This is a genomic window from Pseudoalteromonas sp. P1-30 (assembly GCF_001400005.1).
GTDB classification, from domain to species: Bacteria; Pseudomonadota; Gammaproteobacteria; order Enterobacterales; family Alteromonadaceae; genus Pseudoalteromonas; species Pseudoalteromonas atlantica.
The window spans coordinates 1-57,671 of record NZ_LKBC01000013.1; the positions used below are offsets into that span (position 1 = coordinate 1).

The following is a 57,671-nucleotide window of genomic DNA, read 5'->3' on the forward strand; positions in this document are numbered from 1 at the left end:
TTTTCATAAAATAAGTCCTAAATGTGTAAACACATTTCAGGACAAGACATTTTATAAAAATAAAAAAGCCCGCTAACTAGCGGGCTTTTTTGCGTTTTAAGCTTGTGCTGTTTGAACTGATTTTATAAATAAGCACTTTTTAATATGTATTTTTCGTAATCCTTTGCTGAACAGTTTGCTAGATACTATTAAATATAGTGCTAGATTCACTGCAGTTTCACAGCCTGTTTGTGTATAATCCCTCGCCTAATTTAATACTTTAATTATCAACTCGCATGTTTATGTAAGTTATTGATCTGTCCTACTCTGCTAGGGAGCCTATAGGGGGACCATATAGGTAATTCAAAGCAATTCAGGGCAATTCAAAGCAACTCGGAGCAGTAATTTTATGAATGAAGAACCCCTTGGAGGTATCGTAATGACTGGGGAACCAGTAAAAACAAGCTTTCGTAGAATGTCCGTTGCACCCATGCTTGATTGGACTGATCGTCATTGTCGCACTTTTCATCGTAAGATGACTAAGCACGCTGTTTTATACACTGAGATGATCACCACGGGGGCGATTTTATTTGGTCGCGGCGATTACCTACACTTTAATCAGCACGAGGGGCCGGTTGCTTTGCAGCTGGGGGGTTCTGATCCCGAGGCGCTAGCAAAGTGTGCAAAGCTTGCGGGTGAGCGTGGCTACGATGAGATTAACTTAAATGTAGGCTGCCCTTCAGATAGAGTACAAAACGGGCGCTTTGGTGCATGCCTAATGGCCGAGCCTGAGCTGGTTGCACAGTGTGTTGCGGCAATGAAAAGCGAAGTTAGTATTCCTGTTACGGTAAAAACACGCATCGGTATTGATGAGCAAGACTCGTATGAGTTTTTATGCGCATTAATTGAAGCCAGCCATAAAGTTGGCTGTGATGACTTTATTATTCATGCCCGTAAAGCGTGGTTAAATGGTTTAAGCCCTAAAGAAAATCGTGAAGTACCGCCTCTTGATTACCCACGCGTTTACCAACTAAAAAAAGACTACCCACAGCTCGATTTAAGCATTAATGGCGGCGTTAAAACAATTGAAGAAAGCCTAGCGCATTTAGCGCATATAGACGGCGTTATGATTGGTCGCGAAGCATATAGTAATCCATTTATGCTTAATGAGGTGGATGAAAAGATTTACGGTGAGGTGGCTAATACTCAGACTCGTCACGATGTGGTGCGCGCTATGTATGATTACATAGAAGAAGAAATGCGTTTAGGTGCTAACTTTTGGCATATAGCACGCCATATGCTGGGGATTTTTCAGGGGCAGCCTGGGGCGCGCGGATTTAGACGTCACCTTTCAGAAAACGGTCACGGTAAACAGGCTGATTTGTCGGTAATGGATAAAGCATTAAGTTTTGTGCCTGAGTAATACTAAAGCGCTGAATAGTTATAAAAAAACCACTTTTTAAAGTGGTTTTTTTATAACTAAAATTTAGTCAAAAGATAAATAAATTAGTGATTTTAGCTTATTAGTATTAAGTTTTCAGTCAGTTTAAAATAACGTGTTAGTTATCTAACTAATTGAATTCAAATGTTTATAAATAACTTTTTGTTACTTGGCATAACTCTTGGAATCCTGTTGTTGTTATCAATTAAAAACAACAGGACAAAACAATGAGTATATTTAATCGCGTAAATGATGTTATCCAATCCAATATTGCTGCCATGCTGGATAAAGCAGAAGACCCAGAAAAACTCCTCAACCTTATGCTAAGTGAAATGCAAGAAGCGCTTAACGAATGTAGAAGCACAGCCGCAACCTTACTGTGCGAAGAGAAAACGCTTAAACGCCAAATTGCACAAAAACAAAAAGACTTAACTTTGTGGCAAACAAAAGCTGAGCTGGCAGTTGCTAAAAACCGTGACGATTTAGCCAAGTCTGCGTTAGTAGAAAAACAGCGAGTAGATGAGCAAATTGCAGCAAAAAACACTCAGCTAAATACTCTAAAAGAGTCGATAGAGAAAATTACGGCAGATTGTGAGCGCTTACAGCAAAAAATGGCGCAAGCTAAAAGCAAACAAGCTCAATTAATAAAACGCCACGATATTGTTGCTGCACGTGAAAAAGTGAACATGCAATTACACAGTGACAAGGTCGCAAATGCTTTGTCTCGCTTTGAAATGATAGAGCAAAAAGTGGAAGGCATAGAAGCACAGGTTGATGCTTATGAACTTACAAATACAGCGCAATCAACCGCTGAGCAAATTGAGTCTTTAGTTAAAAATGAAAAAATAGATGCAGAGCTGGCTCGTTTAAAAGCCAGTGTTAAGCAAAGTAATACCAATACAACTGCGCCAAGCGCTTAAGGAGTAGAGTATGAATAACTTTAAAACACAGCGTAGTTGGTACAAAGATTCACTGAATAAAAAAATATCGGGCGTATGCAGTGGGTTAGCGCGTCGCCTTGATTTTCCAGTGTGGTCAACACGCTTAGTAACAATTTTATTATTTATAAGTTTTCCGTTTGCAGTAGCGCTTGGTTATTTGATTGCTCACTGCTGCCTTGAAGAGCGTGCGTATTAGGAGAGGGATATGAAAACCTTAGCAATATGTGTTGTCGTATATGTGTTACTTTTTACTGATACTGTGTCGCTAATACATTTTGATTCATGGCAGTTCCCACTGTGGATTGCAGATATGAGCTGGGTGGGGCTTGAGCTGGCTGGTGTTTTAGTCGCTATTATTGCAGTAGTAGCCGTAATGGCTTTAGTGACCATGGGGTTAATAGGCGCAGTGATTGTCGCGCTGGTTGGCACCATTTTGGCACTGTTATTTGGTTCAGTGATGATAGCCTGGCCATTATTATTTGTAGCTGTACTATGCTGGTTGGTGCTCGATAACAAAAAAGTAACCTCTTAAGCCTTAATTTAACTGACTATTATTAGTTAACTATGTTAAATTTAAAGTGAAAATTTATGCTTTCACAAGGAATAAAGCGATGATGAAGCAGTGCTTTTTTATGGCCTCGGCGTTAATGATTAATGTGTTTTCGTCATCGGTTGCTGCACATGCTGGGCACAGCCACGATACAGACGAAGCTAAGCTTGAAGTAAGCCATGCACAAGTAAGGGCATTTTTGCCTGGTAGTAAATCGAGTGTTGGCTATTTAACAATTTCTAACCACGGTGGTGGTGTTGCTAAATTAACTAAAGCGACCATCGAAGGTTTAGGCCGTGTAGAAATACATGAGCATAAACATGTTAACGGCATGATGAAAATGCAACAGGTTAAAGCCGTTACTATTAAGGGCCATGAAAGCCTAAGCTTTGAGCCTGGTGGTTACCATTTAATGGTATTTGATCCACAAGAGCCACTAAAAGTAGGGCAAGAACGTAAACTCACGCTATATTTTAGTGACGGTAACCGCTTGTTTACTAATGCCCAAGTGGTTTCGCTTGAAGCGCAAGCTGCGCATTCAAAGCCATCTAAAAAACAACACGCTCATCACTAGGAGGATAAATGTCGCAACATAAAGGAAAAATAGCTGGTGCCTTAGTGGTACTACTTATTATTTTTTACGCTATTGCAGTTTATTGGAGCATTGAGCCGGCACGTTTTAATGTAGTAACTAATGCAAAAGAAACCGCGCAAGCACGCAACGAAAAAATGGTAACAGGCTATACAACCACCTCAACGCTTATTACCGTTGCTAGCACATTACTTGATAAGCAAGGTGGATATTTATCAAACGATGTGATGCCACCAAGTGTGATAATGGATGACATGCCTGCGTGGGAATATGGCGCGCTTGAAATGGTGCGTGATTTAGCGCTATCAATGCGTAAAGACTTTAGCCGTTCACAGTCGCAATCTACCGAACATGAAGCCCTTAAAAAAGCGCAGCCACAATTTAATATTAGCTCCGAGGCATGGGCGTGGCCAAGTGCCGAGGGAGAGTACCAAAAGGGAATAGACTATCTTCTTGTGTACCGCTCACAAATTGCTAACGAGCATGAGCGCGATAGCCAATTTTATTCACGTGCAGACAATCTACGTAGCTGGTTAAAAGAAGCCGAAAAGCGTTTAGGGAGTTTAAGTCAGCGTTTAAGTGCAAGTGTTGGCCAAGACAAAGTAAATACCGATTTAGCCGGTAATTCTTCAAACACGCAAGCGACCTACACACCACTTCAGCAGCAAGTAAGAACGTCGTGGTGGGAAATAGACGACGTGTTTTACGAGTCGCGCGGTGCAACGTGGGCGTTATTACACTTTTTACAAGCAGTTGAGTATGACTTTGCTGATGTATTAGAAAAGAAAAATGCGCGTGTAAGCTTACAGCAAATCATACGTGAGCTTGAGGCAACACAAGAAACCGTGTGGAGCCCAATTATATTAAACGGGAATGGTTTTGGCTTTGTGGCAAATCATTCTTTAGTTATGGCAAATTATATTTCAAGAGCCAATGCGGCTTTAATCGAACTTAGCGAACTACTAGCTCAAGGATAAAAAATGAAAAAGTATTGTTTAGCAGCTGCCCTTTCAATGGCATGTTTAGCCCCTGCAGCACAGGCAGACACTCTATTAGGTTTATATGTAGGTGTTGATGGCTGGCAGTCAGATAACGACGGTCAGTTTTCTTACAAAGATAAAGCATCTCAAGGTTTTGATTTTGAGGATGAAACATTTGTTAGCTATTACGCAGCACTTGAGCACCCAGTGCCGCTAGTTCCAAACATTAAGCTAAAATATACAGAACTTGAACTTGATGGTGATGCGGTTATCGGTGATACGTTTAGCTTTAATGGCAGTACCTTTGATACAAACAGAAAAGTAAATACTGTTAGTGATTTATCGCACATTGATTATATTCTTTATTATGAAATCTTCGATAACGATTTAATTTCAATTGATTTAGGTTTAAATGTTAAGCAATTCGACGGTGAAATTACAGTAAGGTATGATCCTGAAGAAGAGCTTTCTCAAACTGAAACCAAAGACTTCTCTGGTTTTGTTCCTCTTGCATATGGCCGTGCTGAAGCAGGCTTACCATTTACGGGTTTAAGCGTGTTTTTTGAAGGCAGCTTTTTAGCTATCGACGATAGTAAAGTACAAGACTACCAAGTAGGCGTAGCATATGAACTTATTGATAACCTAGCAGTAGATGTAGCTATTAAAGCGGGTTACCGCTCAATGACGTTAGAGCTAGATGATGTTGATGATATTAATACCGATATTGACGCATCAGGCCCATTTGCGGGTATTCAAGTTCACTTTTAATTAGTGAGCTTACAGCGTGGTGTGTTATTTATTAACATGCCACGTTAAATCAAACTCTCCCTCCAATGCATTATTAATTAATTGCTTATACACCTTATTTACCGGGTAATTTATAAGCTTAGAAAGCTCATCGCCAGTTTGGGTAAACTTGTAATAGCTTAATACTAAGTCACTGCTTTTAGCTTTTAACGTCACTTTTTGCGATAAAAACGACAGGGTGAGTTCTTGGCCAGCTTTTAATACCGCCGATTCTATTTCTTTTCTGTAGAGTAAATTAAGATCCATAAGCGTTAAAATATCAGGAAAGCTGATCCCCGTTTTTCCTAAATTAAGCGATACCTTATTGCCTTTTCGTAGTAAGTCGAAAAGCGAAGGCTTTTTATAAAACCCCAATAAAATAAAGTGGCTGTCGTCTTTAGCGTTGTAGCTGCTCAGCGATACACACTTTTGTAATGCATCAGCTTCGCGTTGGGTCATATGCTTGAGTGTTTGTAAGCTTTTTATAGAAAATGTACCGGGGTTGAGCGTCTCGCCAGTTAAAATTTTAGCCCATAGTGTTTGCATCGATTCATTTGAGGTGTCTTCACATAGGGCAATAAAGCGCTCTATCCAGTCGGCATCTGGCTGCTTATTACTTGCCACATCGGGGCAAAATTCCATTGCTTTAGCTAAAATGGTTTCTATATTTTGCTGCTGTTTTATAAGCAGTAAATTTTGGCGCTTTTGGGCGCGCGCTAAAATAGGGTTATCGCTATTTATGTGATAAAGCGGGTTTAGATCGCCTTTAGAGCCGTAACTTTGATCTGTACTTGGTTGCCCAGTATTTGTGGTTATTTTTTTTACGGGGTAACCAAGTAAAGACTCAATTATATTGGCGAGGTTAATTCTCGCTTGGGCTGATTTTACTGTCATCGTTATCCAGCTGTGTTTTTTGGTCGCGTAATTGCGCCACTGTTTGCAAGTTATTTAAGCCAAGTGACACTGTATTGCTTAATACATACTCACTAAAAATTGATAGATAACCCGAAATTAGCGGGGTATTGGTTTGGCCATTAATATTACACGTTACATTTACCACACCTTCTACTTCGGTAAATGTAATTTCACCTTCAATAATATGCTCATTTTTTAAAAGTGCATTAAAGGTCATGTTATTTTGCGAAAGCGAAGTAATGGTCATTTCTCCATACCCCCAGTCGCTTTGCCACGATTGATGCGCGCCTATACCGCGACTAGGTTCGCCTAAAGTAAAAGTGATAGACGGATCTACTTTGCCCCAAGGTGACCATGTATGCCAAAGGCTAAAGTCAGAGACCAGCGATTTAACGGTCGCTACATTGGCATTTATTTGTATGTTTTTATTTACGCTGTAATTTTGCGGCAGGGTTAAACCAATCAAAATAGCCACTAAAACTAACAATAAGAGCGTTTTTATAAGGATTTTAAAAAATTTAATAGGCACACCTTTCACGAGTTTTTTAGTTTGAAATATAACAACTTTTTATTAATCGACTATAGTATGAATTAGCCTATAAACCAAAAATATATTTTTAGCACATAGGTATGAGCTTATATAAGTATTAAAACTGATAAAGGGTAGATAATGTCGTCAGAGCAAAGCGATTTTTTATTTTTAGCGCCAGACAGCGAAGAAGAAATAACCCAAGAATTATCTGATTTTTGGGATGTTTTGATCGTTGATGACGATCCTGAAATACATTCAGTGACTAAGCTTGCATTGTCGGGCGTAGAGTTTTGGGGGGCAGGGCTGCGTTTTCACGATGCTTACTCTGGCAGCGAAGCCATCGAAATACTCAAAAACAATAATACAATATCCGTTATTTTTTTAGATGTAGTGATGGAATCTGATGATGCGGGTTTGCAAGTTGTAAAACGCGTACGCGAAGAGCTTAACAATCAGCATGTGCGAATTATTTTACGAACCGGCCAAGCGGGCAACACCCCAGAAGAAAAAGTAATTCGCGAATATGACATTAACGACTATAAAACAAAAACAGAGTTAACTCGTTCTAAATTAGTAACTTCTTTAATCACCGCTATTCGCTCGTACGAGCAAGTATGCCAGCTTGAGTATCAAAGTGATGCGATGAACACCATTGTTTCGGCTTCAAAGTCTATTTTAGGGCTTACCGATATTAAAGTGTTATGCAAAGAGATTATTAAACACTTGGGTATTATTTTAGAGTGCCAACAAGTTGGGTTGGTATGCAGTAAGCTAGATGGCGATAACTTTATTCAAGTATTGGGTGGTAGTGGCCATTATGAGAGCTACTTTGGTGAAAAGCTTGCTAATGTTGATAGCGTTGCGCTTGAACAAGTAGATCAGTGTTTTGAGTCGGCTCAGCATTGCCAAACTGATTCGAGCGTAACTTTTATTGTTAAAAGTAAGCACCGCCAGGCTGCTATTTATTTAGAGTGCGAGCATAAACCGAGTGATGCGCAGCTGCAATTTGCAGAGATTTTTCTTACTAATGTGAGTGTAGCCCTTGATAACGTAAGGCTGTTTGTAAAACTAAGAGATGCGGCCTACAAAGATGTACTAACCGGTATTTCTAATCGTACTAATTTTATTGAGCGGGTGGTGCGTTATCAAAAACCACATGTTAATGACTACGTTTTTGTATTAATTGATGTGATTGGTTTTGCAGATATTAACAATGGCTTAGGACAAGAAATTGGCAATCATTTGTTAATCGAGATTGTAAAGCGGCTTAAAGATGCTTATCCAGACGCAAAGTTATTGTCGCGTATTGGCGCAGATGTATTTGGCTTTATTATTCGCCAAACGGAGTTTGACCTTGAACAATTTAACGACGTGCTAAGTGTGCCTTTTAGTGCTGGCGAGCATATTTTGCCTGTCGATTTTAGAATTGGTTTATGTCAGCAGCAAGACTTTCAAAGTACTGGGTTAGATACACTCAAAGTTGCCTATATTGCATTAAACCAAGCTAAAAAGCTTAAATGCAAAGAGGGTATTTACTACGATATTGATATGCAAGACAAAATGGCTTGGCGCTTAGGTATTATTAGGCAGTTACGTCATGACTTTGCTCGGCAAAAGCTCCAAGTGTGGTATCAGCCTCAGCTTTCACTCGATAATTTATCTTTGATTGGCTGTGAAGCATTGCTGCGCTGGCCATCAGAAGATGGCTCGTTTATATCTCCTGCGGTGTTTGTGCCTTTAGCAGAGGATGCCGGTTTAATTGTTGATATTGGCCAATGGGTTTTAGAACAAGCTTGCCAACAGCAAAAACGCTTAGAGGCACTCGGTGAAGAAATTTGCATTGCTGTAAATGTATCTGTGCCGCAATTTAAGGTTAAAGGCTACGCTAAAACAGTAAAAAACACCTTACAAAAGTACGATGTTAAACCCTGCAATATAGAGTTAGAAGTGACTGAAAGCGTGGTAATGGATGAATTAGAAACCGTGATCAATACCCTAAAAGAGTTAAAAGAATTAGGCGTAGAAGTGGCGATTGATGATTTTGGAACGGGCTTTTCTTCGTTAAGTTACTTACAAAGTTTACCGCTTGATAGGCTTAAAATAGACCGCGCATTTGTAAAAGATTTACCTGATAACGATACCGGTGCTATTGCTGCTTTGGTGGTGTCGCTTGGTGCTAAACTAGGACTAAAAACAATTGCTGAAGGTGTAGAAACACAGCAGCAGGCAGAGTTTTTGAAAAACTTAGGGTGTGATGAAGTACAGGGTTTTATGTACGCTAAGCCAATGCCTGAGCACGAACTTTTAGAGTTTATTAAAGAGCGAAATAAAAAAACTTAATATCAACAGACTTTACAGTAGGCGCGATATCTCTAGGCAATGTTGTATAAATAAGCAATGTATTAGGATATAATTCGCGCCTTTTGTTATTCTACGGCCAAAACTATGAGCTCCCTTAAAGCTGAACGCGCGCTATTTTCATACCCCAAATATTGGGCTGAATGTTATGGCACCGCCCCATTTTTACCTACCACTCGCGAAGAAATGGACGCTCTTGGCTGGGATAGCTGCGACATTATAATTATTAGCGGCGATGCCTATGTTGATCACCCTAGTTTTGGTATGGCGGTAATTGGCCGTGTACTTGAAGCGCAAGGCTTTAGAGTGGGTATAATTGCTCAGCCAGATTGGCAATCAAAAGATGCCTTTATGGGGCTTGGTAAACCAAACTTATTTTTTGGTGTAACAGCCGGCAACATGGATTCGATGATCAACCGCTACACGGCAGAAAAACGAATGCGCCATGACGATGCCTATACACCAGGTAATGTGGGTGGTAAGCGCCCTGACCGTGCGGTGATGATTTACTCTCAGCGCTTACGCGAAGCCTACAAAGGTGTGCCTATTGTTATTGGTGGTATTGAAGCAAGCTTGCGCCGTATTGCTCATTACGACTACTGGCAAGAAAAAGTACGCCGTAGTATTTTATTTGATGCCAAAGCCGACATCCTTATTTATGGTAATGCAGAGCGCCCGCTGGTGGAAGTAGCCCACCGTATAGCCGCTGGCGAAACTATGGATACAATTCAGGATATTCGTGGTACAGCGGTTATTCGTAAAGAGCCAATACCGGGCTGGCGCGGAAGTGATTCAACAGCGATTGATAAAATAGGCAAAATTGACCCTATCCCAAACCCCTATGGGGCTGATGATGTTGGGTGTAGTAAATCAGAGTTTAAGCAAGCCGGTATTGATTTAAAAGCAGAGGCCGCTAAACCTATAACTATTCAGCCTGCGCGCCCTAAACCGTGGGAAAAAACATACGTTAAACTCCCTGCATTTGAGCAAGTAAGCGTTAATAAACCGCTTTATGCCCATGCTTCGCGCATTTTGCACCAAGAGACCAACCCAGGTTGTGCTCGTGCGTTATTTCAGCGCCATGGCGATCGCTCTATTTGGGTTAACCCGCCGGCATTCCCGCTCGAAACCCATGAGATGGATGATGTATTTGGTTTGCCTTATCAGCGTATACCGCACCCAAGTTATGGTGATGCAAAAATACCAGCCTACGATATGATTAAAACGTCGGTTAATATTATGCGTGGCTGTTTTGGTGGCTGCTCGTTCTGCTCTATTACCGAGCATGAAGGACGTATTATTCAAAGTCGCTCGCAAGAGTCGATTATTGACGAAATAGAACAAATTAGAGATAAAGTACCTGGTTTTACCGGTGTTATTTCTGATTTAGGTGGCCCAACGGCCAACATGTATAAATTACGCTGTACGAGCAAAAAAGCAGAAAGTACCTGTAGACGACTCTCATGTGTTTACCCTGATATATGTAAGCACATGGATACAGACCATACACCTACTATCGATTTATACAAAAAAGCCCGTGAAGTGAAAGGCATTAAAAAGATTTTGATCGCCTCTGGCGTTCGTTACGATCTAGCCGTACAAGACCCTCGCTATGTAAAAGAGCTGGTGACACATCATGTGGGTGGCTATTTAAAAATTGCCCCTGAGCACACAGAAGATGGCCCTTTGTCTAAAATGATGAAGCCGGGCATGGGTGCTTACGATCAATTTAAAGAACTATTTGATAAGTACTCAAAAGAAGCGGGTAAAAAGCAGTACTTAATACCGTACTTTATTTCAGCGCACCCGGGTACCAAAGACGAAGACATGGTTAATATGGCATTGTGGCTTAAATCTAACGACTTTAAGTTAGACCAAGTACAAAACTTTTACCCGTCGCCAATGGCCAATGCAACCACCATTTACCATACAGAAATGAACTCGTTGCGTAATATTAAAAACAATAAAGAGCAAGTACCCGTGCCAAAAGGAGCGCGCCAACGTCGCTTACACAAAGCCATATTGCGTTATCACGATCCATCGGGTTGGCCAATGATCCGCGATGCACTGCGTAGTATGGGTAAAGCCAATTTAATTGGTAAAGGCCCAAATTGCTTAGTGCCAGAAGAAGGCCGTGATGAAAAAGCACATAAAGGCGCTGGTAAAGGAGGGCGCCCAGCCTTAACGCGCCATACTGGGTTTAGCCAATTTAAAAAGGCTAACACTAAGCCTAAAGTGGGCGGCAATCGCCAGCGTGCTTCTCGCTAAGCGTTAAAACCAGTAAACAAAAAAACCCGATACTGAGTAACAGTATCGGGTTTTTTATTGCGTTAATTTACTGCTGTTAGGTGTACATTACACCTTAAAGTTTTCTACCGATATTCTTAGCTCTTCAGCAAGTTTGGCTACTTCTGAGCTTGAAATATTTGTTTGATTTGCACCCTCAGCTGTTTGCTCGGCTATGGCTACAATAGATTCTAAACGTTCACTAATTTCTTGTGATACTTGTTGTTGCTCTTGAGCAGCGGTAGAGATTTCTTCACTTACATCGTGTGCTTGCGATACGGCAAGTGTAATTGAGTCTAATGCGCTGCTTGCTAAGTCGCTTTGTTCAACACATGATTCTGCTTGCTGTTTACCTTTATCCATTGCTGTTACAGCCGCTTCTGCGCCACTTTGAAGCGATTCAATCATAGATTGTATCTCTTGGGTCGACTCTTGTGTTTTGCTTGCCAGTGAGCGTACTTCATCCGCTACTACCGCAAAACCTCGGCCATATTCACCGGCACGTGCTGCTTCAATTGCAGCGTTAAGTGCTAATAGGTTGGTTTGCTCTGCAATGCCGCGTATTACATCTAAAATACTGCCTATAGATGCGCTGTCTTGATGAAGCTTATTAATAACACCTGATGCATCGTCCACCTCGCGAGCAAGTTGCTCAATAGTGGCTTTGTTTTGATGAGATATACCTTTTACACGTTCAGCTTCTTTATCGGCATTTTTTATTTCGTTAAGTGCCTGCTGTGCGCTGTTGCTTACAGTTTGCGACGTGCTGCTCATTTCGGTTGTGGCGGTTGCCGCTTGCTCTACTTGTGCTTGTTGGTTACGAATAGCTTGGCTTGACTCACCGGTAATGGCCGATGTTTGCTCAGACGCCGCTGCTAATTGAGTTGAGCGTGAAATAATGCCTTTAATTAAGCTACGTAAGCTATCTATAAGGGTGTTACAGCTTTTTGATAGCTCGCCAAATTCATCTTTTGCAGAGTCATCTAAGCGTTGGGTCATATCACCGCTGGCAACAATATCTAAAATCCGATTAACCTCAGCCAGTGGCTTAGTGATTCTATTAACGGTAAGAATCGCAATCGCAATTGCAATTAACGTTGCGATGATCATACCTGCCCATGTCCAGAGCGTCGCTGAGTCTACATCCTCGCGAACACCTTCTTGTAATTTGTAAGCTACAGTACTTGCTTGTGTTACTAAATCATCAATTTGCGACAGTGCCATAGTGGTTGCTTGCTCTGATTGGGCAAGTTCTTTTTCGGTAAGTGCGATAGCGTCAATAAGGCGCTGCTTATTGGCCGCTAGGCTATTATTACCGCTGATATTTTCTATCAGCGTATCAACGTATGCTTGTAAATCACTGTATAGGTCGTTGTCATCTTGTTCTATAGCTGGCTTTATTAACGCTAAAGTACGAATTACTTCGTCAAGGTAATAAGCTTGCTCATTTTTTACAATATCTAAGGTGTTTGTCGTCTTAACCGTGAGCATATCGGTACTGTTACTCACCACAGACATAAAGTTGTTTTCTAAGTTATTGGCAGCTTGGTAAGCGCGTGGGTGATTTTGCTCAAAGTTAGTAATATCTGTGATATCAAGCACGACTGAATTGGCATCTTCAGCTGCGATCTCAATTGTTTCAAGCTGTGCTGTGAGGGTTTTATTAAGTGCTAGTTGTTTATCTTTATCAGCTAATAGGTTTTCGACCGTACCTAAAAAGCTTAAGTAGGTTTTTTCTACAGCTTGGCTTTTTTGACTCAGTGATGCATCGTTTTTTACTACACGTTGAAGGTCGGCGTGCAGCGAGTTGAATTTGTCTTTTTGCTCAAGTACTTTTTGTTTTATAGGGGTGAGCTGTGCGCTTGAGGTGGTATAAAAACTAGCTTGGGCTGCTTTACTCATTAAAATAAATTCAGCTTGTAGTTCTGAGCTTTTATTAAGCGCGGGCAGTGATAACTGGTTTACCTGTTGGGTAGAGCGGTCAATGCTCGCAATTTTTATTAAAGAGTTACCACCAATGATTATGAGTAATAAGGTGATAAATATAAAACCACACCAAATTCGTTGGCTTACTGTCAGATTCATATGGATTTCCAATTAAAGTACTTCAATCACATCTTATCGGCTTTTTAACCAATAAGTTAAGCAATTAATATCTATTAATTTAAATTTAACATATGTGCTGGGGTTTTACAGTTTATTTAGATAAAAGCGTCGGCTTTTCTACTATTTTTTGCTTAGTTTGCAAGTCCATCATCGTTAAAGCACCGCCCCATACGCATCCGGTATCGAGTGCATGTATGTGATTGAGCTGAGTAACCCCTTCAAGAGCGGCCCAATGGCCAAATATAAGGTTGTTTTCTAATGCTTTTATATTAGGGTGAGTGAACCAGGCTGTTAACGTTTTATTATCGTTAATTGCGCCTTTCGCACTAAGCTCTAACGTGTTGTTGCTGGTTAAAAAGCGCATGCGGGTAAAGTAGTTAACAATGTATCTAAACTTATCGAATTCGTTTAAATCGTCATGCCATATCGCGGGGTGGGGCTGATACATTTTTTCAAAAAAGTGCTTAGCATTAGCCGATTGATAACAACGCTGAGCAAACTGTGCGTGTTTAAGTGCGCTTTCTATAGACCAATTAGGGTTAAGCCCTGCATGCGATATAAAGCTGCGGTGCTGCGCTAAATAAATAGCAAGCGGCTGAGTTTGCAAATAGGCGATATAGTGAGGAAGCTTTTTACTATCAAAAATAGCACCGAGTTTATCTTTGGGGTTGATTGGCTTATTAAGATAGTGACAGGCAACCATGTGTAAATCATGATTGCCTAAAGTAACAGTCATGCTGTCTTGATGGCGATAAATATAATCTAGGCAGGCTAGGGAGTCCGGCCCACGTGCGACGATATCGCCCACTAAATAAAGGTGATCTTTGCTTGGGTTAAAGTCAACCCGTTTGAGCAAGCGGCTAAACTCTTTAAAGCAGCCTTGTAAATCACCAATTGCGTAATCAGCCATGGCGCTTTTTACTAATGTAAAATGTTAGGGCACGCTAAACGAAATACGCTTATAGGTGCTTCAAACTCAGAGCCAAACTCATTGCGCAGTGTGTAGTGTCCCTGCATGGTGCCAACAGGGGTGTCCAATATTGCGCCACTGGTGTATTTATAAGTTTCGCCTGGGCCTATAACGGGGGTTTCGCCCACAACGCCTTCGCCCTCTACTTCAACTTCTTTACCATTGGCATCGGTGATCAACCAATAACGGCTTAAAAGTGTAGCGCTGCAAAGGCTGTGGTTTTTAATTGTCACTGAGTAGGCAAAAACGTACTTTTCTAGCTCAGGCTGAGATTGCCCTTCAACATAAAAAGTCTCTACAGAGACTTTTACAGGAGAGCCAATATTACTGCTTGTTGTCATAAATCCAATTAGCTATATCAATAAATTGTTGTAACGTTAGGCTTTCAGCACGCAAAGTAATATCAATACCAATGCTGGTAAGCTCATCTGCGGTGAGTAAGTTGCCTAAGCTGTTACGCAATGTTTTACGGCGTTGATTAAAGGCTTCTAAACACACGGTGTTTAAAATTTTCACGCTTTTAGCGGTACGTTGCTCGGCTTTTTTAGGGATCAGACGAATAACCGCAGAGTCTACTTTAGGTGCTGGTTTAAAACACTCTGGCGGTACTTCAACCACGGGCATTGCGTGGCAGTAGTATTGCGTCATCACACTTAAGCGGCCAAAGGTTTTGCTGCCTGGGCCTGCAACCATACGTTTTACTACTTCTTTTTGCAGCATAAAGTGCATGTGCTCAATATGATCAGCAAACTCAAAAAGATGAAACAGTAATGGCGTAGAAATATTGTAAGGCAGGTTACCAAACACTTTTAATTTTTTGTCATCGCGTACAAGGCTTGCAAAGTCAAACTTCATTGCATCGCCTTGGTTTACGTTTAATTTAGGACCTAAAAAAGGGTGCTCAATTAAACGCTGAGCTAAGTCTTTATCTAGCTCAACAACAGTAAGTTGGCCGCTTAAATCGGCAACAGGCTCGGTAATTGCGCCTAAACCTGGGCCAATCTCTACTAGATTGTCTTGTGGTTTAGGATCGATTGCAGTCACTATTTTATCAATGATAGATTCATCAAATAAAAAGTTTTGCCCAAAACGTTTACGGGCGCGGTGTCCTAAATGTACTTTATCGGTCATTGATTCTGTGCTTTTTCATGGGCGAGCTTAATTGCTTCGCGGATCGCTAATTCAAAACTGCCAACTTCAGCGTCACCTGTGCCTGCTAAATCAAGCGCAGTACCGTGATCAACCGAAGTGCGGATAAATGGTAAACCTAAGGTTATATTTACCGAGTTACCAAATCCCTTGTATTTTAGCACAGGTAAACCCTGATCGTGATACATAGCAAGCACGGCATCGGCTTGAGAGAGGTATTTATCCTGAAATAGGGTATCGGCAGGAAGCGGACCAATTAAATTCATGCCTTGGCTGTTTAAAAGCTCAAGCGTAGGTGAAATTGTTTCTATTTCTTCTGTGCCTAAATGACCGTCTTCGCCGGCATGGGGGTTTAATCCACACACTAAAATTTTCGGTTGCTCAATACCAAACTTAGTTTGTAAGTCGTGGTTTAAAATACTAATAACTTTAGTTAAGCGCTCTTGTGTAATTGCACGCGATACATAAGCCAGCGGTATATGCGTTGTTACTAGGGCAACACGCAAGCCTTCAGTTGCTAGCATCATTACGACATCAGAGGTGCCCGACTGCTGAGCAAAGTACTCAGTGTGGCCACTAAAGGAAATACCGGCTTTATTAATAATCCCTTTGTGAACAGGGCCCGTGACAACGGCATCAAAGGTACCGTCCATATTCTTTTCGCTGGCAATACGTAAGGTATCAAGCACGTATTGGCCGTTTAAGTCGTCTAGTTCACCTAGCTTAACGTCAGTGCCTAAATCTACTTGGTGAATATACATGCTACCTGCAGGCGCTATAGCTGCAGGGGCATTTTCATCAAAATCAATTAGCTCAATATTAAGGCCCAAGTGTTGAGCGCGTTCTTTTAATAACTGTTTGTCGGCGATAGCGACCAGTTGAGCTTGCCATGGTTGCTGCGCTAATTGCAGCAGCAAGTCAGGGCCAATCCCCGCAGGTTCACCCGGGGTAATTGCAATTCGTAATGTCATAATTACTCGTCTATAGGGAAAATTTCAACATGGGCTTGTTCGCGCATTTCTTGCTGCCAGTTAAAACTTTCTTCTTTAAATTTACGATTAAACAACATGCCGTGCGCACGGTTACGTTTAGCTAGCTCGGTTTTATCTGCTACACGTTTATCTAAAAGTTGTACTATGTGCCAACCAAATTGTGTTCTAAATGGTTCACTAATTTGATTTTTATCAAGTGATAATAAAGTATCTTTAAACGCCGGTACATACGTTGTAGGGTCAGTCCAATCATACTCACCGCCTTTAAGGGCTGAGCCTGGATCTTCTGAGTATTCTTTAGCAAGCTCAGCAAAGTCAGCGTTTCCTGCACGTAAATCTTTGGCAAATCCTGCTAGCATGCTACGTGCTTTTTCTTCACTTAAAATAATTGAAGGCTTAATAAGAATATGGCGTGAGCGTACTTCTGTAGTTTCTACCAATTGGCGACCACGTACATCTTGCACCTTAATTATATGAAAGCCAGCACCCGAGCGAAGCGGGCCAACAATAGCGCCTTTCTTTTGACCTTTTACAGCTTCGGCAAATAACGAAGGCATTTCGTTGATACCCATATAACCGAGTTGTCCGCCTTCAAGCGCTTTTGAGCCACCTGATGATGAAATAGCGATGCGTTTAAACTCTTGGCCATCGTTTAATAGCTCAATAACTTTGTCAGCACGGGTTTTCGCACTGGTGATTTCATCTGCTGTTGCATCGTTAGGAATATCAATAAGGATGTGGCCAATATCATACTCTTCAGAGTTTTGACCTTGGCTTTCCATTATTTTTAACAGGTTATCTACTTCTTGTTGGCTAATATAGATTCGACGATCTACATTGGCACGGGTAACCTGTTGGGTGGTGATCTCTTTACGAATTTCTTCGCGGTAGGCTTGAAAGCTCTCGCCAGCGGCTTCAATGGTACGACGAAGATCGGCAATGCTGCCGCCTTGATCTTTTGCCATATTTGCGAGTGTTTGGTCTAACTGGCTGTCTGAAATTTCAAGGCCCATACGTTCAGCCATTTGCATCATAAGCGTTTGGTTAACTAAACGCTCAACGGCTTGTACGCGAAGCGTTTCGTCTTTAGGAAGTTGTTGGCCTTGCTCTGCGGCTTGCTTTTTAACACGATTAATTATGGTGTCTACTTCACTTTTTAAAATTACGCCTTGGTTTACAACACCAATTACTTTGTCGATTTCCTGTGGGGCGGCAAATGCGCCATGGCATAAGCTTAAGCTTAAAATAGCTGTTGATAATATTTTTTTTAAATTCATATTCTTTTTACTACTCTTCTAATAGTACTGCTTTAAAACAGGGCGTACTGCATTTTAGGGCTTTAAAGTATCACCTTAATTGCTCGTTTGCCTTAATTATTAAGAAAATACGGTCTACGGTAGCCAAAAATACCTTGTTGTAATAATTTTTGTGCATCGTAACGGCTCTTACTGCCAAGTCCTTTTAATACAAAGTTTAAACTAATACCTGAATCAAAAGTGGCTTGTTGCTGCCCGATAGACTGATTTAAATCGGTTTCAATCTGACGGTGACCAGTAATTTGGATTGCCCAACAGCATGATTCATACTGTAATCCGCTTAAAAATTCGATGCTTCGATTATTTTCAAGGTCCCGGTGGTAGCTTGCAATAAATTGCCACTGATCACTAATTGGGATACTTGTAAATACACCCGTTTGCTCGATTGTATTTCCTGAGACATCATTTGCATAGCGATGGTTCAATTGAACTAGCTCATTATTGTCACCTTTGTAATCGAGGGTGACATTTGACTGGATCATTTGCTTACCATCCGTGTCGTATTGCATACCCGCTGAGAGGTACCAACGGCGGTGCCAATGTAGCATTGTTTGCGCTGCAAAAAGGGCGTTGTAGTTTGTCTCTGAGTCTAAATCTTGCTCGGTAGGTTTAGCCGAGTCGTTTAGGTAAAAAATTTGACCCGCGCTAAAGTTAAACACTTCTTCGTGTTTATTATCAAATAAGCGTGTTGTTGCACCTAACGTAAATTGGTTAGCTGCGGCTATACGGTCTACACCCGAAAAGCGCGTATCTCTAAATAGGCCAAAAAAGTCATCCTGTAGGCGAGTGGTGTCAAATAAGCCTATCTCAGATTGATCCTTATTAGGGGTATATAAATACTGTATTTGTGGCTCAAGAGTTTGAATGCCATCTTCAAAAAAAGTCGAGGTGTCACGTTCAAAGTTAAGCTGCGAGTACAAACGTACTTTTGGCAAGGTACGCGAAACGCTATCGCTATATTGAGTGCCCGTTAAATTACCACTTTGCTTGTAGTTAGTTTGCAATAAGCTCACTTCTGAGAGAAACGACCACGCATGTGTTGCGTAGTTAAAGCGCGCTTTTGGCTCTACGTGTACACGGGTAGCACTGTCTATGGCAATTTCTGAAGAGTCGTTGGTAAAGTGGCTTACTTCACCCGACAAACTAAAGTCAAAGTTATCAAAACGCCATGGGGCGGTTTGTGTAAAGCTGATTTGTGGTACCGCGGCATACGACTCTAAGTGATCGCCCAGTACTTCAAAGTTTTGAAATTTAATATCGGTACGCCATGTGTCACCAAGGTGAGTCACAGAGCCGGTACGATAAAGCTGGGTATCGGTTTTATTTGCGTAATTAGAGCTTAAATCGGTGATGTAGTTGTCGTCACTGACGTTAGTTACATCAATATTGGCGCGCCAGTTTTCACTTAAATAGCTTTGTTGCTGCCAATGAAACATATAGCGCTCATCAAGGCTTGGCTCCGAATCATCGCTATCTAAATATTCAATACCGACTAAGCCTTCATGTTGCTCGCTCAGGTATCTAAACTCGGTTTGCAGTTGTAAGCCTTTGCGCGACATATAACGTGGTGTAATAGTGGCGTCAAAATTAGGCGCAATATTCCAATAATAAGGCGTAACAGTTTCAAGGCCGTAACGGTCGGAGCTCGAAATGCTTGGTGTTAATAAGCCCGACTTTCGTCGCTCATCCAGTGGAAACGTGAAATAAGGTAAATATAAAACGGGGGTATCAAGAATACGTAAAACGGCGTTATAGGTTTCGCCCCAGCCTTCTTCACGAGAGAGGTTAATTTCGTCGGCTTCTATTTCCCACACGGGTGTATCGCTTGGGCAAGTAGTAAAGCTTGCATTCATTAACAATAAGCCAGACTCGTTGACAGTGAGTTTTTCGGCGCCACCTTTACCTTGTTGCGCTGTTAAGCTGTAATCGGCACCTAGTAGGCTTATTTCTGAATTATTTAAATCGGCATTTAAACCTGAGCTGTTTACTTGGCTTACACGGTCTTGATAAGTAATAGGGCCTGTTGCATTAAGTAAACCGCGCTGTTTATCTATAAGCGCAGTTTGTGCGGACAAACTCATATCAAGGGTGTTAATATCAACATTGCCGGTAAATTCAGCGCTTTGTGTGCCTAGGAGCTCTACATCGTCAGCTTGTATATCAACCGATCCTACCGCTAAATTTGGTAGAGGTTGCCAAGCTCTGGTTTGCATTGAAATGCCACATAAATTGTGTGCCAGTTCAGTTTCGGCAAGCGATGGTGCGCTAATTACGCCTAGCATCAATATGCCCCAGGTTTTGCTCATTTATCGACCTTAATGCTCTTTGGTTTATTATAAGCTAGACATAATAAAGGAAAACAATGGCAAATACAGTAATTGACCTATAAAAATAGACATCTTATATAATGACACGCTTTGATAATTTACAACTATTTATAAATACGCACTTTGATGCTAAACCACACTCCTTAGTAGCCATTACTGGGGATGCCAGCTTTCGCCGTTATTACCGTTTAAGCTGTGCCGGAAAAGCGTTTATTGTGATGGACTCCGACCCACAAAAAGTAAATAACGCTCCGTATATCTCTCTTAATAAAGTATTCACCGACAACGGCTTTTTATTGCCTGAAATAATTGCAAGCGATGAAGAACAGGGCTTTTTTGTGTTAAGTGACTTAGGAAATACACACTTAGCCGATAAGCTCGATGAGCCAAATAGAGATGAATATTACAAGCAATTAATCCGTTTGGCGGCAAGCTGGGCCAAAACACCTGAATCAGCAGCTATGCAAAATTATAATAAAGAATTTATTCACCTTGAGCTGAATATTTTTAGCCAATGGCTGGTTACTGATTTTATTGGCTTAACATTGAGTACTGAGCAACAAACGCTTTGGCAGCAAAGCTGTGAGCTATTAACGAACGCTATGCTAGCGCAGCCTACGGTGACGGTTCATCGTGATTATCACAGCCGTAATATTATGTATAGCAATGAGCAGTGGGCAATTATAGATTACCAAGATGCCGTGCGCGGACCGCTGTGTTATGACTTAGTGTCGCTGCTACGTGATTGCTATTTTAAGTTGCCACAAGCACAGCTTAATCAGCTGCTTGAGTACGGGTATGAAGAATTTACAGCGCAAAAATTAATAACAGATACTTCTTTTGAGCAGTTTAAACAGTGGTTTGATTTAACGGGTATTCAGCGCCATTTAAAGGCAGCGGGAATATTTTGCCGGCTCTATTTACGCGATGGCAAAACCGGTTACCTTGATAATATTTTACCGACGTTGGATTACATTGTTGATGTTGCTAAAACCTATCCAGAGCTTGCAGCGTTAAGTGAGTGGGTAAGTAGCACTGTAATACCACAGGTAACACTAAAATTAGCGAAGGAGCGCACATGAAAGCCATGATTTTAGCTGCCGGTCGCGGCCAGCGAATGATGCCGCTTACACAAGCTATGCCTAAACCTATGCTAAAAGTGGCGGGGAAACCGCTGATTGAGCACCATATTAATAACCTTAAAGCCGCTGGCATTATTAACATTGTTATAAACCTAGCTTGGCAAGGGGATAAAATAAAAAGCTATTTTAAAAATGGCGCTGAGTTTGGTGTGCGCATTGAATATAGCCAAGAGGCTGAGGGCGGCCTTGAAACCGCAGGCGGAATTATTCAGGCGCTGCCATTACTAGGTGAGCAATTTATTGTAATTAATGGCGATGTATTTACAGATTACGATGTGAGTGCGCTTACACAATTGCACCTGCAAGACGGTGAGGCCCACATAGTGTTAGTAGAAAACCCACCTCATAACGAAAAAGGGGATTTTGCGTTAAGTCACTTATCGGCTGAGAGTCAAAAGTATACATTTTCGGGAATTAGCCGTTACCACGCTAATTTTTTTAAAGGTTTAGAGCCTGGCATACGCCCGCTTGGGCCAATACTGCGAGAAAAACTCGCCCAACAAGTTATCTCAACTGAGCTTTATATTGGTCAGTGGGACGATATCGGCACACCACAGCGACTCGCGCAGCTCAACGAGCGCATACAAAACACACTTTAATAGAGGCAGTTAATTAGATGTGGGGAAAAATACTCGGTTTTTGTTTTGGCTTTATGTTTGGCAAAATTTTTGGCGCCATTTTAGGTTTATACCTCGGCCATTTATTTGATAAAAGCTTAAAAAACGATTTTGATAAAGCCGGGGGCTTTTCAGGTTTGTTTAAAGGTGATGATGTAAACGAGCGCCAAGCGTTGTTTTTTTCGAGCTGTTTTGCGGTTATGGGGCATATTGCAAAGTCGAACGGTCGCGTAAGCGAGGTGCATATAAAAGCGGCAAGTATGTTTATGGATGAAATGGGGCTAAAGGGCGATGAGCGCCGCGAAGCTCAGCATGCATTTCAATCAGGTAAAGACAGCGACTTTTCGATTAAAGAAACAGTACACGACTTTAAAGAACGCTTTGCAAAACGTTACGACTTACTGCAACTGTTTTTAGAAATTCAAATTCAAATGGCGTTTTCTGATGGCGTGCTCGCAGAGCAAGAAAAACAGCTGTTGCAAGAGGTAAGTAAGCAATTAGGTATTTCTAAAACTCATTTTGCTTTTATTCTTAAGCGTTACCAAGCTGAATTTAGTTTTAGACAGCAGCAACAACAGTATAGGCAACAGCAGCAAGGTCAAAGTAGCAGTTACCGTGAAGGGTCTGGTCATCATGTGCCCCCTAATAACAGCATGAACCGCTCACAGGCCTTGGCTTTATTAGGGTTAAGTAGTGACGCGACGCAACGAGATATTAAAGTAGCGTATCGTAAATTAATGGCGCAGCATCACCCTGATAAATTAGTCTCTCAAGGGCTGCCTAAACACATGATGGAAGTAGCAGTTAAAAAAAGCCAAGATATTCAAGCGGCTTACGAGTATTTAAAAAAGGCGGCGTAAAAAACCGTCTATCATTTTACTTAACCGTGCATGCTGCTCTGGCGCATTGCGCAGGCCAAAGAGTTGGCGCTGGCGGTAATCAAATTTAGCATTTCGATTTACCCAGCGCTGACGGTTTTTAAGGCTCATAAGTATATCGGTATTGTCATTTGCATAGTAAATATCAAGCAAGGCGGGGGTCACCATCGATGTGGTTTGCGCTAAACCTTTATTGCGCTGTGTATTAGGTAAATAACTACTTAAGCTTATAAACGCATCTATTCGCGAGTCAGGAAAATCGGCATAGTATTCTAGCAATACTCCCGCACTGGTACCTTGTGCTATGACGACAATATTATTTGGCTCACTCATTGCGTTTTGATAGAGCGCCTCATAACGCATTATTAAATTAGTTTTATAATTACTTAGTACCTCGTTACTCACCAAATCAATGGCATTAACAAAGTGTGGCTCTTGAGCCGTTGTAACAGCACCGTCGCTGTTACTTTGCGCCGTTTTTGTTGGCTCTTCATTTTGCGCTTGCGTACTTGATTGCGTGCTTGATTGGGCAGCTGCTTGTGAAGCCATGTTACTTGCTTGCCAATCTATATCGGGTACTGTCATGGCGTAGGTTGTGTAACCTAAATTAGTAAGCTCTTTTCGCAGGTAACTCATGCCAGCATTGCTGGTGGGGGTAGAATTCCAATCAGGGATGAGTAATACAATACCTCTAAAATCGCGGCTCATGTATTCGCTATACAAACTTAAAAACTCTGTATCGCCAGCAAGTATGGGTTTAACTTCATCATTGGGTAGTAGACGTTTTATATCGCTATTTTCGATACTTGATAAAGAAGGTGGGGCTATATGCTCTGCAGCACTGGCATATGCGCTTAAGCATAACGCAGAGCAACAACATACACTTTGTAGCGTTTTTTTGATTAGCTGCGCAAATATCATAGTAAGCCCAAAACGTGAGTAATAACTAAGTATCGGCGCGCTAAGGTAAAAGTTTAGTACTAACTTTGCGGGCTTTACCTACTAAAAGTCGGGCTCTACCTCAAAGGTCAGTACTTGCTCGGTCGCGGGGTGTTTTAGTTGCAACATTTGCGCATGTAGTTGTAAACGTGGCGCCGCGGCTAGGGCCTCTTTATGGGCATAAAGTCTATCGCCCAGTATTGGGTGACCAAGGCTTAGCATGTGCACGCGTAATTGGTGCGAGCGCCCCGTAATTGGCGTGAGCTCTACACGTGTTGCGCCCGCTTCTCGTGCAAGTATTTTAAAGTGGGTTAGCGAGGGCTTACCGTTTTCATAATCAACCATTTGCTTAGGACGATTAGGCCAATCACATATAAGTGGCAAATCAACCGATCCGGTATCTTGCTCAAGTTGGCCGTAAACACGTGCAATATAGCGTTTTGCAGTTTCACGTTCTTGAAACTGCATACTTAAATGCCTATGAGCTGCCTTATTCATTGCAAGGCAAAGTATGCCTGACGTTGCCATATCTAGGCGGTGCACTATTTTAGCTGTAGGAAAAACACGGTTAACGCGATTAATTAAGCTATCGGCATGTTTTGGATCTTTACCTGGGACGGTTAAAAGTTCGCTGGGTTTATTAACGATGAGCAAGTCGTCATCTTGGTGCAGTATTGTTAAATACGGACTCATTGGGGGATTGTAATTAACTAACACGGCCGACCTCAGTAATTTTGCAGGGCGCTATTTTAGGGGAGCGAGAGCAAAGGCTCAAGGAAAAGATAAAAGTTTAATTGCGTATTTTTCATGCTGGTGTGAAATTGCACCAACTTAAAGTTGTAGGAACACATTATGGCAAGGCAAAGTATTTCACTTACTGAACAGAATGATTTATGGCTTCGTAATTACGTTGAAAACGTGGGGGGATTACACAAATAAAAGTGAATTGGTAAATGATTTAATTCGCCGTGCAAGAAGAGCAGAAGCAATAAATGGTAAGCTTGCTAACTCAGAAAAAAGCGGTTTTAGTGAACAATCGGCCGATCAAATGCTAGCAGAATTCAAATCAAGCATTAAGTAGGCGCACATTTAAACTTTCAAACGATGGCAAAAAGGATTTGCGCCCCATTTATCAATATGGCTACCAAGCATTTTCAAAACAGCAAGCGGACAACTACTTTTATAGTTTCTTCTCTATGTTTGAAAAACTACCAGCAAACTCCTATTCCTACCAATCAGTTGACCATATACGTACAGGCTATCGGCGTGCCGTTTGTGGCTCAGACAGCATTTTTTACAGAGTTACAGAAATAGGTATTGAAATAATGGCTATATTAGGTGGCCAAGATACTGATGAGTAATTGTAGAGGTGAATGTAAAAAGCACGGCCTGTAAACCGTGCTTTTTGAAGTGTAGTTTAGTTATATCTTGATCTAACTAACGGCAGATAGCTATAAAATAAACGCTCAAAAACCTTTAGTGTGAAACTACGATTAAGCGTATCGCATCAAGTTTTAACTGGGCTTTTTCGATATGCGTTGTCAGCTCGCTGCGCTGCTTATCGAAGAAGGTAATTTCTTCTTGGCGAATATTAGGGTTAATTTGCTTAAGCGCTTCAAGGCGAGCTTGTTCTTCACCTAAGGTGCTTTGCATTTTTTCAAGTGACGCACTGCGTATAACCTCAAGCTGTTGCTGAGCCATCTCTTTTGCGGTGTTGATCATTGGGTGAACCGCACCTTGTAAAGCGCCTGCTAATTTACTTGCAGTTTGACGCCCAACGGCTGAAAGCTGTTGGTTAAAGCTATCAAATGCCACGTTTTCGCCGAGGTTATTACTGGCTTTATCAAGTAATATGCGAATAGGCGTTGGCGGTAAAAAGCGACCTACTTGCAGGGCTTTTGGTGCCATAGCTTCGGCTACAAATATTAGCTCAACAAAAAAGGTACCTGGTGGTAATTTTTTGTTTTTAAGTAAAGCAACAGAGGCACTACCAAAGTCATCATCACAAATCATGTCCATTGTGCCTTGCACCATAGGATGATCCCAGCTAATAAAATGTATGTCTTCTTGCGAAAGGGCGGTATCGCGGTCAAAGGTAACCGTCATGCCATCTTCTTTTAAGCTTGGGAACGATGCACTTAGCATATGCTCTGTTGGCTTTAAAATAATGGTGTTTTCGCCTTTGTCTTCTTGGCTTACTCCAAATGTGTCGAATACGTTGATCATGTAACTTGGTAACTCAAATTGGTTATCAAGTGCTTCAATTTCTTCAACCAATGAATCGGCAGCGCCTTGGCCAGATGAATGCAGCTCTAATAAACGGTCACGGCCACTTTCCATTTGTTTGCGTAGCACGGCATTTTGCTTTGCTACTTGCTCAAGTAGAGGGTCGAGCTCTTCTTCATCACAATTATGGGCAGCAATGTAATCAAGTAGGTCTTCACTAAACTCTTTATACAATAGCTGGCCAGTGGTTGATGTGCTTTCAAATGCATCAAGGCCTTCGTTGTACCAACGCAGTAATACTTCTTGCGCTGTATTTTCAAAATACGGCACATGAATATTAACATCTTTTGTTTGCCCAATACGGTCTAATCGGCCGATACGTTGTTCAAGTAAGTCAGGGTTTAGTGGTAAATCAAATAACACTAAGTGATGCGAGAACTGGAAGTTACGTCCTTCTGAGCCAATCTCTGAACACAGCAGTATTTGTGCGTTGTCGTATTCATCGGCAAAAAAGGCTGCTGCGCGGTCACGCTCTATAATCGACATGCCCTCGTGGAATACAGATGCTTTTATTGCTTCACGCTCACGCAAAATTTGCTCAAGGCTAATAGCGGTTTCGGCTTTGGCACAAATAAGCAGTACTTTTTCGTGCTTTAGGGTTTTAAGTGTTTCGATTAACCAATCTACACGTGGATCAAATGCGCCCCAGCTTGCACTTTCACCTTCAAACTCTTGAAATATTTTTTCTGGAAACAGAGCGCGTTGTGCGCTTAACTCTGCACTTTGTATACCGCTCATGCTGCCAAGTACTGACATTGCTGTTTTATATTGCTTTGGTAGTGCCATTGGGTAAGCATGTAATTTACGGCTAGGGTAGCCATCAATTCCGCTGCGACTGTTTCTAAACAAAATACGACCTGTGCCGTGGCGATCAAGCAGCATGTTAAGTATTTCTTTACGCGCCGGTAAATCACCTTGCTGAGCTTTTTCAAGCACATCGGTAATATCGGTTTCTTTTAATAGCTCAATGAGTGTGGCTTTGGCTGTATCATCAAGGGCTTGTGCTTGCAGTAGCTGATTTGCCGCTTCGGCAACGTCTTTGTAATTAGCTTCTTCTTCTTTGAATACGTCGTAGTCGTAAAATCTATCTGGGTCGAGCAATTGCAAGCGGGCAAAGTGGCTACGGTGACCAAGTTGATCAGGCGTTGCTGTTAATAAAATAAGACCCGGAATATCTTGGCTAAGCTCAGCCATGCGCTGATATTCGGTGCTCGGCTTACCATTGTTAATGCTTAGGTGGTGCGCTTCATCAACAACTAATAAATCCCAATCAGCAAGTGTTGCTTGTTCAAACCAGCGTTTTTTCTTGGTTAAAAACTCAAGGCTGGTAAGCACTAGCTGCTCGGTATCAAATACGTTTGGCGAGTCTGCAAAGGCTTCGTCGCAGCGCTCTTCATCAAAAATAGAAAAACGTAAATTAAAGCGGCGTAGCATTTCTACTAACCATTGGTGCTGCAGGTTTTCTGGCACCACAATGAGTACACGGCTAGCACGGCCACTAATGATTTGTTGGTGTAAAATCATGCCGGCTTCAATGGTTTTACCAAGGCCTACTTCATCTGAGAGCAGTACACGTGGGGCAAAACGTTTACCTACTTCTTGTGCAATATAAAGCTGATGCGGAATAAGGTTAGCGCGCTGGCCAATTAAGCCTTTAATAGGCGATTGCTGGCGCTCAAATTGGTGTTGCCATGTTTGGTAACGTAAGGTGTAGCGATCAAAGCGATCTACTTGGCCTGCAAATAAACGATCTTGCGGTTTATTAAACTTAATAAAATGATCTAAAAAGGTTTCTTTTAGCTTTGCTTCTTCGCCGGTATCAACGCGAGTACCTACGTAGCAAAGTAGTTCACCTTGCACTTCAATAGACTCTACTTCTAATTCCCATTCTTCAACGCTTTTGATCACATCACCTGGATTAAATGCCACACGGGTAACCGGTGCTTCTGCACTAGAATAAACACGGTTTTCACCACTGGCAGGAAATAAAATGCTGACCTGGCGGCCTTCAATGGCAACTACGGTGCCTAATCCTAAATCTGACTCTGTATCACTGATCCAACGCTGACCTAAGGAAAAATTCATGTATGTCTCGTCTATGAAGAAAAAGGCGGCTATGTTACCTGTTACATAACACCACTGCAAGGCGCTATTTGACTCACTTTTAATTAATTTTATAAGTGCGAATTAATCCCATTAACAGTGCTAACAAATGGCTCTTTTTTAGGTAAATAAAAACTATATCGTGTTTGTAATAAAACGGACTTTTATGACAAATAGACTAAACTTAGATTATGCCTTAGCAATTAAGTATTGCAGGTTTGAATTTAGGCCCGTTTTACTTAGTTATTTTGGTATAGCATAAAAATCATAAAACGTAAGGAAAGTGCTATGGAAAAAGCTTCGAACCTTGAAAGTAAAATGTATGTGCTAGACACCAATGTATTACTCCACGAACCCCTCGCTTATTTGTCTTTCCAAGAACATAACGTTGTCATTCCCATGACTGTTTTAGAAGAGCTTGACCACATTAAAGATAGAAAACACGACGTAAGCCGTGATGCACGAGTGGCTATTCGCGGCTTAGATGAGGTACTAAAAGACGCAACTCCAGAGCAAATGTTGCAGGGTGTTGCACTGCCTAGCAATAAAAAGGCAAATGCCAATTCCACTGGCACGCTCATTATTGTTAATGACCATCTTTTTGCAGATTCTATTTCTGGTTTACCGGGGGATGAAAACGACCACCGCATTATTAACTGCGCCGTGTATTTACAAAAACAACACAGCGATTCAAAAATTGTATTAGTGACAAAAGATATAAACATGCGCCTTAAAGCAAAAGGTGCAGGCCTTAAATATGTTGAAGATTACCGTACCGACCAATTAATCGATGATATTGCTTTATTAACTAGCGGCTATAAAAAAATAGAGGGCGATTTTTGGCAGCACGTAGGGCAATGCGAAACACAGCAGCACGGCCGTGATACGTTTCATTATGTGGCTAAAAACTTAATTCCAGATGTGTTTTGCAATGAGTACATACTTGATGGCAGCGAGCACTTTGCTGCGCGGGTCAAATCTTACGATAACGAGCGTATTAAATTAAAAGATATTAGTGTTGAGCGTTTAATGCACCAGCAAGCGTGGGGCGTAAAACCTAAAAATATTTACCAAGGTATGGCTCTCGACGCTTTGCTTGACCCTAGTATTGAGTTGGTTATTTTAACCGGTCCAGCTGGGTGCGGTAAAACATTACTGGCACTGGCCAGTGCGCTTGAAATGGTGATTGAGCGCGGTATTTACGACAAGGTCATTGTAACGCGTAATACCCCCGAAATAGCTGAATCTATCGGTTTTTTACCCGGTACCGAAGAAGAAAAAATGGCGCCGTGGTTAGCTGCAATTACCGACACCTTAGAGGTACTACACAAAGGAGACGAGAACCCAATTTCGAGTCGCAATTACATAATGGAAAAAGCCAATGTACAGTTTAAGTCGGTGAACTTTATGCGTGGGCGTAGTATTCAAAATGCAGTGGTAATTTTGGATGAGAGCCAAAATTTAACGGCATCTCAGCTTAAAACTATTATTACCCGTTGTGGCGAGGGAACAAAACTAATTTGTAGCGGTAATTTAGCGCAAATAGATAGTAACTACTTAACCCCCGTTACCTCCGGCCTTACTTATATTGTTGAGCGTTTTAAAGACTTTGAAGGCAGTGCAACAGTTAATTTAAACGGGGTAGTGCGCAGCCGTTTAGCCTCCTTTGCAGAAGAAAATTTATAACTTGCGCAGAACAATTTGGCTCGATAGTCTAGTGGCTGACTATCGGGCCAAAACTTAGGCAAAACGTTGAAATTTTTACCTCTAAAAGACTATTACCGCTCTTTATTTGTAGCATTATTTGTTCCCTTATTTGTGGCATTTTTACTGTGTTTGCACTTGTATAATATAAAAGTTGAGCGCGCCATAGAAAAACGTCAAGCCGATTTTGAACAAGTGTCGGCTCAAGTTAGCCATATAATGAGCTCGGTAAACGACTTTTTTGACAATGCCTTTATATCGTATCAGCAGCCTAGTGATGAGCAGTTCAATCGCAACTTACTAGAAGGTATTAATCAATACGACAATTACTACTACCGCCACTTTAGCGAGCGCCAAGGCGAAATAGTCGGTAAAGGGCAGTTTGCTTTTTCTAACCGTGCGTTGATCCAATGGCAGCGAGCTACAACCCTAAGCCCAACGTTTAATACCGCATTATCGCTTATGCAATCGTTGTCGGCTGTTGCCTATGTTGATGATTCGGGGTTTGCCTATGTGGTAAGGCGTAATAAAAGCCAAAGCACTATGCTTAATAAAATTTTAAATGGTAATTTTAAGCCCACATTTATACCTGGCCAGCTTACCTCAAGCGCCATTGTTAAAATACGCGATAGCGCTTATTTTGCTATTGGCCGTAAAAAACAACCTAATTCGTCAGACTACATCATTTTAATATACGATTTAGAGGCCATGTCTAGCTGGCTTAAAAAGGTGGCACCAAGCGAAGGCGAATATGTGTTTATGAACCAGTCGCATCAAGTAATAGCCAGCTCTGTTAAGCAGTTAAATGAAGCAACAGCCCTAAAAGATTATTGGCCTGAATTAGCCCATGACAATGAAAAAATAAACTTAGTTAATAACAAAAATGCGCAGTTTTTTATGCAAGCTATGGGGAATCTGCCCATTCATGCCGCCTTTTATGAGCCGCAAATAAAAGTGATCACGCCAATTAGGTATGAGGTTCTTTTAGAGTTTGCGTTTTTAACGTTATTTTTAAGCTTAATGTTTGCGGTATTTTTTTGGTTAAGCCAACGTATTTTTGTTAGGCCAATGACTCATTTAATGCAATATTTTGAACAAAATGATGCCCCTAAAGCCGCGCTTTCTAATTACCCCATCCCTTTAAATTGGCAACCTTGGTTTTCTCGCGTTAAATATGTATTTGATAAAAATGCACAGTTAGTTGAGTCGCTCCAAGAGGCTAATAAAGAACTCGATGAACAGTTACAGCTGCAATCTCAAAAGCTAAAACGCAGCTACGAAGCAAAAGAGCGACACTTAGCGCTATTAAATACCATGCTAAATAGTGTGCCTGATCTTATTTACTTTAAAAATATTGATGGCTCTTTTTTAGGCTGTAATAAAGCATTTGAAGCCTATGTAGGCAAAGAGCAAGCCATCCTAGTCGGTAAGCGTATTGAAGATTTAGACAGCGACGATTTACAGTTAAGCCTACTAGAAAAGCAAGTTTTACAAACCAAAAGTAGCATTGAACAACGCATAGATAGCACCGACAAATCGTATCAATTAACGATTGCCCCATTTTATAACGAGCACCAGCACTTATTAGGCACTATGGGAATTGGGCGAGACATTACTGAGCAGCAGCAAACTCTATCGGCGTTAAAAGCGTCAGAATCTAAATTTAGAAGTGCAATAGAGTTTGCAGCAAACAGTGTGGTGTTACTTTCGCTTGAGCACACCATATTGCAAGTTAACAAAGCGGCTCGTAAGTTATTTTCACAGCAAGATATTTTAACTGGTGAGCCACTAAAAATGCTGTTTGATGAGGCGCAGTGGCAAGAAATAAAAAATGCGCTTTGTCACTTATTAGATGATAAAAAACGGGTTTATCATTTAACGCTCTCACAAGGAAAACTAACAAGTTGGCTGCAGCTGAGTGTGTCGCTGGTGTGGGGTGAAAACCGTGATCCCTCTTATTATGTTATTCATATTCAAGATGTAAGTGCGCTGACTAAAGCTAAGCATGACGCAGAACGCGCAACAATAGCTAAAAGCCGCTTTATTGCTAATCTAAGCCATGAGATCCGCACCCCTCTTAACGCTGTGTTAGGGCTGTTAGATATGATAGTAGAGCAAGGCTTAAAAAATAAGCAGCTGCAACAAACTAAGCAGGCTAAAAACGCAGCTCAAAGCTTATTATTAATGCTAAACAGAATGCTCGATTTTGCCCGAGTAGAAAGTTCGCAAGCGCAAATAAAACCGGTGCCTTTTTGCTTAGTTGAACTGATTGATATTTGCGAGAGCTTAACAGCGCCATTGTGCCAAAACAAAGGGTTAAGCTTTAATATTGAAATAGATCCACTCATTAACCCCGCGCTGGTGGGGGATTCAATACGTTTGCAACAAATATTAGGTAACTTACTTACCAATGCCGTTAAGTTTACTAATAAAGGCAGTATTACCTTAAAAATGGTGCTTGAAGAAAATGACGTTTTAGATCAGCAACGTATTTGTTTTCACGTAATAGACAGTGGTGTAGGTATTGCTAAAGCTGACCAACGACGACTGTTTGATGCTTTTACTCAAGGCGATGAATCTTCTACGCGTATTCACCAAGGGGTCGGGCTTGGACTTGCTATAGTTAAACATGGTGTAGCCTTAATGGGCGGCGAAATTGCAATTAATAGTGACAAAGGCCGTGGATGTGAGTTTTTCTTTACTCTAGCGCTTGCGGTAGATACGGCTAAAAATAGTGTATTTATACCTAATACGTTAGCCATTGTGAGCGATGACACTGTACAGCTAAACGAAGTGGTTAATGCCTACTCACAAGTGGTAGCTATTGATTTAGAAGAGGCGCTTCGCTACCCAATAAAGCTTGCTGATGCACAGCAACTGATTATTGATGAAACCACATTGAACGATTTATTAAAGGTTGAATCTATACACGAAACGCTCAGTGGCAACTCATACCCTGTGGTTGTGGTGAATCACGAACACACTTTAGCATTGCCTTGTACTACGCAAATTAACGCACAACATGTTAAAGCTACGGCGTTAGCTCAGCGCTTGATTAGCTTAAATGCTAATGCGGGGGCGGAGCCACCTAAAGCCGCTGAAAATAATGAAGAAGTAAAAAAAGATATATCGGGTCTACTTATTATGGCGGTTGATGATAACCCGCTTAATTTAGACATTATTAGCAGTGTGCTAAAACAGGCCCATATAAATGTAATAACGGTTACCAATGCGCCAGATGCAATAGAGCTGCTACAAATATTAAAACCAGATTTAATTCTGATGGACGTGCAAATGCCGCATATTGATGGTTGCCAAGCAACGCAATTGATTCGCCAACAGTTTGACGCGCGCCAGCTGCCTATTTTTGCTTTAACAGCACATTGTGAACCTGCAGATGTTGAGCGCTCACTTAGTAGCGGCATGAATAAGCATTTGACTAAACCTGTGGTTGCAGCTGTGCTGTTAGATGCAATTAGAGACGTAGACTTTATAAAACCTAAGTTTTATGACCAAAGCTTTGCGCTCACCCAGTTTAATTTTGATGAAAATTTACTGGCAACCATGGTCGGAAAGTTTGCGAAGTTGTGTGAAACGCAGTTAGAACAAATTGAAGAAAACACCCAGCGAGATGAAGTGGTACGCTTAGTGCATAGCATTAAAGGCGTGGCAGGTAACTTAGGTTTTATTAGGCTTTCATTGTGTGCAAAACAATGTGAAACGCACCTTAAAACAACTAACGAGCCGCTTCAGCACACTTTAAAAGAGCTAATCATTCAGCTAAAGCAAGTGATTATATTTATTGAAACCTTAGGGGGACGGGATGCCAAAAAGAGCTAAAATACTGATTGTGGATGATGATCCCCTAAACCGGCTGGTGCTTGAAAAAACACTGGGCACGGAGCATGACGTATTTTTAGTCGAAAGCGGCGAAAAAGCGCTCACCTTTATTAAATCTAATCAGGTCGATTTAATTATTTTAGATGTGGTGATGCCAGGCATTGATGGTTATGAAGTGCTTGTACAGCTTAAAGAAAACCCTATTACTCAGTCTATTCCTATTGTGTTTATATCGGCTAATAATAGCCACACCGATGAAGCAAAAGGACTTGAATTAGGTGCAATGGATTACATCACTAAACCCTTTAATGCGTCTATAGTCAAAGTGCGGGTACGCAACCAATTACTGATCAAGCAAAAAAATGATTTGTTAGAAATGCTTGCCTCAATTGATGGTTTAACGGAAATACCCAACAGGCGTTATTTAGATGAAAACCTCTCTCGTGAATGGCGCAGAAGTAAACGCAATGGCTCGTGTTTGTCTGTTTTATTAATGGATATAGATCACTTTAAGCGTTACAACGATTGCTATGGCCACCGAGCGGGGGATGAGTGTTTAAAGCAGGTTGCCCAGGCGTTAGCAGCGCAATGTGAGCGTAGTACTGACTTTATTGCCCGCTACGGGGGGGAAGAGTTTGCTGCGGTATTACCCGATGTTAACAAACAACAGGCATTAGCATTTGCCCAAAAGTTAAGAAAAGCGGTAAACAGCCTCAATATAGAGCACAAAGCTTCGTTAAATGCAGATCACATAACAATCAGTATTGGCATTGCTAGTATGGAAAACGGCAATGCAAGTGCCGAACAAGCCTTACTCGAACAAGCTGACCTAGGGCTATATGCCGCAAAAGATTCAGGACGCGATCAGGTGGTTGCGCTTAACTTATAATGTGGCTGTGTTTATATTAAAGCGTTATTTAAATCGGCCCCACACGTTAATGTTATTACCTAGCGGGGCGGCTTTACACTACTAACGCGTTGTTATTTTGTGATCATGCCCAGCGCGCTTTCACCAATACCTACCAATTTATCATTTTTAAATACCAATGGCGTGCATTCATCTTTTGTTGTTTTGCCATCAGAGTGAATGCTGTTAGTCACGTAAAACAGTACCTGATACACATCATCGTCTTTTTTCAATAGCTCGGTAAAGTTTGGTGTTTTTAATTGCGCTAAAACAGATTGATAGCTGCTATCCATTGTCAAATCTGCAATCGCTTCGCGGTTTTTTTTATGCTGATGTTGCCAGCTTGATGAGTCGTTACCTGCCCAGTGCGTTTCTGCTTCGCCATCTGATACGGCAATAACACAGCCTGTTAAAAACGGAGCAATAAGTGCAGCAGCTAAAAGTGATTTTTTCATTGTTATAGTCCTTGATGAGTTTTAATTTAATTATTTACTTATCAGGAGCAAGTAATAGGCCAATATAACAAAGTTATAAAATTCATAGGGTTAGATTGTGATGGCTATTTTTAAGTGATTAATTATAAAAATCATTAGCAAAAACAGCCACTTTTTAGGTTTTTTAACGATTAAGCTAGCCTGCGTTTATTTAGCATAGCGAAAACACGTTACAGCTATTTACTAAATAGAATGAGCGACTTTGAGGCAGGTAAAACCTAGCCTCAATGCGGCTAATTATTATTGCAAATTGTTATTATACCAAGCGGTTACGAGACTCACCGTTAGTAAAGGCTGCAATATTTAGGCTTACCTCATTAATTAAGCGCACGATTGACTCTGTGCTGGCCCATGCAATGTGAGGTGTAAGAAGCAAGTTTTCGCCTGTGTGATTAGCTAGCGGGTTAGAAGGCTCTGCCGGCTCTTTAGTAAGTACATCAACTCCCGCACCGGCAATTAAATTTTGCTCTAGGGCTGTGGCTAAGTCGGCTTCATTTATAATGCCACCACGGGCGGTATTGATAATAATACTGCTGGGTTTCATCATTTTTAGCTCATCTAACGAAATTAAATCGCGTGTTTCATCAGTAAGCGGGCAGTGCACGCTAATTATATCAGCGGTTTTTAATACTTCTTCAAAAGGTGTACGGCCTTCTCTACAAGAGGCGCCTTTACGCTCTGCAACCACTACATTGGCTCCAAAAGCTTGCGCTACTGTCGCCACACCTTTACCTAGCGTTCCACCACCTATAATGGCAAATGTTTTACCTTGTAAATCATTAAAGCTGTAATCTAATCGGCAAAACATCTCGCTTTTTTGCCAAGCGCCTTGCTGGCAGTCGCGCTGGTAGCGGTGTGTATTACCTAATAAATTAGTCACTAACGAAAACGTGTGCTGTACAACCGAAGGGGTTGAGTAGCCTGCTACGTTGGTAACGGCAATACCAAATTCTTCAGCGGCGTTTAAATCAACATTATTAGTGCCTGTTGCACTTACGCAAATAAGCTTAAGCGTTTTAAGTTGGCTTATCGTATCGCGATTTAGCACAACCTTGTTGGTAATAAGGACGTCCGCGCCTTGGCTGTGAGCAACAACTTGCTCAGGTGACGTAAGTTCGTAAGTAGTTAGCTCACCTAGTTCTTCAATGCAAGTTAACGAGGTTTTAGCTAAAGTAGCGTTATCGAGAATGGTGATTTTCATTGTGTGTCCTATCTAAATGCGTACCGTAAAATGGCAAGAGCGTTTAAGGTACTACGAATACACACCTTTGTTAATGCTATTACTACCAAATGCTTAGTACAAAAAGTCAGGTTGCTTATAAAAGTTTAAATTGGCTGGTCTGCCCACTCAAATATAAATAACATGATATTTTAGCGGGCTATATCGCTGGGGCCTGTTTATTTTTTGAGGTTGAACTCACTTTCCTGTGAAAGGTCAACAAGCCTTATTAAGGTTGATAAAACTAAAAAACAATGCACCAACCCCTTTTTGTGTGGTCATAGACTGAAATGGCTCGCAAATAAGCATAACCAAATGGCTATTTCTTATTTAAGAGTGGCTGAGTTATAATCAAAATTATATATAAACGGTACGTTTTGCGTGCCGTTTTTTTAACATTGTAGATGCAGTAATGAGTGAATTAGAAGATAAGTACGCAGACATAAGACCTTACAACGACGATGAAGTTGCGGCCTCGCTAGCGCGTTTAATTAACGATAATGCGTTTATAGATGTAATAGCAAAGTACAACTTACCGCGCTTTATATCCGCTATGCCTTTTATTGCTCGCACACTGGTGAGAAGCCAGTTACGAAAAAAATGGGGTAAATTTACGAGCGTTGAAGATGTACAAAACGAAGTTGCAAAGTATTTAGATAAACTTATAAAACGCACTACCTCAAAAGTTACCTTTTCGGGATTAGACAAATTAGACCCGCAGCAAGCGTATTTATTTATATCAAACCACCGCGACATAGTGCTGGACCCTGCACTTGTTAATTGGGGTTTGTATCAACATAAAATGAAGACGGTGCGTATAGCAATTGGTGATAACTTATTGCAAATACCGTATATAACCGAGCTGATGCGTTTAAATAAAAGCTTTATCGTTAAGCGCTCAGCCAAAGCTCCTAAAGAGATGCTTAAGGCGCTTACGCAGTTGTCGTCGTATATTTATGACTCGTTAACAGCAGGAAATTCTATTTGGATTGCGCAAAAAGAAGGGCGTGCAAAAGACGGCTTTGATCAAACAGATCCGGCACTTTTAAAAATGCTGCAACTTAATGGTCGTAAACAAAAGAAAGAATTTGGCGAGTACATTAAAGAGTTAAAAATTGTTCCTGTGTCTATTTCTTACCAGTATGAGCCTTGTGCAATTTCTAAAGCAAAAGAGCTTTATCATAAACAGCAGCACGGTGAATACGTAAAATCAGCAGGCGAAGACATAGCAAGTATTGTTGAAGGATTTAGCTCTGCTAAAGGGCATGTACACTTAGCATTTGGACAACCGGTTGAAAGCGGCTGCGATGATGCTGATGAGCTGGCGCAAACAATTGATAAGCACATTGTTGAGTCTTTTTACTTACACCCAGGAAATTACATTGCCGGTGGGTGCAAGCAAGCAGTTATTGATGAGCCCGATACCGCCACTTTTGAGCAGCGTTTAGCCTTAGTGCCAGAAGAGCTAAAGCCACTTGTTTTAGCTATGTATGCAAAGCCATTTCAACGCAAAACTGAAATCACAAACAAAGTATGTGAGCAAAGCCATTAGGCAGCTGCGTTTGCAAATAGCGTAATAAAGCAGCGTAAACGCTGCTTTTTTTTTGTGCATAAATAACGCTATACTCATACAAAGCAATTAATCTACTTAGGGGGGGCAATGCAACAAATTGAAATATTTGATATTCCAAGCCCCTGTAAAAGTATTTGCCAAGTAAACAACCGAGGTTATTGCAAAGGCTGCTACCGAAGCCGGGATGAGCGCTTTAATTGGAATGCGTTAAGCAATGCGCAAAAAAAGAAAGTACTTAGCTTATGCCAACAACGCTACAAACGGTATTTACAAAAGCGCCAAGCAGCGCAATCACAAACCACTTTAGATAAACAACAAGGCTTTGAATTTTAAACCTTGTTGTACATGCTAGAGTTTTAAATTGTATTTTGCGCGCAATGCGCGGCTAGTGCCGTTATCGTGTAGTTTATTTAAAGCATTCAATAATTTACTTACCAAAGCCGCGTGCTTTTTATGTACATAGTGATAGAGCGAAAACGTACTTAGCAGCTGGGTTTGCATACAGGTCTCTGGCAGGGAAAAGTTATCGGCTTTAAGCACAAAGTCGAGCATAATTGCCCCATCAACTTTATGCTGGGCTAGTAGGTTAAGTTGGGTCGTAATATTTTTTACTTCAATAATATTGCCGTTAAACTTATGCTCATTTAAGTAATGGTGCTGAACTGGATAGCCTGATAAAACCGCAATACTATCGAGCTTATCGAGTGTATTGGGTTGGCAGTTTTTAAACAGTAAAAGCTTATAGTCAAACAGTGGGTAGTTAATTCTGATCAGGTTTTTATTGTCCGCCTCTATACTTATATCGCGGCCAAGTTGGCCATCTAATACCCCATTATTGGCTGCTAATAAGGCATTTTGGCGATTAAAATCAATTATGTGTACTTCATAATTAAGTTCTTTATAGGCTAATGTGAGTAAAGCGAGCGCATAGCTTGCTTGAGCTGAGTCGGCCGGGCGGTTAAATATAACGCTATTGTGATTGGCGAGTGTAATTTTACTAAAAAATAAAACGACTAATAAAAACAAAGCATTGAGCTGTATCTGCAAGGTTACTTCCGTTTAAAATAAGGAGAGGGCAAATGAACGCAGCGAATAATACCAAAATAGTTTGGTTTTTGCCCATGTTTGTTGCTTTTTAAACAGTAAATGGGTTCAAATATACGTATAATAAATGCGGATAACTAACCGTACTTAGGAGTGGTTGTGAGTTTTAATTTATGTGCTTTACCTCGAGAGCAAAAATACCAGATTCAATTAGATTACGAAGCCTCATTTTGGGCTTATCAAATTAAACGTAATAAAAAAACACGTGAGCAAGTTTATAACACGATTCATAGCCGCCCAGTGGCAGAGCAAACGTTTTTAAAGCAACAGTTTGAGCAGTATTTGGCGTTAATGCTAAGCTAATATATGTACACAGTACAAAAGTTAGACACACTTAAGATTCCATTAGTTAATAAGTTTTATGCACTGTATAGCGTAAGAGGACGTGCTAATAAGCAAGATCAGGTTTGGGTTGTTTACAGTGAAATGCAGATAGTTGCGGCGTGTCGGATACAAAATAAACACGACTTTTTATTTTTATCGACCGTATTTGTTGCCCCGCAGCACCGTGCAAAAGGGCTGGCAAAGCAACTTGTATGCGCCGCTATAAAACAGCAAAGTATGCCGCTTTACACCTTTGCTTATAAAAATATTACAGCTTTATATACGAGTCTTGGTTTTAACCAAGTATTAACATATACTCCTGGTTTAAAAGCACTTTTTGATATTTATACGCATCGAAATATAGTCGCACTCGAATACCTATAACAAAAACAACGGATCAAGCCATGAGTAAAGGCGTTCATTGGATCATTAGTTGCTGTATAGCTTTAATCGCTATATTTAGTTGCCAAGTTGGCGCACAGGTTAAACGTTTATCCCCCAGTGAAGGCCTGTCGCAAAGCTATGTGAACACTATGCTGCTTGATGATAACGGTTACCTATGGCTCTCTACCGAAGGGGGATTAAACCGCTATGATGGCTACCAAGTTGTTTCAATTAATGGCCCTAATGGCGAGCTTGAAGAAGCCATAATTGATTGTATTTACCAAGACCCCTCAGGCAATATTTGGATAGCCTCGTTACTTGCCGGCTTATTTAAATATGACCCAAGTACCGACACCTACCAGCAATTTATTTCTCAACCTACCAGCGAAAAACAAATTTTAAGCCAGTCGGTATTTAGTATGGCAGCGGTTGATGACAAAACCTTATGGATTGGGCGTGGTCGCGACTTTGCTAAATTAGATATTGAAACAGGTAAAATAACCAGCCTATTTGAGCTGCCTAAAGAATACGAAAACACCTTAGTCAGAGAGCTTTTTCATTACAATGGGTATATTTTTATAGGCACAAGCCATGGGGCGTTTGTATTTGATATCGCCTCTGAGCAAATTAGGCCGTTGCAGCATTTAAAAAGCAAAGCTGAGCATATTTATCAAAACAACGTTAAATCGTTTTCGGTTATTGAAAATAATCAGTTGTTAGTAGGCACCGTTAAAGGCTTGTATCAAGTTGATATTAGCGACTTGCCAGGCATGTTTGAACGCCCCGACATAGCATTTAAAAACCAAGCCGTTATTGCCGATTTAAATGTATGGCGCATCATCAACGAAGGCGAAAAGCTAGATCTGGCGACTAATAAAGGGCTCTTTAAATTTGATTTAAATAGCAAAGAGTTGGTAAAAAACACACGGATTACGCAAAGTAAATACAGCCTATCTGATACCAGTATGATAGACATGGTAAAAGATAAATCGGGAGGGTATTGGCTCGCTACTAAAACCGATGGTGCATTTTATCTGTCTAATAATACCTATCACTTTAGCAATATAGATGGTAGTAAACTGGGTGGCGATGGCCTTTCTCATCCTTCGGTTTGGGGCATTACGGAGTATGGCAACAGCCTATGGCTGGCAACGCATAATGGCTTAACCAAAATTGATTTAGCCACTAACACCAGCCAGGTTTACTTAAAAAACCACAAAGTAGACTTACTGACTACTGAATTTAGCGTGTATGAAATTATTCCTTATAAGCAAAAGCTTTGGTTACATACAAACCGTGGGCTGTTTGAGTTTGACCCCATAACGCATCAAATTAACGAGCCAACAATAACAAACTCCAACAATAGAGCCTACATAGAAGGCTGGGTACACGGCGTAACCTTAATGCCTAACGGTGATTTGTACTATGTGCACTCAGATCACGGTATGTTTGTATATAATATTGATACTCAGCAGATCACCCGGTTAGAAGGGGCTTTTAGCAATATAGAGCCGTTTTTGGCGCATGGTTTTTCGCCAGCGCTGGCAACTAAGCCTGATATGCCCCTGTTTTTTAATGCGGGTATTTTATACCAGGTAAACCCAACCACATTAGCATTAAACACCATTTATAAAGTGCCAAAACAGCACGATAACGTGGCTATTAATGTGCTTTCTTACGTGGTCGATAACAACAATATTTTATGGATTTCACTATCTAATTTTGGCCTGATTGGGCTTGATGCAGCCAGTTACAAATTGGTACACACGATTGACTTAGAAAAAAATAAGTTAGGTACCTTACTTTATGACATGGTGCTTGATGATAATGGCATGATTTGGATGAGTAGCCATAAAGGCATATGGCGACTAAACCCAGAGACACTTCATTTTCAGCAGTTTACTACATCTGAGGGGCTGCTTTCTGCTGAGTTTAACAGCAGTGCCATGGCGCATTTAAGCGATGGCCGCATTGCTTATGGCAGCTTAAAGGGCATTACATATTTTCATCCGATGGAAAATCAAAATTACCACTCATTAATTGATCATGTAAATATAACGCGAGTTGATTTAATGTCGCGCGACTTATCTATCGATTTAAAACAGCCATTAAATGAAATAGTCCTCAACCATGATGATATCGGTTTAGAGGTGGCGTTTTCGGCGATGGCGTTTAGCTATCAAGAGCGCATAATTTATGAGTACCAGCTCGATAACGGCCAAAAAACCTACACCCGTAATAATAATCGGGTGTTATTCCCTAAATTAAATCCAGGTAATTACCAGCTCAAAGTATGGGCTAAAGATCCATTAACCGGCGAGTACACGCCGCCTGCAGTGCTAAAAATTCGTGTTAAGTATCCCCTGTGGCGAGCGCCATATTTTATGGTGCTTTATGGCGTTTTGTTTATCGCATTTATTGCTTTTTGGGTAATGCGCCGCAACAAAATTCAGCGCATATTACTGGCCGCTAATAAAGAAAGTAAAGAAAGTGAAGCGCGATTAAAACTAGCCTTAGAGGGTAGTGAGTCGGGCATGTGGGATTGGCAGTCTACATCGAGTAGTATTTACCAGCCGCGCTTATGTAATGAACTGGGGTATGATCAAGAAAGCGTGAGCCTGGATGATTACCTAGCTAAAATTCACCCGCAAGATAAAGCGCTTTTCAGATTAGAATGGTTAGAATTTTTATCAACCGATAAAGGCTACTTTAATTGCACTTATCGTTTACGCCACGCTAAAGGCTATTGGCGTTGGTATAAAGACTTTGGCAAAGTGGTGGAATGGAGCGGACAACTTCCTAAAAAAGTAGCGGGTACTTACACCAATATGACCCGCGAAATGGTGTTTGAAGAGCATGCCCGTTTATTTACCGCTGCGTTTGAGCAAACCCGCGATTGGGTATTTATTCTTGATAAAAACTTTACGGTTCGCGCCTCTAACAAATCGTTGCAAACGGCCTTTAACTTTCCAAGTGAGCCACGCTCTAGCCGTGCCCTTAATTTAGGTATATCGCGAAGTAATCGTTTTGACTACTTACGGATAATGCAAAAGCTGAATGTGGGTGAGCATTTTTCCTGTGAAGACTTAGTCACCCTTGCCAGTGGTGAGCAGCGCCATGTGTTAGTAAAAATAAGTGCAGTGGCCGACACCGAACACCGTTTAAGCAGCTACGTTATTATTTTAACCGATATTCATGCGCAAAAATTGGCTGAAAATGAGCTTCATATTTTAGCCAATTATGACTCATTAACCGGTTTGCCTAACCGTATGCTGTTTAACGACAGGGTTGAGCATGCGATTGAGCAAGCGCAAAATCATCAATGTAAAGTGGCTATGCTGCACATAAACATTAAGCGGTTTAAATACTTTAACGACTCATTTGGACGTGAAGCGGCTGATGAGCTAATAAAGCAAGTGGCTAAGCGTATTAAGCGCTCCTTGCGTCCTTCTGCAAGTGTTGCGCGCTTTGGTGGCGATGAATTTGTGGTGCTGGTGGAAGATGTGCAGCAAATTGAAGAAGTATTACTTATTTGCTCTAAATTAATAGACTCTGTAAGCCAAAATATGGAATTTAATGGCCAGGTGGTAAACGTTAATTTAAGTATCGGGGTAGCAATAGCGCCTGATGACGCCGCAGATCATGCTGCGCTGTTAAAAGCTGCCAGTATAGCTTTGTACCATGCAAAAGAGTCTCTCGAAAGCAGTTATAAGTTTTACAAGCAAGAGATGAATCAACATGTACAAAAAGCCCTGCATTTAGAGTCTTTGCTAACTAAAGCGTATCAAGAGCAAGAGTTTTGCAATTACTACCAGCCTATAGTGAATGCGCACACTCAAAAAACCGAAGGTTTTGAAGTGTTGTTACGCTGGCCAGAAAACACTTTAGTGCCCACGCAAGAGTTTTCTTTAGCGGCTGAGAGCATAGGGTTAATAACAAAAATTATGCTGCAAACCTTTGCCCGTGCGTTGCAAGCCCTTAAACAATGGCGTGAGATTTCACCTCAGCTGTACTTGTCGATAAACCTCTCAGCACTTGATTTTGAATACGAAGAGCTTGTAACCGACATACATAAAGCGTTGAGCCACGCTAATGTGCCCTCAGAAGCCATAGTGTTTGAAATTACCGAGTCTATTTTAATGCGTGACTCTAAACATGCGCTGCACAGTATGGAAATGCTGAAAAAGCTTGGCTGTAAGCTCTACATGGATGACTTTGGAACAGGCTATGCCTCATTAACGTATTTAAAGCGTTTTCCTATCGATGTACTAAAAATAGATAGAAGCTTTGTGCAAGATATTGGCGTGGACTCGGATGATGAAGCCATTATTCAATCAACGCTTACCTTAGCTCATAGCTTAGGTAAAGAGTGTGTGGCTGAGGGCATTGAAAACAAACAACAGCTGCAGTTTTTAAAGCAGTTAGGGTGTAAGCATTTTCAGGGCTATTTATTTAGTAAGCCAGTACCTAAAGAAGCTGTTCCCGCACTGATCAAACAAGATTGGGGCAACATATTTAACCAGTAAAAATAAGCTTATTGGCGTTTACCACAGTGGCGGCAAAATAAATGGCTGTTGCGTTGATTAAGCTGCGTTTTAATTGCTTTATTGGCCTCAAGCTTACTTAAACCTAACTTGTAGCGCAGCTCCTCTAAGTGCAAACGCTGTGAGTCATCTAAACTGCCTTGGTGAATTTGCTCATGTACGGCATCTTCAAAAAATTGCCGGCGTTTACGTATTTGCTCCGAAAAACTAGAGGCAAGCAAGCCTGTAGGAATTGCCACCATTCCCATGCTCACCAAAGTGACTACGCCACCAAATAGTTTACCAAGTGGCGTTAGCGGTACAACATCACCATACCCAACCGTAGTGAGGGTCGCCATAGCCCACCACATAGCCGCAGGAATAGAGCCAAATTTATCTGGCTGAATATCGTGCTCCAATAAATAAATACCGCAGGAGGCAAGTATTAGCAGTACCGACATAATAAAAAACGCGGCCAGTAACGAGCTCGCTTCGTCTTTAAATGCTTGTAATAACAACTGCATTGCACGTGAATAACGAGTAAGTTTAAATACTCTTAACAGCCTTAATACACGTAAAAAACGCAAATCCAGAGGAAACACAAACATTAACAAGCTGGGTAAAATGGCTATTAAATCGATAAGAGCCAAAGGTGATAAAAAATAATGCAGCCGGCGTTTTGCGTTTGAACCTTTTATAGCTGCGTATTTGCTTTTATCGACACAGGCCCAAAGCCTTGCAAGGTATTCAAGGCTAAAAATAGCCACCGAAATAACCTCTAATAGTAAAAACTGCGGGTAATATACTTTGTTTATACTCGGTACTGATTCCAACACAATAGCAATAACGTTAAGCATAATTAAAGCAATCAGCGCGGTGTCGAGTATATGCCCCGCTTTTCGGTAATCGCCAGTCCCTTCAAATACCTGCGCTAAAGTTTGCCTTGCTGTGCTGCTCATGTGTTTAGCTTTAACAGCATATTAATACTGCCTTCTTCAAAATCACGGCTAATTGTAAAACCTAACTTACGGGCAAGCTCAATCATGCCGGTGTTCTCAGGCAGTGTTATGCCTTCAATTACTTCTACGCCTTGGCGCTTACAATGATTTATTGCAGCGCTCATAAGCAGTCTGCCAAGCCCTAAGCCTTGGTAGTCAGAGCGAACCACGGTTGCAAACTCAGCATGTAAATTATCAGGGTCCATAATAACGCGTGCTACACCTAGGGTGCGGCTTTTACCTTCAAAGCGCTGGCAAACAATAAAGGCCATTTCTCGGTCGTAATCTATTTGCGTCATTTTTGCGAGCTGATCGTGGTTAAACTGGGGCAGCTCACCAAAAAAGCGTTTGTAACGATCTTCTTTGTTGAGTGATTGATCAAACTCTTGGTGGGCTTTTTCATCCTCTGGACGAATAGGCCTTAATGTAGCTCGTGTATTATTTTTAAGGGTTACTTCTTCTACAAGATCAATAGGGTAAGGGCGGATACACAAACGTTTACGATCGCTGCGTGCCTGATAGCGATTAACACTAATAGTGGCATCAAGCACCAAAAATTTCCCATTGCTGGCTAAAATAGGATTAAGTTCCATGGCACTTATATCGGGCTGATCGACAACAAGTTGAGATATACGTGTGAGCAGGGCGCACAAGCGATATTTGTCGACCTTTTCTGGCAAAATACGATCTTTTAATACGCCTTTATCGTTTGCGGCTGCAATGAGGTATTTAGCTAAGTTCATATTAAGCGGCGGCAAAGCAACGGCTGCTTGGGCATACTCTAACCCATTACCCGCTTCACCAAGTAATATAACAGGGCCAAAATTAGGCTCAGTTTTAATGGCGATTCGCAGTTCATTAGCGCCGGCGCGCGGCGCCATTTTTTGCAATGAAAACCCTTCAATAACAGCATCTGGATAGGTGTTTTTAATTCGTATCTGCATGGCAAAGGCGGTTTGTTCAACCTCGTTTGCATCGTTTAAGTTAAGAACCACGCCCCCTACTTCTGATTTTGAGGCAATACTTGGGCTAATCAACTTTAACGCTACCGGAAAACCTAGTTCAATTGCTTGCTCACGCGCCTCTGTGGGCGTGTAGGCTACTTCTGTTTGAATACACTCAACACCATAATGACTAAGAATTTGGCTTGCTTGATGAGTGGGTAAGTAGCTTTGCTCTTCTTCTAAAAACTCGTTAATGAGCGTAGTGGCCGCTGATTTATTTATTTTTGCATCATCGGTATTTGATTCGGGTGTTTGCGTTAAATGTTTTTGGTTACGACGATAGCTAACTAAATGCATAAATGCGCCAACCGCACCCTCAGGCGTACGATAGGTTGGAATAGTGTGGTTAGAGCAAACACGCCTCGCGGCATAAGCCGCATCTTCACCCATAAAGTTGGTCATTACATAAGGGCGTGCCATCTTTGGTATTTTTTGTAAGGTTTGCACTATCATATCGGCGTAGTCTTCACTTGGTGCCAGTGCCGAAGGGGTATGAATAATAAGTAAGTTTTTAACTTCTTCGGCGTGAAGTAAAATTTCTAATGCTTGCTTGTAACGCGCCGGAGCAGAGTCGCCAAAAATATCGACAGGGTTAGATGTAGTATCCGACTGCGGAATAACTTTATTGAGTGCGGAGCGTGTTTGCTCGCTAAGCTGGGTAAGTTTGCCCGAATTTAAAATAAGCTCATCGACCGCCATAACCCCCGGGCCGCCGCCGTTGGTTAAAATGGTTAACTGCTCAACTTTTAGTAATTTAGGGTGGATGGCAAGTGTTTGCGTGGCTGCAAAAAGTTCGCGCAGATCACTAACACGTAGCATACCGGCGCGTTGAAAAAGCGCATCGTACACTGCATCTGAACTTTGCTTGCCACCGGTATGAATTTCAGCAGCCAGTGCGCCTGCTCCGGTTTTTCCCGTTTTAATGGCAATAACCGGCTTACTAAAAGCCGCTGCCCGTGCTGCCGATATAAACCCGCGAATATCCTCAATATTATCTATGTAGAGCAAAATCGCTTTGGTTTTAGCATCGCGGCCTAAAAAATCGAGCAGCTCATCAAAATCGATATCTAGGCAATCACCGACCGAAACAAAATACGAAAAGCCAATTTCTTTATTTTTAGCCCAATCTAAAATAGTGGAACACACCGCTGCGGATTGCGATATAAATGCCAGTTTCCCTGGTGCTGCAACTGTGTGGGAAAAGCTTGCATTAAGGCCAATATGCGGAATGAGCAGCCCTAAACAATTAGGCCCAAGCAAAGTAACGTGATGGGCATTTGCAGCGCGCTTTAAGGCTGTTTTTTGGTTCAATGAGAGCCCATCAGCAATCACAATTGCACTTTTACAGCCAAGCTCACCTAGCTGCTCGATAATGCTCAGTAAGGTATTTTTATTTGTACAAATAACGGCTAAGTCGGGCACTTTGGGCAGCGCGGCAATATCAGGGTAGGCAAGCACGCCGTGTACCGCACTATGGGTAGGGGTTACGGGCATGATTGGCCCTTTAAACCCACCTTGTAATAAATTGCGCATAACCACAAACCCCGCGCGTGTGGGAGTATTCGAGGCGCCAATAACGGCTACCGAGGCCGGATTAAAAAATTGGCTGATGCGCTTTAAGCTCATGGCATATCCTTGGCTGATTATATTTTGCGTTATTTATAGTCTCAATGTACCCTGTTTGCTGTGTTATTTCGAGCGCATAGATACTTATTATTGATATCAATCAAGGAGTTTTTTGTGAATAAAACACCCGGTTTTTACACCGTTATAGCCGCAATTTGCCTAAGTATAGGCTTAATTTTATTAGGCTTTATTATTAAAAGTGCCGCAGTAGATGTAAAAAGCATGGAACGTAGTGTGCAGGTGAAAGGATTAGCTGAGCGTGAAGTTAGCGCTGATACGGTAATTTGGCCGCTGCAATACAGTGATGCAGACAACGACTTAGAAAAACTGGTTAGTCGGGTTGAGCAAAAAAACGATGCTGTTATTGCATTTTTAAAGCTACATGGCTTTGATGATGACGAAATAAGCACGGGTAGCCAGTCGATTATTGATAAGCAAGCCCGTGAATACGCTAACGATAATCAAAAGTTTCGTTACTTGGTACGCGCTAATATTATTGTGTATTCGAACGCGCCCGACAAAGTACAAAATGCGCTGAGTAAAGTGAGTCAATTAGCTAAACAGGGCATTGCCATTGTGCAAAATAGTTACGAAACCAAAGTTGAGTATTTATTTACCGGCCTTAACGATATAAAGCCTGCAATGGTGCAAGAGGCTACAGAAAAAGCCCGTGAAGTTGCCAACAAATTTGCTAAAGATTCGAACTCAACGCTGGGTAAAATAAAATCCGCTCGCCAAGGGCAATTTAGCATTAGCAATCGCGATTCAAATACGCCACATATCAAAAAGGTGAGGGTGGTCACCAGTGTTGAATATTACTTAAGTGACTAAATTGCTCTAACTAAGTGGGCAATTTGCGCGGTTGAGCGCTGTAGGTAAGCAGCGCTAAGTAAAATGCTGGTTTCGTTTATATCAGCGCCTTTTAATATATTTGCCAGTTGCTGTTTAGCGGTTGGATTTTGTTTTTGCTCTATTTCCATAAGCGCTAATAATGCTGAAAATTCATGCTTTATTGGTGTGCTAGGTTTATCAGCATAGGCGATATAACAGGCAACAGGGGTAAGGCCGCGAGCATTTGTTTGTGCAAGGGCTTTTACTAAGTTATCGTTAGATTCAAATAGCATTAATGAGCGCACATAGTTAAACGCCAGCTTTTGAGCATTGGCGTGTTTAAATACATTGTGCAGCACATTATTTCCTTGGCTGTCTTGTGCTAAAAAGCCGTTATTTTCTTTTAATGCAGGTGTAAAAAACGTTAAAGCATCAGTCGTTGTTAATTGGTTGATAAAAGGTGCTGGTGGGGTGTTGGTTGTTAAAATACGTGTTGCCACATTTTGCATAAAGTCGTATTTAATACTCATCCGCAAAGCACTTTCGTAAAGGTGGTTTAGCTGTAATGTTTGCTGAGCCGGGCTTAACTGTTTAAAGTCGTTATCGAGCTCGTCTAGCTGATGCTTAGCAATGCGCGCATTAAGTAATTGTATGCTTAAATCCATTCTTAACTCTACCTCTGAGCGTTTTTATTACTATAAAACAAAAAAGGCCGCATCAGCGACCTTTTTCTATTTATAACCAAGTATTAAGCTTTTTTACTTGCTACCCACTCGTTTACAAAGTTCTCTAATACGTTAAGTGGTACAGGGCCATTTTTAAGTATAACGTCGTGGAACTGACGAATATCAAACTTATCGCCTAGTTGCTTTTTAGCCTCTTCACGCAGCTCTAAAATTTTAAGCATACCCACTTTATAAGCAGTCGCTTGCGATGGCATTACAATGTGACGCTCAACCATTTTAACACCGTCAGATGTGGCGTTAGGCGTATTATTTACGTAGTAATCAATACCTTCTTGGCGAGTCCATTTCATTGCGTGAATACCGGTATCAACCACTAGGCGACACGCACGCCATAATTCCATAGAAAGGCGACCAAAGTCTGAGTATGGGTCTGAGTAAAGGCCCATTTCTTTAGGAATGTACTCTGAGTATAAGCCCCAACCTTCAATGTAAGCGGTGTAGCCACCAAACTTACGAAACTTAGGCACACCTTCAAGCTCTTGTGAAATAGCAATTTGCATGTGGTGACCCGGAATACCCTCATGGTACGCTAATGCTTCCATTTGGTACGTTGGCATTGCTTCCATGTCGTAAAGGTTTGCGTAGTAAATACCAGGGCGTGAGCCATCTGGCGCAGGTTGTTGGTAAAATGCTTTACCTGCTGCTTTTTCGCGGAACGCTTCAACGGCTTTAACTTTAAGATCAGCCTTTGGCTTAACAATAAATAACTCATCTAGACGAGTTTTCATGGTGTTGATTAGGCCAGTAGCTTCATCTAAATAACGCTGTTTACCTTGCTCGTCATTGGCATAATAAAATTGTTTATCCGTTTTCATAAACTGCATAAACGCTTTTAAATCACCTTTAAAACCTACTTTGTCTTTAATTTCACGCATTTCATCATGAATACGTTTTACTTCAGCAAGGCCAATGGCATGAATTTCTTTAGCGGTTAAGTCAGTTGTTGTGGTGCGCTTAAGTGCGTTATTGTAAAACGCTTCGCCGTCAGGCAGTTTCCATGCGCCATCGCGGTTATCTGCACGTTTTTCTAACTGTGCTAAGTAATTAATTAACTTAGAGTAAGAAGGCTTAACGGCTGATTTTAATGCATCAGTTGCATCGCTAATTAAGGCATCTTTTTCATTTTGGCTAATTTCAAGAGCGCTTACTTTACGTTTAAAGTCGGCTAATAGTGTTGAGTCTTCACCTTTTTCAAACGGCGCACCATGAATGATGTTTTTGCTCGAATCTATAACATGTGGGAACACAAATTTAGGCGCAATAATGCCTTTATCAGCACGGGTTTCTAAATCAGTAATTAGCTGATCAAATACAGTCGGTACACCGTTTAAACGCGCAATATAATCTTTAGCTTCTTTAACATTACTAATTGAATGTTGGTTTATTAAAAACGCAGGCACCATAGAGTGCGTACCAAACATTTGGTTAACCGGGTAGTTATGGTAACGCCATTTAAAATCAGCAATCGAGCTTTCTAGGTCTTGTTTTTTTAAGTCGTAACTTACTTTAGTGGCATCATCAAGCAGGTCGCGGTTGATAGCATTTAAAGTAACTAAGTCTTCTTTTGCTTGCGCAAGGTCTTTTAGTTTTTGCTCTTCGCTGCCGTCATCCCATTTATCGTAATCTTTTTTAATACCCATGTAAGTTTGATAAACCGGGCTGTTCATTACATCGCGGTTAAAGGTATCTTCAAAAAACGCATTCGCTTTGTCGATTTCGCTTTGCACAGGTTGCGCTTGCACTGCAGGCGCTGGCGTTGTTTGTTGTGGTGCCTGCTGGCAACCGGCTAAAATAGCAACGCTCACGGCTGCTGCAATAAAGGTAAGTTTACGCATTGTTTTCCCTTTGTTGTTAGAAACCCATTAGGGTGTATTATATTTATTTGCTTGTATTTTATGTTTATCGCGCGTGGTTAAAACCACTACACGAACAATTCTAGCAGGTCATTTAAAAAACGATGCCCTTTGAGGCTAACTTGCCAATGGCCGCTTTCTTGTATTAACAAACCTGCATTTATTGCTTTAGTTAACGCTGCTTGTTGGCTTTGCAATGGCTGATTAGTCAGCGCACTGTAATCATCAATAGGGCAAGGCTCGATTAAGCGAAAGCGATTCATAAAAAATTCAAAGGCTAAATCTTCTTGCTCTACTTGCCAGCTTTTATACAAGTACGGCTTAAGCATATCCATGTAACCGCGCGGATGCTTAATTTTTTCAGTACGGGTAATAATACCGATTTTTGCATCAGTCACCTTACCATGAGCGCCACAGCCAATACCGAGATAATCGCCAAAACGCCAATAATTCAAGTTATGTTGGCATTGAAAGCCTGGCTTTGCATAGCCCGATATTTCATATTGTATGTAACCGGCTTGAGCTAGTAGTGCTTGGCCTTGCTCTTGAATATCCCATAGGGTTTCATCTTGTGGCAAAGTTGGCGGCTTGGATGCAAATTGTGTATTAGGTTCAATAGTGAGCTGATACCAGGAAATATGTGGCGGGTTTAAAGCAATTATTTTTTTTAAATCGCTCAGCGCATCGTCAAGGCTTTGCCCCGGTAAGCCATGCATTAAATCAAGGTTAAAGCTATTTAACCCGGCTTGCTTAGCTTGCTCTGCAGCGTAGTGCGCTTCATCGGCACCATGAATACGGCCAAGTGCCTTTAACTTGTCGTTTTGCATGCTTTGCACGCCAATAGAAATACGGTTAATACCTGCTTTAACGTACCCTTTAAAGCGCCCGGTTTCTACGGTACCAGGATTTGCCTCAAGGGTTATTTCGCAGTTGTCACTTAGGCCAATTAGGTTATCGACTTCGCTTAATAAGCGGGTATATGCATCGCCAGTTAATAAGCTTGGTGTACCGCCGCCAATAAAAATACTGTGAATTTTACGCCCTTGCACCAAGTGCAAATCGGCTTTTAAGTCGTCAATTAAATGCTGAACATATTCAGCTTCAGGAATGTCGCCTTTTTGCCCATGGCTATTAAAATCGCAATAGGGGCATTTTTGCACGCACCAAGGTACGTGCACATATAAGCTCAGTGGTGGAAGGTTCACAGGCCGCCTTTGCTTTTAAGCTCTAGTAATAACTTTTTAAGTGCTTGGCCGCGATGACTCACCGCATTTTTTTGCTCTTTGGTGAGCTCGGCACTCGTACAGTTTTGCTCTGCTACAAAAAATACCGGATCGTAACCAAAGCCCCCTTCGCCATTTTGGGTTTGTGTAATTTTGCCTTCCCAGCTTGCGCTACAAATTAGCGGGGTAGGGTCATCGGCGTGGCGCATTAATACCAGCACACACCAAAAGCGGGCTTTACGATTTGGGTTATCGGCTAATTCGTTAAGTAGTTTATCTATGTTGTCTTGATCGCTGGCGCTTTCACCGGCAAAACGAGCTGAGTACACGCCCGGTGCACCATTTAAGCCATCTACCTCTAAGCCTGAGTCATCTGCAATGGCTGGCATACCGGTAATTTTAGCAGCATGGCGGGCTTTAATTATCGCGTTCTCTACAAAGGTGGTGCCGGTTTCGGCCACTTCGCCGACGTTAAAATCGCTTTGCGGAAGCACATTTATATTAAGCGGGCTAAGCATATTGGCCAGCTCGTTAACTTTGCCAGGGTTGCCTGTGGCAAGCACTAATGTTTTGGTCATGTTTTTAATCTACGTAAAATTTTTGCTGAAACGTGAGTTTTTGAGACTGACTACCTTGCTGGATGTTTATCTCAAAACGTAAAATCTCTTCGTTGGTGTAGTCTACTTGCGCAAGGTAATAAATTGATTCACCTTCTTTTACTTCTTTAAAAGTAAGGGCTTGCTTATTGCCGAGTAGGTTTTTTGCGGTGCCGCTGAGCTGAGCGGTTTGCGCGGTTTTATCGCTATTGTTTTTCAGTACTGAAATATTAACAATGCCTTTATAACCACTACGCTCAAGGCCATATGTTTTAGCTATTTGCGGCTGAATAAAGGTAGATGGAAAAGCAATGTAATGCACTTGCCAAGGGCCCAGCTCTTTGTACTGTGCGCCTTGCATGTCTTCACTGTGGGCATTAAAAGCAAAGGCTAAAAAACTAATAAAGCAAAACTTAATTAAACGGTTCATTATGATGTCCTATATAAAAAAGAGGCCAAAGGGCCTCTTTTGCTTATAACAAAAAATTTAGGCTAAAAAGTCCATTAGCAGCATTTGTAAAAACTGAATACCAATAATTAGTACAAGCACCGATAAATCTAAGCCACCCATTGGTGGAATAATTTTACGAAGTGGCTTGAGCATTGGCTCAGTAAGCTGATGGAAAACCGCTTCTATTGGGTTATAACCTTGACTTACCCAGCTTAAAATAGCGCGAATAATCAATACCCAAAATACAAGGTTTAAGCCTTCTTTAAGTACGGTAATAAGTGCTTGTATAAACACAGGTTGCGCAGCCCATGCGCCGTATATCACCAACATTAAAGTACTAATTTTGGCAACGGCTACAATAAATGCCAGCAATAGAGAGGCTAAATCCAGCCCACCTAGTCCAGGTATAATTTTACGTAACGGGTTAACTGCAAACGAGGTTGCTTTAACCACAAATTGGCTCATTGGGTTGTAAAAGTCGGCTTTTGCCCACTGTAGCCAAAAACGCAGAAGTACCACCATTAAAAACAAATCAAACAGGGTACTGATCAAAAATTGCATGGCATTCATAGTGTAACCTTCAATAAAAAGTAATTTTAAAGTTCTTTTTCCATTTGCATTGCACGCGCAATACACGCATCCATTGCATCGCTAACTGTTTGCACTAGGCCTTCGTCTTTTAAATGCTCAACCGCAGCATGGGTGGTGCCGCCTTTAGAGGTTACATTAGCGCGTAATTGCGAAATGCTTATCTCTGGTTGGCTCAATGCCATTTCGGCTGCACCTAGCGCAGTTTGCTGTACTAAGCGGCGCGCATCTTCATCGTTAAAGCCAAGTGCTTTCGCTTTTTCTTCAATGGCTTCCATAAATAAGAAAAAGTAAGCGGGCGATGAACCTGTCACAGCAATGACATCGTTAATTTGCGACTCTTGCTCTACCCACACAACAATACCTGTGCACTCAAACACTTGTTGTACAAAGTCGTGCTCTTCGGCTGTTTCATCTGCGCCAAATAAACCCGATACACCACGCCCTAGTAGCGATGGCGTGTTTGGCATACAACGTACCATTTTAACGTTTTGGCCAAGCATTTCGCGTAAACGCTTAACGGTTAAGCCAGCCGCTACCGAAATAAACAGTTTATCACTAAAGTCGATACCCGATTCTTGAAACGATTTACATAAATCGCCCATCATTTGTGGTTTAACAGACAATACAATGACATCAGCATCGCGTAAGGCTTCGTTATTGTCGCTGGTGGTTTTCACCTTGAAATCGTCTGCTACCTTGGCAAGCTTTTCTTGGTTGCGGTTTGTAGCAATGATGTTGTTTGCATTAAAACCGTTTTTTACCATGCCACCAATAATGGCGTAGCTCATGTTACCTGTGCCTATAAATGCGATTGTTTTATCTGACATATGTCTGTTATCACCTTTTAAGTTCGAGTTCCAAAAATATCTGTGCCGATCCTCACCATGGTTGAACCTGCGCTAATGGAGGCTTCAACATCATTGCTCATCCCCATCGACAACGTATCTATATGAGGATATTGGGCCTTTAGTTTATCAAAGCAAGTTTGTAATTGCTCAAAAGATTGACTTTGCTCACTCGGATCGTCGCTTTTAGCCGGAATAGCCATTAAACCACGCAAAGTGAGTTGCTCACATTGGTCAATAAACTCAGCTAGTTCGGAGATTTGCTCTACGCTGCAGCCCGATTTAGCCTCCTCGGCGCTTATATTTACTTGAATAAGCACATTTAAAGGCGCTAGGTTTTCTGGACGTTGACTGTTTAAACGCTTAGCTATTTTTATTCTATCTACGCTTTGTACCCAATCAAAATGTGCAGCAACAAGGGCGCTTTTATTTGATTGAATAGGGCCAATGAAATGCCAAATGATGTCGCTAAATGTGTGTAGTTGAGCTATTTTATCTACAGCCTCTTGAACATAAGACTCACCAAATTGGCGCTGGCCATGCTCGTAGGCAGCAATAATATCGTCGCTTGGTTTTGTTTTTGATACTGCTAGCAGCGTAATAGCATCGCTACTACGTTTAGCATTTTTAGCCGCGCTGGCAATTCTAGCGTAGGCGGATGTGAGTCGTTCTGCTATTGTAACCATATATTTATCAGTTAGTTGTGGAGTCATAAATGGATATTACCGAATTATTAGCGTTTAGTGTGCAACACAAAGCATCTGATTTACACTTATCGTCAGGTGTTTCACCTATGATACGCGTAGATGGTGATGTTCGCCGCATTAATATACCTGCACTTGCAGACAAAGATGTAAACAGCCTTGTTTACGACATTATGAACGATAATCAGCGCAAGGACTACGAACAAAATCTAGAAGTGGATTTTTCGTTTGAAGTGCCTAACCTTGCTCGATTTCGTGTTAACGCATTTAACTCAAACCGCGGCCCTGCAGCGGTGTTTCGTACCATCCCTAGCGATGTACTGACGCTTGAGGATTTAGGTGCGCCAGATATTTTTAAAACAATATCAGATAACCCGCGTGGTTTAGTATTGGTTACCGGCCCAACTGGTTCGGGTAAATCAACAACGCTTGCGGCTATGGTCGATTATATAAATCAAACAAAACATCACCATATCCTCACCATTGAAGATCCTATCGAATTTGTACACGATAATAAACTCAGTCTTATTAACCAACGTGAAGTACACCGAGATACGCATAGCTTCTCTAATGCACTGCGCAGCGCGCTGCGTGAAGACCCGGATGTAATACTTGTTGGTGAGCTACGTGACTTAGAAACTATTCGCCTTGCGATGACCGCCGCAGAAACCGGCCACTTAGTGTTTGGTACGCTACATACCACCTCAGCACCAAAAACGATTGACCGTATTATTGATGTATTCCCAGGTGAAGAAAAAGATATGGTGCGCTCAATGCTTTCTGAGTCACTGCGCGCCGTTATTTCGCAAACACTACTTAAAAAAATTGGCGGTGGACGCGTGGCCGCGCACGAAATTATGATTGGTGTACCGGCGATTCGTAACTTAATTCGTGAAGATAAAATTGCACAAATGTATTCGTCTATTCAAACGGGTGCATCACACGGCATGCAAACCATGGATCAATGTTTAAATAATTTAGTTAATCACGGTATTGTGACAACCGCAGCCGCAAAAGAAAAAGCCCAAGATAAAACCCAGTTTGGTGGCTAAGGACATATTATGAATTTATCTTTAAATCACTTTTTACACATAATGATTGATAAAAAAGGCTCGGATTTATTTGTCTCTAGTCAATTACCAGTCAGTGCAAAAATTAATGGTGAGCTTATCGCTCTTAGCGACGATAAGTTAAGTGACGAGCAATCGCTTGCGCTTGTAGAATCAGCGATGAGCGATAAACAAAAAAACGAATTTCATACTACTAAAGAGTGTAACTTTGCGATAGCCACAGACGAAGGGCGTTTTCGTATATCGGCTTTTTGGCAGCGCGATAGAGCGGGTATGGTTATTCGCCGCATTGTAACGCAAATACCTGATATAAGTGATTTAGGGCTGCCCTCTACACTTACTGATGTGATTATGTCAAAGCGCGGGCTAGTGCTGTTTGTTGGTGGTACTGGCACGGGTAAATCAACTTCATTGGCTGCCTTAATCGGTTACAGAAACCGCAACCAGCGCGGCCATATACTCACCATTGAAGATCCGATTGAGTTTGTGCACGAGCACCGCAAAAGTATTATTACTCAGCGCGAAGTAGGGCTTGATACCGACAGCTTTGAGTCGGCACTTAAAAGCTCTTTACGCCAAGCTCCCGATGTTATTTTAATTGGTGAAATACGCTCGCAAGAAACCATGGAATACGCACTGAGCTTTGCCGAAACGGGTCACTTATGTGTGGCTACATTGCATGCTAATAATGCCAACCAAGCCATTGACCGTATTATGCACTTAGTGCCTAAAGAAAAACACGACAAGCTTAAGTACGACTTAGCGCTAAATTTACGCGCCATTGTTGCCCAGCAACTTATTCCCACTTCTGATGGGGAAGGGCGTGTAGCCGCGATTGAAATATTATTAAACTCACCCATGGTGGCAGAGCTAATT

49 protein-coding genes and 1 pseudogene (1 of these 50 running past the window's edge) are annotated in these 57,671 nt (G+C 41.5%); 25 read left to right on the forward strand and 25 right to left on the reverse strand.

The genetic code is table 11. The features are described from left to right. The first annotated feature begins 418 nt into the window (after positions 1 to 418). From dusA to AN395_RS15710, 7 genes are all read left to right on the forward strand, one after another. Entirely contained in the window at positions 419 to 1,402 is a 984-nt protein-coding gene (gene dusA / locus AN395_RS15680) for a tRNA dihydrouridine(20/20a) synthase DusA (protein ID WP_095206676.1), read from the forward strand. Positions 1,403 to 1,647: 245 nt separating this feature from the next. Then, positions 1,648 to 2,340, forward strand: a complete 693-nt coding sequence (locus tag AN395_RS15685) for a PspA/IM30 family protein (protein WP_054983546.1) — start codon at positions 1,648 to 1,650, stop codon at positions 2,338 to 2,340. A gap of 10 nt (positions 2,341 to 2,350) precedes the next feature. After that, positions 2,351 to 2,557 carry a PspC domain-containing protein gene (locus tag AN395_RS15690; RefSeq protein ID WP_054983547.1) on the forward strand — a complete coding sequence of 69 codons (207 nt, stop codon included), beginning with the start codon at positions 2,351 to 2,353 and terminating at the stop codon, positions 2,555 to 2,557. Between the two features lie 9 nt (positions 2,558 to 2,566). Further along, positions 2,567 to 2,893: a hypothetical protein gene (locus tag AN395_RS15695; protein ID WP_054983548.1), complete on the forward strand. Its 327-nt coding sequence runs from the start codon at positions 2,567 to 2,569 to the stop codon at positions 2,891 to 2,893. Positions 2,894 to 2,972: 79 nt separating this feature from the next. Further along, positions 2,973 to 3,485: a copper chaperone PCu(A)C gene (locus AN395_RS15700; protein ID WP_029773289.1), complete on the forward strand. Its 513-nt coding sequence runs from the start codon at positions 2,973 to 2,975 to the stop codon at positions 3,483 to 3,485. 8 nt (positions 3,486 to 3,493) lie between these two features. Next, on the forward strand, positions 3,494 to 4,480 hold the full coding sequence (locus AN395_RS15705) for a DUF2333 family protein (RefSeq protein WP_004585847.1): 987 nt from the start codon (positions 3,494 to 3,496) through the stop codon (positions 4,478 to 4,480). A 3-nt stretch (positions 4,481 to 4,483) separates the two neighbouring features. Next, positions 4,484 to 5,251 (forward strand): TIGR04219 family outer membrane beta-barrel protein, encoded by a 768-nt coding sequence (locus tag AN395_RS15710; protein WP_054983549.1) that lies wholly within the window; start codon positions 4,484 to 4,486, stop codon positions 5,249 to 5,251. A gap of 24 nt (positions 5,252 to 5,275) precedes the next feature. Here AN395_RS15710 and AN395_RS15715 read toward each other — a convergent pair whose 3' ends face one another. Both AN395_RS15715 and AN395_RS15720 read right to left on the reverse strand, forming a co-directional pair. Then, the gene (locus AN395_RS15715) at positions 5,276 to 6,163 is read right to left on the reverse strand and encodes a TIGR03899 family protein (RefSeq protein ID WP_054983550.1); all 888 of its coding nucleotides are present in this window, start codon (positions 6,161 to 6,163) and stop codon (positions 5,276 to 5,278) included. After that, positions 6,132 to 6,713 carry an SRPBCC family protein gene (locus tag AN395_RS15720; protein ID WP_095206677.1) on the reverse strand — a complete coding sequence of 194 codons (582 nt, stop codon included), beginning with the start codon at positions 6,711 to 6,713 and terminating at the stop codon, positions 6,132 to 6,134. The genes AN395_RS15715 and AN395_RS15720 overlap by 32 nt, the downstream gene beginning before the upstream one ends. Before the next feature lie 141 nt (positions 6,714 to 6,854). Here AN395_RS15720 and AN395_RS15725 point away from each other — a divergent pair, with 141 nt between their 5' ends. Further along, on the forward strand, positions 6,855 to 9,056 hold the full coding sequence (locus tag AN395_RS15725; RefSeq protein WP_054983551.1) for an EAL domain-containing protein: 2,202 nt from the start codon (positions 6,855 to 6,857) through the stop codon (positions 9,054 to 9,056). Positions 9,057 to 9,161: 105 nt separating this feature from the next. Beyond that, complete coding sequence (locus AN395_RS15730) at positions 9,162 to 11,342, forward strand: YgiQ family radical SAM protein (RefSeq protein ID WP_054983552.1); 2,181 nt, start codon at positions 9,162 to 9,164, stop codon at positions 11,340 to 11,342. 87 nt (positions 11,343 to 11,429) lie between these two features. Here the strand turns inward: AN395_RS15730 and AN395_RS15735 are convergent, their stop codons facing one another. From AN395_RS15735 to lptD, 7 genes are all read right to left on the reverse strand, one after another. Further along, positions 11,430 to 13,445: a methyl-accepting chemotaxis protein gene (locus AN395_RS15735; protein ID WP_054983553.1), complete on the reverse strand. Its 2,016-nt coding sequence runs from the start codon at positions 13,443 to 13,445 to the stop codon at positions 11,430 to 11,432. A gap of 112 nt (positions 13,446 to 13,557) precedes the next feature. Then, positions 13,558 to 14,376, reverse strand: coding sequence for a symmetrical bis(5'-nucleosyl)-tetraphosphatase (locus tag AN395_RS15740; RefSeq protein ID WP_054983554.1), 819 nt, complete (start codon positions 14,374 to 14,376; stop codon positions 13,558 to 13,560). A gap of 11 nt (positions 14,377 to 14,387) precedes the next feature. Continuing rightward, a complete protein-coding gene (gene apaG, locus AN395_RS15745) occupies positions 14,388 to 14,777 on the reverse strand; it encodes a Co2+/Mg2+ efflux protein ApaG (protein WP_004585855.1) in 390 nt (129 codons plus the stop codon). Then, a complete protein-coding gene (gene rsmA / locus AN395_RS15750) occupies positions 14,761 to 15,567 on the reverse strand; it encodes a 16S rRNA (adenine(1518)-N(6)/adenine(1519)-N(6))-dimethyltransferase RsmA (protein ID WP_004585856.1) in 807 nt (268 codons plus the stop codon). The genes apaG and rsmA overlap by 17 nt, the downstream gene beginning before the upstream one ends. Next, complete coding sequence (gene pdxA, locus AN395_RS15755) at positions 15,564 to 16,556, reverse strand: 4-hydroxythreonine-4-phosphate dehydrogenase PdxA (protein ID WP_054983555.1); 993 nt, start codon at positions 16,554 to 16,556, stop codon at positions 15,564 to 15,566. The genes rsmA and pdxA overlap by 4 nt, the downstream gene beginning before the upstream one ends. A 2-nt stretch (positions 16,557 to 16,558) precedes the next feature. After that, positions 16,559 to 17,854 carry a peptidylprolyl isomerase SurA gene (surA, locus tag AN395_RS15760; RefSeq protein ID WP_054983556.1) on the reverse strand — a complete coding sequence of 432 codons (1,296 nt, stop codon included), beginning with the start codon at positions 17,852 to 17,854 and terminating at the stop codon, positions 16,559 to 16,561. A gap of 92 nt (positions 17,855 to 17,946) precedes the next feature. Next, positions 17,947 to 20,199: an LPS assembly protein LptD gene (gene lptD, locus AN395_RS15765; RefSeq protein ID WP_054983557.1), complete on the reverse strand. Its 2,253-nt coding sequence runs from the start codon at positions 20,197 to 20,199 to the stop codon at positions 17,947 to 17,949. Between the two features lie 101 nt (positions 20,200 to 20,300). Here lptD and AN395_RS15770 point away from each other — a divergent pair, with 101 nt between their 5' ends. From AN395_RS15770 to djlA, 3 genes are read left to right on the forward strand one after another with little or no spacing between them, the layout of a single operon-like run. Then, positions 20,301 to 21,302 (forward strand): aminoglycoside phosphotransferase family protein, encoded by a 1,002-nt coding sequence (locus tag AN395_RS15770; RefSeq protein WP_054983558.1) that lies wholly within the window; start codon positions 20,301 to 20,303, stop codon positions 21,300 to 21,302. Next, positions 21,299 to 21,961, forward strand: a complete 663-nt coding sequence (gene murU, locus AN395_RS15775; RefSeq protein ID WP_054983559.1) for an N-acetylmuramate alpha-1-phosphate uridylyltransferase MurU — start codon at positions 21,299 to 21,301, stop codon at positions 21,959 to 21,961. Before AN395_RS15770 ends, murU begins: the two co-directional genes overlap by 4 nt. Positions 21,962 to 21,978: 17 nt before the next feature. Then, positions 21,979 to 22,839, forward strand: a complete 861-nt coding sequence (gene djlA, locus AN395_RS15780; RefSeq protein ID WP_029773301.1) for a co-chaperone DjlA — start codon at positions 21,979 to 21,981, stop codon at positions 22,837 to 22,839. On the opposite strand, the gene AN395_RS15785 is transcribed toward djlA, so the two are convergent. Beyond that, entirely contained in the window at positions 22,822 to 23,778 is a 957-nt protein-coding gene (locus AN395_RS15785; RefSeq protein WP_054983560.1) for a DUF3530 family protein, read from the reverse strand. The two genes, djlA and AN395_RS15785, sit on opposite strands and share 18 nt — an antisense overlap. Before the next feature lie 81 nt (positions 23,779 to 23,859). Beyond that, complete coding sequence (rluA, locus tag AN395_RS15790) at positions 23,860 to 24,513, reverse strand: bifunctional tRNA pseudouridine(32) synthase/23S rRNA pseudouridine(746) synthase RluA (protein ID WP_095206678.1); 654 nt, start codon at positions 24,511 to 24,513, stop codon at positions 23,860 to 23,862. 169 nt (positions 24,514 to 24,682) lie between these two features. On the opposite strand from rluA, the gene AN395_RS15795 reads away from it, so the two are divergent. Both AN395_RS15795 and AN395_RS15800 read left to right on the forward strand, forming a co-directional pair. Further along, positions 24,683 to 24,877: a hypothetical protein gene (locus tag AN395_RS15795; RefSeq protein WP_235576586.1), complete on the forward strand. Its 195-nt coding sequence runs from the start codon at positions 24,683 to 24,685 to the stop codon at positions 24,875 to 24,877. Between the two features lie 22 nt (positions 24,878 to 24,899). Further along, positions 24,900 to 25,157, forward strand: a pseudogene (locus AN395_RS15800) (type II toxin-antitoxin system RelE/ParE family toxin); the annotation flags it as partial. A 115-nt stretch (positions 25,158 to 25,272) separates the two neighbouring features. Here the strand turns inward: AN395_RS15800 and rapA are convergent. Beyond that, a complete protein-coding gene (gene rapA / locus AN395_RS15805) occupies positions 25,273 to 28,167 on the reverse strand; it encodes an RNA polymerase-associated protein RapA (RefSeq protein ID WP_054983563.1) in 2,895 nt (964 codons plus the stop codon). A gap of 306 nt (positions 28,168 to 28,473) precedes the next feature. On the opposite strand from rapA, the gene AN395_RS15810 reads away from it, so the two are divergent. From AN395_RS15810 to AN395_RS15820, 3 genes are all read left to right on the forward strand, one after another. Further along, positions 28,474 to 29,871: a PhoH family protein gene (locus AN395_RS15810; RefSeq protein ID WP_004585867.1), complete on the forward strand. Its 1,398-nt coding sequence runs from the start codon at positions 28,474 to 28,476 to the stop codon at positions 29,869 to 29,871. A 66-nt stretch (positions 29,872 to 29,937) separates the two neighbouring features. Continuing rightward, on the forward strand, positions 29,938 to 33,729 hold the full coding sequence (locus AN395_RS15815) for a PAS domain-containing hybrid sensor histidine kinase/response regulator (RefSeq protein WP_054983564.1): 3,792 nt from the start codon (positions 29,938 to 29,940) through the stop codon (positions 33,727 to 33,729). After that, positions 33,713 to 34,618 (forward strand): diguanylate cyclase, encoded by a 906-nt coding sequence (locus tag AN395_RS15820; protein ID WP_054983565.1) that lies wholly within the window; start codon positions 33,713 to 33,715, stop codon positions 34,616 to 34,618. The genes AN395_RS15815 and AN395_RS15820 overlap by 17 nt, the downstream gene beginning before the upstream one ends. Positions 34,619 to 34,710: 92 nt before the next feature. On the opposite strand, the gene AN395_RS15825 is transcribed toward AN395_RS15820, so the two are convergent. Then, the gene (locus AN395_RS15825) at positions 34,711 to 35,091 is read right to left on the reverse strand and encodes a DUF3192 domain-containing protein (protein WP_004585870.1); all 381 of its coding nucleotides are present in this window, start codon (positions 35,089 to 35,091) and stop codon (positions 34,711 to 34,713) included. Positions 35,092 to 35,386: 295 nt separating this feature from the next. After that, positions 35,387 to 36,331 carry a D-2-hydroxyacid dehydrogenase gene (locus tag AN395_RS15830; protein ID WP_054983566.1) on the reverse strand — a complete coding sequence of 315 codons (945 nt, stop codon included), beginning with the start codon at positions 36,329 to 36,331 and terminating at the stop codon, positions 35,387 to 35,389. A gap of 430 nt (positions 36,332 to 36,761) precedes the next feature. Here AN395_RS15830 and AN395_RS15835 point away from each other — a divergent pair, with 430 nt between their 5' ends. Then, complete coding sequence (locus AN395_RS15835) at positions 36,762 to 37,901, forward strand: 1-acyl-sn-glycerol-3-phosphate acyltransferase (RefSeq protein ID WP_029774392.1); 1,140 nt, start codon at positions 36,762 to 36,764, stop codon at positions 37,899 to 37,901. 108 nt (positions 37,902 to 38,009) lie between these two features. Beyond that, positions 38,010 to 38,255, forward strand: coding sequence for a DUF1289 domain-containing protein (locus AN395_RS15840; RefSeq protein WP_029774393.1), 246 nt, complete (start codon positions 38,010 to 38,012; stop codon positions 38,253 to 38,255). Positions 38,256 to 38,270: 15 nt separating this feature from the next. On the opposite strand, the gene AN395_RS15845 is transcribed toward AN395_RS15840, so the two are convergent. Beyond that, positions 38,271 to 38,969: an ABC transporter substrate-binding protein gene (locus tag AN395_RS15845; protein ID WP_024031530.1), complete on the reverse strand. Its 699-nt coding sequence runs from the start codon at positions 38,967 to 38,969 to the stop codon at positions 38,271 to 38,273. A gap of 156 nt (positions 38,970 to 39,125) precedes the next feature. Here AN395_RS15845 and AN395_RS15850 point away from each other — a divergent pair, with 156 nt between their 5' ends. From AN395_RS15850 to AN395_RS15860, 3 genes are read left to right on the forward strand one after another with little or no spacing between them, the layout of a single operon-like run. Then, positions 39,126 to 39,329: a DUF3283 family protein gene (locus AN395_RS15850; protein WP_004586826.1), complete on the forward strand. Its 204-nt coding sequence runs from the start codon at positions 39,126 to 39,128 to the stop codon at positions 39,327 to 39,329. A 3-nt stretch (positions 39,330 to 39,332) separates the two neighbouring features. Next, the gene (locus AN395_RS15855; RefSeq protein WP_004586827.1) at positions 39,333 to 39,734 is read left to right on the forward strand and encodes a GNAT family N-acetyltransferase; all 402 of its coding nucleotides are present in this window, start codon (positions 39,333 to 39,335) and stop codon (positions 39,732 to 39,734) included. Between the two features lie 20 nt (positions 39,735 to 39,754). After that, complete coding sequence (locus AN395_RS15860; protein WP_054983567.1) at positions 39,755 to 44,260, forward strand: EAL domain-containing protein; 4,506 nt, start codon at positions 39,755 to 39,757, stop codon at positions 44,258 to 44,260. 8 nt (positions 44,261 to 44,268) lie between these two features. On the opposite strand, the gene AN395_RS15865 is transcribed toward AN395_RS15860, so the two are convergent. Next, positions 44,269 to 45,216, reverse strand: coding sequence for an ion transporter (locus tag AN395_RS15865; protein WP_004586829.1), 948 nt, complete (start codon positions 45,214 to 45,216; stop codon positions 44,269 to 44,271). Beyond that, on the reverse strand, positions 45,213 to 47,885 hold the full coding sequence (locus AN395_RS15870; protein ID WP_054983568.1) for a bifunctional acetate--CoA ligase family protein/GNAT family N-acetyltransferase: 2,673 nt from the start codon (positions 47,883 to 47,885) through the stop codon (positions 45,213 to 45,215). The genes AN395_RS15865 and AN395_RS15870 overlap by 4 nt, the downstream gene beginning before the upstream one ends. A gap of 114 nt (positions 47,886 to 47,999) precedes the next feature. Here AN395_RS15870 and AN395_RS15875 point away from each other — a divergent pair, with 114 nt between their 5' ends. Beyond that, entirely contained in the window at positions 48,000 to 48,716 is a 717-nt protein-coding gene (locus tag AN395_RS15875; protein ID WP_004586831.1) for an SIMPL domain-containing protein, read from the forward strand. On the opposite strand, the gene AN395_RS15880 is transcribed toward AN395_RS15875, so the two are convergent. The 8 genes from AN395_RS15880 to AN395_RS15915 all read right to left on the reverse strand — a co-directional run bounded on the left by AN395_RS15880 (position 48,713) and on the right by AN395_RS15915 (position 55,734). After that, complete coding sequence (locus AN395_RS15880; protein ID WP_004586832.1) at positions 48,713 to 49,381, reverse strand: hypothetical protein; 669 nt, start codon at positions 49,379 to 49,381, stop codon at positions 48,713 to 48,715. The two genes, AN395_RS15875 and AN395_RS15880, sit on opposite strands and share 4 nt — an antisense overlap. An 83-nt stretch (positions 49,382 to 49,464) precedes the next feature. After that, entirely contained in the window at positions 49,465 to 51,297 is a 1,833-nt protein-coding gene (locus AN395_RS15885) for a DUF885 family protein (protein WP_054983569.1), read from the reverse strand. An 86-nt stretch (positions 51,298 to 51,383) separates the two neighbouring features. Next, positions 51,384 to 52,520, reverse strand: a complete 1,137-nt coding sequence (gene hemW, locus AN395_RS15890; protein ID WP_054983570.1) for a radical SAM family heme chaperone HemW — start codon at positions 52,518 to 52,520, stop codon at positions 51,384 to 51,386. Beyond that, a complete protein-coding gene (locus tag AN395_RS15895) occupies positions 52,517 to 53,116 on the reverse strand; it encodes an XTP/dITP diphosphatase (RefSeq protein WP_054983571.1) in 600 nt (199 codons plus the stop codon). The genes hemW and AN395_RS15895 overlap by 4 nt, the downstream gene beginning before the upstream one ends. A 4-nt stretch (positions 53,117 to 53,120) precedes the next feature. After that, positions 53,121 to 53,564: a DUF4426 domain-containing protein gene (locus AN395_RS15900; RefSeq protein WP_004586836.1), complete on the reverse strand. Its 444-nt coding sequence runs from the start codon at positions 53,562 to 53,564 to the stop codon at positions 53,121 to 53,123. 57 nt (positions 53,565 to 53,621) lie between these two features. Next, positions 53,622 to 54,155 carry a YggT family protein gene (locus AN395_RS15905; protein ID WP_004586837.1) on the reverse strand — a complete coding sequence of 178 codons (534 nt, stop codon included), beginning with the start codon at positions 54,153 to 54,155 and terminating at the stop codon, positions 53,622 to 53,624. Positions 54,156 to 54,181: 26 nt separating this feature from the next. After that, on the reverse strand, positions 54,182 to 55,003 hold the full coding sequence (proC, locus tag AN395_RS15910) for a pyrroline-5-carboxylate reductase (protein ID WP_054983572.1): 822 nt from the start codon (positions 55,001 to 55,003) through the stop codon (positions 54,182 to 54,184). Positions 55,004 to 55,020: 17 nt separating this feature from the next. Then, a complete protein-coding gene (locus AN395_RS15915; RefSeq protein ID WP_054983573.1) occupies positions 55,021 to 55,734 on the reverse strand; it encodes a YggS family pyridoxal phosphate-dependent enzyme in 714 nt (237 codons plus the stop codon). A 2-nt stretch (positions 55,735 to 55,736) separates the two neighbouring features. Between AN395_RS15915 and AN395_RS15920 the strand changes: the two genes are divergently transcribed. Both AN395_RS15920 and AN395_RS15925 read left to right on the forward strand, forming a co-directional pair. Beyond that, positions 55,737 to 56,777: a type IV pilus twitching motility protein PilT gene (locus tag AN395_RS15920; protein WP_004586840.1), complete on the forward strand. Its 1,041-nt coding sequence runs from the start codon at positions 55,737 to 55,739 to the stop codon at positions 56,775 to 56,777. 9 nt (positions 56,778 to 56,786) lie between these two features. Continuing rightward, a protein-coding gene (locus AN395_RS15925; RefSeq protein ID WP_054983574.1) for a PilT/PilU family type 4a pilus ATPase crosses the window boundary here: on the forward strand, positions 56,787 to 57,671 show its 5' portion. 249 nt of this gene lie beyond the right edge of the window; 885 of the gene's 1,134 nt are visible here — the first part of the coding sequence; its start codon is at positions 56,787 to 56,789; its stop codon lies off the right edge, out of view.

Bases quoted from the DNA above. Each gene is read 5' to 3' on its own strand.
- AN395_RS15840 (WP_029774393.1), top strand. From the start codon at position 38,010: ATGCAACAAATTGAAATATTTGATATTCCAAGCCCCTGTAAAAGTATT.
- AN395_RS15730 (WP_054983552.1), top strand. From the start codon at position 9,162: ATGAGCTCCCTTAAAGCTGAACGCGCGCTATTTTCATACCCCAAATAT.
- AN395_RS15915 (WP_054983573.1), bottom strand. From the start codon at position 55,734: ATGACTCCACAACTAACTGATAAATATATGGTTACAATAGCAGAACGA.
- AN395_RS15880 (WP_004586832.1), bottom strand. From the start codon at position 49,381: ATGGATTTAAGCATACAATTACTTAATGCGCGCATTGCTAAGCATCAG.
- rsmA (WP_004585856.1), bottom strand. From the start codon at position 15,567: ATGACCGATAAAGTACATTTAGGACACCGCGCCCGTAAACGTTTTGGG.
- AN395_RS15785 (WP_054983560.1), bottom strand. From the start codon at position 23,778: ATGATATTTGCGCAGCTAATCAAAAAAACGCTACAAAGTGTATGTTGT.
- AN395_RS15830 (WP_054983566.1), bottom strand. From the start codon at position 36,331: ATGAAAATCACCATTCTCGATAACGCTACTTTAGCTAAAACCTCGTTA.
- AN395_RS15885 (WP_054983569.1), bottom strand. From the start codon at position 51,297: ATGCGTAAACTTACCTTTATTGCAGCAGCCGTGAGCGTTGCTATTTTA.
- djlA (WP_029773301.1), top strand. From the start codon at position 21,979: ATGTGGGGAAAAATACTCGGTTTTTGTTTTGGCTTTATGTTTGGCAAA.
- surA (WP_054983556.1), bottom strand. From the start codon at position 17,854: ATGAATTTAAAAAAAATATTATCAACAGCTATTTTAAGCTTAAGCTTA.
- AN395_RS15710 (WP_054983549.1), top strand. From the start codon at position 4,484: ATGAAAAAGTATTGTTTAGCAGCTGCCCTTTCAATGGCATGTTTAGCC.
- AN395_RS15895 (WP_054983571.1), bottom strand. From the start codon at position 53,116: ATGACCAAAACATTAGTGCTTGCCACAGGCAACCCTGGCAAAGTTAAC.
- pdxA (WP_054983555.1), bottom strand. From the start codon at position 16,556: ATGACATTACGAATTGCAATTACCCCGGGTGAACCTGCGGGGATTGGC.
- AN395_RS15690 (WP_054983547.1), top strand. From the start codon at position 2,351: ATGAATAACTTTAAAACACAGCGTAGTTGGTACAAAGATTCACTGAAT.
- AN395_RS15700 (WP_029773289.1), top strand. From the start codon at position 2,973: ATGATGAAGCAGTGCTTTTTTATGGCCTCGGCGTTAATGATTAATGTG.
- AN395_RS15685 (WP_054983546.1), top strand. From the start codon at position 1,648: ATGAGTATATTTAATCGCGTAAATGATGTTATCCAATCCAATATTGCT.
- AN395_RS15725 (WP_054983551.1), top strand. From the start codon at position 6,855: ATGTCGTCAGAGCAAAGCGATTTTTTATTTTTAGCGCCAGACAGCGAA.
- AN395_RS15855 (WP_004586827.1), top strand. From the start codon at position 39,333: ATGTACACAGTACAAAAGTTAGACACACTTAAGATTCCATTAGTTAAT.
- murU (WP_054983559.1), top strand. From the start codon at position 21,299: ATGAAAGCCATGATTTTAGCTGCCGGTCGCGGCCAGCGAATGATGCCG.
- AN395_RS15870 (WP_054983568.1), bottom strand. From the start codon at position 47,885: ATGAGCTTAAAGCGCATCAGCCAATTTTTTAATCCGGCCTCGGTAGCC.
- AN395_RS15905 (WP_004586837.1), bottom strand. From the start codon at position 54,155: ATGAATGCCATGCAATTTTTGATCAGTACCCTGTTTGATTTGTTTTTA.
- AN395_RS15795 (WP_235576586.1), top strand. From the start codon at position 24,683: ATGATTTATGGCTTCGTAATTACGTTGAAAACGTGGGGGGATTACACA.
- proC (WP_054983572.1), bottom strand. From the start codon at position 55,003: ATGTCAGATAAAACAATCGCATTTATAGGCACAGGTAACATGAGCTAC.
- AN395_RS15735 (WP_054983553.1), bottom strand. From the start codon at position 13,445: ATGAATCTGACAGTAAGCCAACGAATTTGGTGTGGTTTTATATTTATC.
- rapA (WP_054983563.1), bottom strand. From the start codon at position 28,167: ATGAATTTTTCCTTAGGTCAGCGTTGGATCAGTGATACAGAGTCAGAT.
- AN395_RS15825 (WP_004585870.1), bottom strand. From the start codon at position 35,091: ATGAAAAAATCACTTTTAGCTGCTGCACTTATTGCTCCGTTTTTAACA.
- AN395_RS15860 (WP_054983567.1), top strand. From the start codon at position 39,755: ATGAGTAAAGGCGTTCATTGGATCATTAGTTGCTGTATAGCTTTAATC.
- AN395_RS15920 (WP_004586840.1), top strand. From the start codon at position 55,737: ATGGATATTACCGAATTATTAGCGTTTAGTGTGCAACACAAAGCATCT.
- apaG (WP_004585855.1), bottom strand. From the start codon at position 14,777: ATGACAACAAGCAGTAATATTGGCTCTCCTGTAAAAGTCTCTGTAGAG.
- AN395_RS15705 (WP_004585847.1), top strand. From the start codon at position 3,494: ATGTCGCAACATAAAGGAAAAATAGCTGGTGCCTTAGTGGTACTACTT.
- dusA (WP_095206676.1), top strand. From the start codon at position 419: ATGACTGGGGAACCAGTAAAAACAAGCTTTCGTAGAATGTCCGTTGCA.
- AN395_RS15865 (WP_004586829.1), bottom strand. From the start codon at position 45,216: ATGAGCAGCACAGCAAGGCAAACTTTAGCGCAGGTATTTGAAGGGACT.
- AN395_RS15900 (WP_004586836.1), bottom strand. From the start codon at position 53,564: ATGAACCGTTTAATTAAGTTTTGCTTTATTAGTTTTTTAGCCTTTGCT.
- AN395_RS15740 (WP_054983554.1), bottom strand. From the start codon at position 14,376: ATGGCTGATTACGCAATTGGTGATTTACAAGGCTGCTTTAAAGAGTTT.
- lptD (WP_054983557.1), bottom strand. From the start codon at position 20,199: ATGAGCAAAACCTGGGGCATATTGATGCTAGGCGTAATTAGCGCACCA.
- AN395_RS15835 (WP_029774392.1), top strand. From the start codon at position 36,762: ATGAGTGAATTAGAAGATAAGTACGCAGACATAAGACCTTACAACGAC.
- AN395_RS15695 (WP_054983548.1), top strand. From the start codon at position 2,567: ATGAAAACCTTAGCAATATGTGTTGTCGTATATGTGTTACTTTTTACT.
- AN395_RS15715 (WP_054983550.1), bottom strand. From the start codon at position 6,163: ATGACAGTAAAATCAGCCCAAGCGAGAATTAACCTCGCCAATATAATT.
- AN395_RS15820 (WP_054983565.1), top strand. From the start codon at position 33,713: ATGCCAAAAAGAGCTAAAATACTGATTGTGGATGATGATCCCCTAAAC.
- AN395_RS15810 (WP_004585867.1), top strand. From the start codon at position 28,474: ATGGAAAAAGCTTCGAACCTTGAAAGTAAAATGTATGTGCTAGACACC.
- AN395_RS15770 (WP_054983558.1), top strand. From the start codon at position 20,301: ATGACACGCTTTGATAATTTACAACTATTTATAAATACGCACTTTGAT.